Origin of the sequence: Pseudomonas sp. NFACC10-1, from assembly GCF_900119195.1 — a bacterium.
In the GTDB taxonomy this organism is placed as follows: Bacteria; Pseudomonadota; Gammaproteobacteria; order Pseudomonadales; family Pseudomonadaceae; genus Aquipseudomonas; species Aquipseudomonas cerasi.
Genome location: NZ_FPJB01000007.1, coordinates 287,239 through 328,873, shown reverse-complemented (window position 1 = coordinate 328,873; position 41,635 = coordinate 287,239). Strand labels below are relative to the sequence as shown.

General features: G+C 59.3%; 43 protein-coding genes (1 of these 43 cut by a window edge). 21 read left to right on the top strand and 22 right to left on the bottom strand.

Going from position 1 to position 41,635, the window contains the following annotated elements; translation table 11 throughout:
- Positions 1–119: 119 nt before the first annotated feature.
- A complete protein-coding gene (locus BT119_RS20540; RefSeq protein WP_072366848.1) occupies positions 120–2,294 on the bottom strand; it encodes a TonB-dependent siderophore receptor in 2,175 nt (724 codons plus the stop codon).
- A 303-nt stretch (positions 2,295–2,597) separates the two neighbouring features.
- Here BT119_RS20540 and BT119_RS20535 point away from each other — a divergent pair, with 303 nt between their 5' ends.
- Positions 2,598–2,906, top strand: coding sequence for a PepSY domain-containing protein (locus tag BT119_RS20535; protein ID WP_003363351.1), 309 nt, complete (start codon positions 2,598–2,600; stop codon positions 2,904–2,906).
- A gap of 93 nt (positions 2,907–2,999) precedes the next feature.
- Here BT119_RS20535 and BT119_RS20530 read toward each other — a convergent pair whose 3' ends face one another.
- The 8 genes from BT119_RS20530 to BT119_RS20495 form a co-directional block, all read right to left on the bottom strand.
- Entirely contained in the window at positions 3,000–4,163 is a 1,164-nt protein-coding gene (locus BT119_RS20530) for a PQQ-dependent sugar dehydrogenase (protein WP_003431049.1), read from the bottom strand.
- A 55-nt stretch (positions 4,164–4,218) separates the two neighbouring features.
- Entirely contained in the window at positions 4,219–4,539 is a 321-nt protein-coding gene (locus BT119_RS20525) for a hypothetical protein (RefSeq protein WP_024663710.1), read from the bottom strand.
- A 230-nt stretch (positions 4,540–4,769) separates the two neighbouring features.
- Complete coding sequence (locus BT119_RS20520) at positions 4,770–5,954, bottom strand: GAF domain-containing sensor histidine kinase (RefSeq protein WP_072366847.1); 1,185 nt, start codon at positions 5,952–5,954, stop codon at positions 4,770–4,772.
- A gap of 113 nt (positions 5,955–6,067) precedes the next feature.
- Positions 6,068–7,255, bottom strand: coding sequence for a PAS domain-containing sensor histidine kinase (locus BT119_RS20515; RefSeq protein ID WP_058397177.1), 1,188 nt, complete (start codon positions 7,253–7,255; stop codon positions 6,068–6,070).
- Positions 7,245–8,066 carry an alpha/beta fold hydrolase gene (locus tag BT119_RS20510; protein ID WP_058397178.1) on the bottom strand — a complete coding sequence of 274 codons (822 nt, stop codon included), beginning with the start codon at positions 8,064–8,066 and terminating at the stop codon, positions 7,245–7,247. The genes BT119_RS20515 and BT119_RS20510 overlap by 11 nt, the downstream gene beginning before the upstream one ends.
- A gap of 289 nt (positions 8,067–8,355) precedes the next feature.
- Positions 8,356–8,793 (bottom strand): nucleoside deaminase, encoded by a 438-nt coding sequence (locus BT119_RS20505; protein ID WP_044309772.1) that lies wholly within the window; start codon positions 8,791–8,793, stop codon positions 8,356–8,358.
- Positions 8,794–8,824: 31 nt separating this feature from the next.
- Positions 8,825–9,325 (bottom strand): hypothetical protein, encoded by a 501-nt coding sequence (locus BT119_RS20500; RefSeq protein WP_003349900.1) that lies wholly within the window; start codon positions 9,323–9,325, stop codon positions 8,825–8,827.
- Between the two features lie 133 nt (positions 9,326–9,458).
- A complete protein-coding gene (locus BT119_RS20495; protein WP_058416710.1) occupies positions 9,459–10,472 on the bottom strand; it encodes an ABC transporter substrate-binding protein in 1,014 nt (337 codons plus the stop codon).
- 120 nt (positions 10,473–10,592) lie between these two features.
- Here BT119_RS20495 and BT119_RS20490 point away from each other — a divergent pair, with 120 nt between their 5' ends.
- Entirely contained in the window at positions 10,593–11,003 is a 411-nt protein-coding gene (locus BT119_RS20490) for a GNAT family N-acetyltransferase (protein WP_072366846.1), read from the top strand.
- Between the two features lie 24 nt (positions 11,004–11,027).
- Here the strand turns inward: BT119_RS20490 and def are convergent, their stop codons facing one another.
- The 3 genes from def to BT119_RS20475 all read right to left on the bottom strand — a co-directional run bounded on the left by def (position 11,028) and on the right by BT119_RS20475 (position 13,004).
- Positions 11,028–11,567 carry a peptide deformylase gene (gene def, locus BT119_RS20485; protein ID WP_003363366.1) on the bottom strand — a complete coding sequence of 180 codons (540 nt, stop codon included), beginning with the start codon at positions 11,565–11,567 and terminating at the stop codon, positions 11,028–11,030.
- A 50-nt stretch (positions 11,568–11,617) separates the two neighbouring features.
- A complete protein-coding gene (locus tag BT119_RS20480; RefSeq protein WP_003363368.1) occupies positions 11,618–12,586 on the bottom strand; it encodes a YihY/virulence factor BrkB family protein in 969 nt (322 codons plus the stop codon).
- 226 nt (positions 12,587–12,812) lie between these two features.
- Positions 12,813–13,004: a CsbD family protein gene (locus tag BT119_RS20475; RefSeq protein ID WP_003363370.1), complete on the bottom strand. Its 192-nt coding sequence runs from the start codon at positions 13,002–13,004 to the stop codon at positions 12,813–12,815.
- A 220-nt stretch (positions 13,005–13,224) separates the two neighbouring features.
- On the opposite strand from BT119_RS20475, the gene BT119_RS20470 reads away from it, so the two are divergent.
- On the top strand, positions 13,225–13,605 hold the full coding sequence (locus BT119_RS20470) for a hypothetical protein (RefSeq protein ID WP_072366845.1): 381 nt from the start codon (positions 13,225–13,227) through the stop codon (positions 13,603–13,605).
- A gap of 93 nt (positions 13,606–13,698) precedes the next feature.
- Here BT119_RS20470 and BT119_RS20465 read toward each other — a convergent pair whose 3' ends face one another.
- A complete protein-coding gene (locus tag BT119_RS20465) occupies positions 13,699–14,100 on the bottom strand; it encodes a DUF2177 family protein (protein WP_003363373.1) in 402 nt (133 codons plus the stop codon).
- Positions 14,101–14,244: 144 nt separating this feature from the next.
- Between BT119_RS20465 and BT119_RS20460 the strand changes: the two genes are divergently transcribed.
- Complete coding sequence (locus BT119_RS20460; protein ID WP_003363375.1) at positions 14,245–14,877, top strand: DsbA family oxidoreductase; 633 nt, start codon at positions 14,245–14,247, stop codon at positions 14,875–14,877.
- 69 nt (positions 14,878–14,946) lie between these two features.
- Here the strand turns inward: BT119_RS20460 and BT119_RS20455 are convergent, their stop codons facing one another.
- Positions 14,947–15,783 (bottom strand): CvfB family protein, encoded by an 837-nt coding sequence (locus BT119_RS20455; protein WP_003314497.1) that lies wholly within the window; start codon positions 15,781–15,783, stop codon positions 14,947–14,949.
- Positions 15,784–16,089: 306 nt separating this feature from the next.
- On the opposite strand from BT119_RS20455, the gene BT119_RS20450 reads away from it, so the two are divergent.
- From BT119_RS20450 to BT119_RS20435, 4 genes are all read left to right on the top strand, one after another.
- Complete coding sequence (locus BT119_RS20450) at positions 16,090–16,278, top strand: hypothetical protein (RefSeq protein WP_002554403.1); 189 nt, start codon at positions 16,090–16,092, stop codon at positions 16,276–16,278.
- 167 nt (positions 16,279–16,445) lie between these two features.
- Positions 16,446–16,958, top strand: coding sequence for a hypothetical protein (locus BT119_RS20445; RefSeq protein WP_175550598.1), 513 nt, complete (start codon positions 16,446–16,448; stop codon positions 16,956–16,958).
- A gap of 144 nt (positions 16,959–17,102) precedes the next feature.
- A complete protein-coding gene (locus BT119_RS20440) occupies positions 17,103–17,831 on the top strand; it encodes a TorF family putative porin (RefSeq protein WP_003363380.1) in 729 nt (242 codons plus the stop codon).
- A 69-nt stretch (positions 17,832–17,900) separates the two neighbouring features.
- Positions 17,901–18,764, top strand: coding sequence for a DUF6279 family lipoprotein (locus BT119_RS20435; RefSeq protein ID WP_072366842.1), 864 nt, complete (start codon positions 17,901–17,903; stop codon positions 18,762–18,764).
- Positions 18,765–19,018: 254 nt separating this feature from the next.
- Here BT119_RS20435 and BT119_RS20430 read toward each other — a convergent pair whose 3' ends face one another.
- Together BT119_RS20430 and BT119_RS20425 are read right to left on the bottom strand one after the other, a co-directional pair.
- Positions 19,019–19,321 carry a hypothetical protein gene (locus BT119_RS20430; RefSeq protein ID WP_003349651.1) on the bottom strand — a complete coding sequence of 101 codons (303 nt, stop codon included), beginning with the start codon at positions 19,319–19,321 and terminating at the stop codon, positions 19,019–19,021.
- A gap of 183 nt (positions 19,322–19,504) precedes the next feature.
- On the bottom strand, positions 19,505–20,842 hold the full coding sequence (locus tag BT119_RS20425) for a DEAD/DEAH box helicase (RefSeq protein ID WP_003431067.1): 1,338 nt from the start codon (positions 20,840–20,842) through the stop codon (positions 19,505–19,507).
- Positions 20,843–21,130: 288 nt separating this feature from the next.
- Between BT119_RS20425 and BT119_RS20415 the strand changes: the two genes are divergently transcribed.
- Genes BT119_RS20415 through BT119_RS20385 form a run of 7 tightly spaced genes read left to right on the top strand, consistent with a single transcriptional unit; the run spans position 21,131 to position 27,436 of the window.
- A complete protein-coding gene (locus BT119_RS20415) occupies positions 21,131–21,808 on the top strand; it encodes a thermostable hemolysin (protein ID WP_072366840.1) in 678 nt (225 codons plus the stop codon).
- The gene (locus BT119_RS20410) at positions 21,798–23,279 is read left to right on the top strand and encodes an AMP-binding protein (protein WP_072366837.1); all 1,482 of its coding nucleotides are present in this window, start codon (positions 21,798–21,800) and stop codon (positions 23,277–23,279) included. The genes BT119_RS20415 and BT119_RS20410 overlap by 11 nt, the downstream gene beginning before the upstream one ends.
- Positions 23,276–23,965: an iron-containing redox enzyme family protein gene (locus BT119_RS20405; protein ID WP_072366835.1), complete on the top strand. Its 690-nt coding sequence runs from the start codon at positions 23,276–23,278 to the stop codon at positions 23,963–23,965. Before BT119_RS20410 ends, BT119_RS20405 begins: the two co-directional genes overlap by 4 nt.
- On the top strand, positions 23,952–24,761 hold the full coding sequence (locus BT119_RS20400; RefSeq protein ID WP_046271339.1) for an SDR family oxidoreductase: 810 nt from the start codon (positions 23,952–23,954) through the stop codon (positions 24,759–24,761). The genes BT119_RS20405 and BT119_RS20400 overlap by 14 nt, the downstream gene beginning before the upstream one ends.
- A complete protein-coding gene (locus BT119_RS20395; protein WP_054082148.1) occupies positions 24,758–25,399 on the top strand; it encodes a tetratricopeptide repeat protein in 642 nt (213 codons plus the stop codon). The genes BT119_RS20400 and BT119_RS20395 overlap by 4 nt, the downstream gene beginning before the upstream one ends.
- Before the next feature lie 10 nt (positions 25,400–25,409).
- The gene (locus BT119_RS20390) at positions 25,410–26,072 is read left to right on the top strand and encodes a response regulator (RefSeq protein ID WP_003393295.1); all 663 of its coding nucleotides are present in this window, start codon (positions 25,410–25,412) and stop codon (positions 26,070–26,072) included.
- On the top strand, positions 26,069–27,436 hold the full coding sequence (locus BT119_RS20385) for an ATP-binding protein (protein WP_072366833.1): 1,368 nt from the start codon (positions 26,069–26,071) through the stop codon (positions 27,434–27,436). Before BT119_RS20390 ends, BT119_RS20385 begins: the two co-directional genes overlap by 4 nt.
- 39 nt (positions 27,437–27,475) lie before the next feature.
- Here the strand turns inward: BT119_RS20385 and BT119_RS20380 are convergent, their stop codons facing one another.
- Complete coding sequence (locus BT119_RS20380) at positions 27,476–28,711, bottom strand: HAMP domain-containing sensor histidine kinase (protein WP_032609191.1); 1,236 nt, start codon at positions 28,709–28,711, stop codon at positions 27,476–27,478.
- Between the two features lie 11 nt (positions 28,712–28,722).
- Positions 28,723–29,412: a response regulator transcription factor gene (locus tag BT119_RS20375; RefSeq protein WP_003363397.1), complete on the bottom strand. Its 690-nt coding sequence runs from the start codon at positions 29,410–29,412 to the stop codon at positions 28,723–28,725.
- 216 nt (positions 29,413–29,628) lie between these two features.
- On the opposite strand from BT119_RS20375, the gene bamA reads away from it, so the two are divergent.
- Positions 29,629–32,001, top strand: a complete 2,373-nt coding sequence (bamA, locus tag BT119_RS20370; RefSeq protein WP_060708117.1) for an outer membrane protein assembly factor BamA — start codon at positions 29,629–29,631, stop codon at positions 31,999–32,001.
- A 119-nt stretch (positions 32,002–32,120) separates the two neighbouring features.
- On the top strand, positions 32,121–32,534 hold the full coding sequence (locus BT119_RS20365) for a hypothetical protein (protein ID WP_003363403.1): 414 nt from the start codon (positions 32,121–32,123) through the stop codon (positions 32,532–32,534).
- Positions 32,535–32,553: 19 nt separating this feature from the next.
- Here the strand turns inward: BT119_RS20365 and BT119_RS20360 are convergent, their stop codons facing one another.
- Positions 32,554–33,453 (bottom strand): LysR family transcriptional regulator, encoded by a 900-nt coding sequence (locus BT119_RS20360; RefSeq protein WP_024663471.1) that lies wholly within the window; start codon positions 33,451–33,453, stop codon positions 32,554–32,556.
- 88 nt (positions 33,454–33,541) lie between these two features.
- Here BT119_RS20360 and BT119_RS20355 point away from each other — a divergent pair, with 88 nt between their 5' ends.
- Positions 33,542–34,342: an NAD(P)H-dependent oxidoreductase gene (locus tag BT119_RS20355; protein WP_054082144.1), complete on the top strand. Its 801-nt coding sequence runs from the start codon at positions 33,542–33,544 to the stop codon at positions 34,340–34,342.
- A gap of 82 nt (positions 34,343–34,424) precedes the next feature.
- On the opposite strand, the gene BT119_RS20350 is transcribed toward BT119_RS20355, so the two are convergent.
- Both BT119_RS20350 and BT119_RS20345 read right to left on the bottom strand, forming a co-directional pair.
- Complete coding sequence (locus tag BT119_RS20350) at positions 34,425–35,453, bottom strand: alpha/beta hydrolase (RefSeq protein WP_054082143.1); 1,029 nt, start codon at positions 35,451–35,453, stop codon at positions 34,425–34,427.
- Positions 35,450–36,712 (bottom strand): MFS transporter, encoded by a 1,263-nt coding sequence (locus BT119_RS20345; protein WP_072366831.1) that lies wholly within the window; start codon positions 36,710–36,712, stop codon positions 35,450–35,452. The genes BT119_RS20350 and BT119_RS20345 overlap by 4 nt, the downstream gene beginning before the upstream one ends.
- Before the next feature lie 106 nt (positions 36,713–36,818).
- On the opposite strand from BT119_RS20345, the gene BT119_RS20340 reads away from it, so the two are divergent.
- Positions 36,819–37,712: a LysR family transcriptional regulator gene (locus tag BT119_RS20340; RefSeq protein WP_072366829.1), complete on the top strand. Its 894-nt coding sequence runs from the start codon at positions 36,819–36,821 to the stop codon at positions 37,710–37,712.
- Positions 37,713–37,727: 15 nt separating this feature from the next.
- Here BT119_RS20340 and BT119_RS20335 read toward each other — a convergent pair whose 3' ends face one another.
- Positions 37,728–38,840: an XAC2610-related protein gene (locus tag BT119_RS20335; RefSeq protein ID WP_072366826.1), complete on the bottom strand. Its 1,113-nt coding sequence runs from the start codon at positions 38,838–38,840 to the stop codon at positions 37,728–37,730.
- Between the two features lie 159 nt (positions 38,841–38,999).
- Here BT119_RS20335 and BT119_RS20330 point away from each other — a divergent pair, with 159 nt between their 5' ends.
- The gene (locus BT119_RS20330; protein ID WP_072366824.1) at positions 39,000–40,292 is read left to right on the top strand and encodes a mechanosensitive ion channel family protein; all 1,293 of its coding nucleotides are present in this window, start codon (positions 39,000–39,002) and stop codon (positions 40,290–40,292) included.
- 875 nt (positions 40,293–41,167) lie between these two features.
- A protein-coding gene (locus BT119_RS20325) for an ATP-binding protein (RefSeq protein ID WP_072366822.1) crosses the window boundary here: on the top strand, positions 41,168–41,635 show its start. Its footprint extends 1,392 nt past the window's final position; 468 of the gene's 1,860 nt are visible here — the first part of the coding sequence; the start codon lies at positions 41,168–41,170; its stop codon lies off the right edge, out of view.

Here is a 41,635-nt window from a genome sequence, read left to right as displayed (position 1 = left end):
CCGGACGCTCCGCGTCCTCTTGACGACGCAGAGCGTCGAGAACTGCATTCCCACGCTGGAGCGTTCAGAACGAGAATCCCGACGATCGTGCCAACGCTCCTTGCAGTAGAGCCCGTCCACTAAAAGTTGACAGTGGCCGACAATCTCGCCGTTCTGGGTGCGCCCATGAACAGGTAGTCGTCACCCAGATACTCCCCGGCATCACGCCAGTAGCGTTTGTCGAAGAGGTTGTCGACGGTCAGGCGCAGGACCGTGTCGTAGCCGCTGATTCGGGTGCTGTAACGGCTGCCGATATTGAACAGTGTGTAGTCATTGACCTGCACGGAGCCTTCACGGTCAGCGTACTTGCTGGCGCTGTACTGCATCCCGCCGAGTAAGGCGAGCCCGGGCACCGGCAGGCTGTAGTCAGCTTGCAGGCTGCCACGGTATCTGGGCACATTGAGGGCCTGATGATCGTCATAGGCCTTGGTGCCGCTGTCTTCAACGCGCGCCCGGATGGCCGCCGCACTGGCGGATATCTGCAGGCGGTCGGTCACCCAGCCACTCGCCCCCAGTTCAAGCCCGGTGTTTTTCTGCTCGCCTTGCTGCACATAGGTAAACGTGCCGTCATCGTTGGGCCTGGAGTACTGATACGCCTGGCGGGCCTGAAACACTGCGGCGGTCAGGCTCATGCGCTGCCAGTCATACTTGATACCGGCTTCCAGCTGTCGGGATACGGTCGGCGCAAGAATTTCACTGGCATTGGTGGTGAACCACGCCGCTGTCCCGCCCAGCGACAGGCCCTTGCTGTAGCTGGTGTAGAGCGAAACGTTGTCCACCGGCTTGTAGATCAGCGCCGCCTGAGGCAGAAACACATAGCGCTCGGTGTGTCGCGCATCGCTGCCGTCCTCGTTGAACGCCTGTTCGTCGAGCCGCACCCCGCGTCCGCCCAGCACGGTTTGCCAGTGCTCGTTGAAACTGATCCGGTCGGTGGCAAACAGCCCGTACTGGCGGCTGTCCAGACGACGCTCGGTGTGCGCAAGCGCCAGAGTCGAGGGGGCCACTTGCTCGGGCGCCTCATTGATATTGCCCGAGCCGACGAATTCGTTGAAGGTCCCGCGCGTATCGACCGTTCGGCGGTAGGCACTGCTGCCGAAGGTCAGTTCGTGCCCCAGCGATCCGGTAGTGAATGTGCCGGACATGGCCGCTTCGACTTCGTCGTTGCGACGCGTGTCGTCCGGGCTGCGGAAATCATAGATGTCATAACCACCCTCGGCACTGAAGTGGTTGGGCACCGCTTGCCCTGCGCAACTGGCCGAGCCGTAGCAACCCCACGCAAAGGCACTGTAGTCATCGATGACCACACGACTGCGTGAAGCGCTGAGACTGCCCTTCCAGCTGTCATTGAATCGATATTCGAAACGTCCGTTCATGTTCAGCGAGTCGATACCGACCGGATTGGACCAGTTCTGGTGGCCCAGCAGTTTACGTGGTGAGGCATCGTGAGGCAGCGCAGTACCGCCCAGAAGCTGATAACCGGGCACCGAGCGCTGCTCTTTGGTCTGGTACTCGACGTCGAGTTGCAGCAGCGCGCGCTCGCTGATGTTCCAGTCGAACGCCAGCGAGGCGAAATCGCGCTGGCCATCGGCGTGTTCGACATACGAGCGAATGTCTTCGTGGGCAAGGTTGGCGCGCAGGCCAAACTGTTGCTCGCTGCCGAACCAGCCACCGACGTCGGTGGCGATGTAACGTTCACCGTGCTCGTTGGTCGAGACCGTGACCGACCGGACGTCCTGCGCCCGCTTGGTCTGATAGTTGATGACGCCACCGGGCTCGGCCACACCGCTCTGCAGGCCGGAGAGCCCTTTGAGCAACTCGACCTGCTGCTTGTTCTCCAGCGCTACGTTCTGCTCACCGGCAATGCTGCGGCCGTTGATGCGATAACTGTTGGCGGCGTTCAACGAAAACCCGCGCACCACAAAGTTTTCGTAATAGCCCACTGGTGCATAGCCGTCGCCGACCGACGCATCGTTGCGCAGCACTTCACTCAGCAGCTTTGCCTGACGGTCCTCGATCAGCGCAGCGCTGAACACCGACACCGAGGCCGGCGTGTCCAGCAGAGAGGCCTGATCCAAGCCGAAGATCGACGCCCGCTCTGCTTTATAGTCGCCGGTGCTTTCCGGCTCGCTGAACCCAGTGACATTGACCGCATCCAGGCTGACCACTTCTGCGGCCAGCAACGGCGAGGCAACCGCCATACCCAACGGTAACAATCGCCAGGCGTGGCGCATGGCAGGTCGGTAAGGCGTTCTCATCGAGCAGACTCCGAAAGGACAGATGCCTGGACAGACGCGACGCACCTTCCGGCAGGGGGCCAACCTTTTACGTTCACTGCCGGTTTTTTTCAACCTTTACGTGACGCTCTGCCTGTAAACGAAGTGCAGGGGAAAACTTTACTTGCGAATCGGCAGAGCGAGACCGGCTTCATAACGTTTCGCACACTTGAATAATTAAGCGTGAATTAAGTAAGCGCGGATAATCTGAGTTCAACAAAACCGCTGAACCAATCAGCCTGTGATGAATCCATCAAGACAGATCAATCAGAAAGGAAATACCCCATGAAACTTATGCCTGCCGTTTTCGCCGCTGTTGCCCTCACTGCTGTTGCAGGTGCCGCCCAGGCTGACGTTGGTCCCGATGAAGTGATCCGCCTGTACAAGTCTCAGGCGCTGGGTGACTTTGAACAGTTCAACAAGAACGCTGTTGCCAAGCACCAGGGCTTTACGGTCAGCGATACCGAGCTGGAAAAAGACCGCACCGGCCGCCTGATCTACCAGATCGAACTGAAAGACGCCAAGGGTGTAGAGTGGAACTACGACGTCGATGCCAAGACAGGCGAAGTGGTACGTGACGCAAAGGATAATTGATCCGACGGCTTTAACGGTTACCACCGCAAGCAACTCATAAGAAAATTCCCACAACATTGTGGGAATTTTCTTTTTCAAACGATTAATAGTTTATTACTGAGCCAAGCCGACTTTCAGCAGGCTTCCCTTATCGTCGTCGGTCAACAGATACAAGTAACCGTCCGGCCCCTGACGCACATCACGTATGCGCTGTTTCATGTCTTTCAACAGACGCTCCTCATGAACGATCTTGTCATTCTCGAACTGCAGCCTGATCAACTCCTCAGTGGCCAGCGCACCGATGAATACACTGTGATCCCATGCCTTGAAAAGGCTGTGGTCATAGAACGCCATGCCACTCAAGCCCGGCGACACTTCCCAGACCTGGAACGGAATTTTGGTTCCTTCGACAACCTTGCCCTTGGACTCCGAAATCGGCTGACCCGAGTAGTCGATACCGTGGGTCGCGATCGGCCAGCCGTAATTCGCGCCACGTTCGATGATATTCAACTCATCACCGCCCTTGGGACCATGCTCGTTGGTCCACAACGTCCCGGTCCAGGGATCCAGCGCGGCCCCCTGCTGATTACGATGGCCATAGGACCATATCTCGGGGCGTACGCCCTTCTGGCCCACGAACGGGTTGTCTTTCGGTACGCTGCCGTCCGGATAGATGCGCACGATCTTGCCCTGCAGCTTGTCCAGATCCTGCGCAGTGGGGCGCTGATTGTTCTCGCCCAGCGCAATGAACAGGTAACCGTCGCGATCGAAGACCATCCGCGCGCCGAAGTGGTTGCCCACTGACAGTTTCGGTTCCTGGCGGAAGATAACTTCGAAGTCTTCCAAGCGGGTCATGTCTTTGGACAGGCGACCACGCCCTGCGGCAGTGCCGGCGGTATCACCCTCGGCGGCGGTCTTGCCGCTGCCCTCGGAATAGGTCAGATACACCATGCGGTCCTTGGCGAAATCCGGTGACAGCACGACATCAAGCAGACCGCCCTGCTTCTGCGCCCAGACTTGCGGCACCCCGGAAAGCGGCGCAGACAATTTGCCATCCGCCGACACCACGCGCAGGTTGCCGGAACGCTCTGTCACCAGCATGCCTTGCCTGTCAGGCAGAAAGGCCAGCGCCCACGGATGATCCAGACCTTCGACAACAGGCGTCACCGTGACGGTGCCCAGTTCGCTTTTGTAGGTTTCCGTAGCGGCGCTGGCCGTCAATGGCAGGCTCAGAATGGCTGCAGTACACAATGTCGCGATCAGGGTTTTTCTAAGCATGAGCGTTTCCTTATGCATTGAGTCGACGTCCACACGGGTTCGCCGGGTTGAAAATTCAGTTACTGCGCTTGGGGTCGATTGTCGGTGTAGAAGGACGTGGCGTGTTCTGGCGCGTGGGGTAGCCGTTGCCGATGCCACCGTTTTCCAGGGTAGGCTTGCGCACCGGCGGCGTGATGTTGGGGCCACGAGACGGGGGCACGCTGGACTCGGTGCCCTGGCGACTGTTGGGGTTGGCACGGTGGATCGGGCTGTTATACGGGTTGCTGCTGGCACCGTTGTTGAGGGTGCTGTTGGGCAGCGTCTGCGCCTGGGCTGCGCCGATGCTGCATGACGCAACAAGCACGCCCCCGACAAGATTGCGCACAAAACTGTTCATCACTACCTCTGGGCAAGGTGAAAACTTCGGAGTAACCGTGAAGGCTCAGGCCTTTGATGGCAACCCGAGCCTCAGGTTCGACGCGACACTGCCGATGAGCAAGCAAAGCGATGGACGAGTTTGTAACAAGGATGGTCAGGGCTGTCGCAACCGAACGACGCGACGGCCTGCAGCGCGAGGTTTTCCGGAGGCGGGCAGCCTGCGCTCAGGCGTTGGCTGACGCAGAATGCTTACGCAGACTTTAACGGCATGCTGAAGGTAAAGACCGTGCCCTGCTCACGCGTGGAGCACACCTCTAGCGTACCTCCATGAGCAATGGCGATCTCACTGGCGATGTACAGACCCAGTCCGAGCCCGGCTTGCGGCTCATCGGTGATGGGTCTTGAGTACGGCAGGAACAGTTGCGCACGAACCGATTCAGGTATCGGCTCCCCCTGATTGGTAACGCTGAGTACAAACAGCTCGTCATGCACACCTGCCGTCACTTCGACCGGGCTCTCGGCATCGCCATGACTGATCGCGTTGGACACCAGATTGGAGAGCAATTGCGCGATCCGCTCGTGATCGCAGCGGATACGCTCCAGCACGCCTATGTCCGAATGAATCGGCCGCGACGGATGAACACGCTGCACCTCGGAAATCACATGCTCCAGAGTTTTATCCAGGCCGTGCGCCTCATGGATACTGAGAGGAATGCCGTGGCCCATGCGGCCTCGGGCAAAATCGAGCACGTCATCGACCAACTGCGAAGCACGCTGGCCAGAGGTCAGGATGTGTTGCACAACCTGCAGGGCCTTTTCATCCAGCGGACGACGCAACAGCAATTCGGCACTGGCATTGATGGCAAACAGGGGGTTGCGCAGGTCGTGCCCCAGCACGGCGATAAACTGCTCGCGCAGCTCAGCCACCTCACGTTCGGCGAGCAGGTCTTCACGCGCCTGTTGCAGGTTTTCCTCGGCCTCGATCTGCAGCGCCAGAAGACGTGCGAACGACACCATCATTGCCTCGATGGGCGTACCGGTCAGCTTTGCAGGCTTGGGATCCAGCGCGCAGATGGTGCCGAAAAAAGAGCCGTCGGAGAGAAAGATCGGCACCGAGATATAGCTCTGAAAGCTGTACAGACGTGGAGTGTCATGCGTACAGAACAGCGGATCCTCAGCGACATGATCAATCACCACAGCCTTGTGGGAGTTGCGAATCTCATGGCAGATGGTGCTGCTTACGTCCAGTTCGCCGCCAGGTTTCAAACCGAAATCGAGCTTGTCCAGAACCGCACAGGCCGTCCAGGTATTTTCGGTTACACGCGCCACGGCGGCGAACCCCAGCCCTGTGGATTCGGCAATGACCTGCAGGATGGCCGGCACCGCACTGATCCGACTGATCGTGGCCACATCATTTGAAATGGATCGCCGCATGTAGAACCTGTATGAGCCTTGATGTGATGACGCAGCACGCTAGTTTAGGACTGTAACGATTTTTCTGCACCCGTGAATAACACGGGTTGATCGGCAATCTGCATGAAACCTGATCAAACCTCGGATTTCGCCGGGGGACGCGGAAACGCCACCGTGAACGTCGTGCCCTCTTCAGCCGAAGAACGAACCGTCACATCGCCCAGATGGGCTCGAACGATCTCGCGCACGATAAACAGGCCGAGCCCGACTGTACGGGTCTCGTCACTGTCGCTGACCACGCGTACGACGGGCTCGTAGAGGTCGTCTACTTTCTCCATCGGTATCGGCTCACCGACGTTGTGCACCGACAGTTTGATCATCCAGGTGTCGAACGACGACGTAATCAAAACCTCACCGTCGTCGGTGCCGTAATTGATGGCATTGCTGACCAGATTGCCGAGCATCTGCAGCAGGCGGTCAGGATCAGCCGAACATGCGCCCTGCCCTTCGCTGCGATGGGTCAGCACCCGATCCGGGAAAACCTGGCGCAGCTCTTCGACGCCGCGGGCGACCACTGCGTGAAAATCGACAGACTGAGGAACGACGGTAATGCCGCTGCCCACGCGGGCGTGAGTGAAATCCAGCAGATCGACAATCATGCGATCGGCACGGTCGGTGGAATGATTGATGTGTCCCAGAATCCGCTCCTGGCGCGACTCAAGCGATGTGCGCTCCAGCAGTCCGGCAGCCATCTTGATCGCGGCCAGCGGGTTGCGCAGGTCGTGGCTGACGATGCCAATCATCTGTTCGGCAAAAATAGCCCGGATCTCCGCCTCGGCATGCGCCAGACGCAAGCGATTGCGCGCCGAAGTCAGCTCGCTCTGCACGGTCATCTGCTGTTGCAGGAGCTCTTCGGCGATCTTGCGGGCCGCCAGCAGTTCGCGCTCGTACTTGTTGCGCTCTTCGGCCAGGAACACGGCCACTTCATGCAGATACCCCGACGGGTACTCGCGGCGTACGGCATTGAGCATCATCGGAATGGGGCGGCCATCGGCATGAATCAGCTCGACCTTGACCTCGGCAATTGAACCTTGCGACTGCAGCGTAGGCGCCCAGTGAGTCTGCAGAAAGGCCTTGCCTGCCAGGCTCAGCAGATCCTGAAAGCGGCGGCCCACCACGGCGTCGCGCTCCAGACCCAGCCATCGGCAAAACGTCAGATTGGCGCGCTCGATGGTGCCGTTGGGCAGCGTGATCAACAAACCACAGGGCGCCTGTTCATAGAGCTCTTCGGTGGCGGGCAGGCTTACCTGTTCAACGGTCATGTGCGGCGCTCTCGTAAGAGGCCAGAAACTGATTCATCGCAGTAATGCATTCCTGTGCTGCGCTCATGTGCGGGTAATGCCCTACGTTGTCGATCATGTGCAGGGTGCTGTTGGCGATGACACGGTGCAGGTACTCACCCACCTCGACCGGCACCACCATATCGTCGCTGCTTTGCAGAATGAGTGTTCTGCTCTTGAGTTGCACGACATCGGCACGATGGTCGGATAAAAACGTCACGCGGGCAAACTGTCTGGCGATCTCGGCATTGGTGCGACAGAAACTGTTGGCGAGCTCTTCGCTCAGCTCAGGCTGGTCCGAGGCGCCCATGAGCGTCGGCGCGATGGTGCTGGACCATCCCAGATAATTGCTTTCCAGTGTTTCAAGCAACGAATCGACATCGGCGCGAGTGAATCCCCCCACGTAATCTGCCTCGTTGAGGTAATGCGGGGATGGGCCGATCATGATGTGGCCGTCGAAACGACCGGGTGACTGAAGCTCGGCAAGCACGGCAATCATGCAACTGACCGAGTGGCCGACATGCACAACCGGCCCCTCTGCGGCGAACTCGTTGACCACCTGCAGCAAGTCGGTTGCATAACCCTTGAGCGACGAATACTTGTGCGGATACCAGGCCGACACATCCGAATTGCCGTTGCCCACCAGATCGAACAGCACGACCTTGAAGCGCTCTGCAAAGTGCGGCGCCATAAAACGCCACATGTTCTGATCGCAGCCGAATCCATGAGCAAAAATCAGAGTGATCGGTCCGTCGCCCACAATGTTGACGTTGTTACGCTGCTGGACCGACATATCGGGCTCCGAAAATGGCCTGGTAAACGGCTGGGTATGCATACCGTGATAAAGATGGGAGGAGGTTATCACCGTTAAAGGCACATTAGTGGCACAAACCGCACTTTAAGGCAGGAGCCGAAGAAGATTAATGACGGGCAGTATTCTGAAGCAAGTCTGAACGTTGAGGGTATCAGGGAGGTGTCAGGCGACGAAGAGCGTCACGAACTGCATGCCAACGCGAGCATTGGCACGATAAGCAGTTAGATTTACGATGAGCGCGGAGCGTGGGGCTGATAAGACGCGGGATTCACTCGCCGATGTCTTCGTTCCACAGCTCGGGCTTGCTGGCGATGAAGCCCTGCATCATGTGCTTGCAATCATGGTTATCCAGCACGTCGATCTGCACGCCACGCGAGCGCAGCAGGTCTTCCTCGCCCATGAACGACTCATTCTCGCCGATGATCACTTTGCGAATGCCGTAGAGCAGAATCGCACCGCTGCACATCGCACAGGGCGACAGTGTGGTGTAGAGGACCGAGTCACGGTAGACACTGGCCGGCTGGCGACCGGCATTTTCCAGTGCATCCATCTCGCCATGCTTCGTCGCACTGCCCTCTTGTACACGACGGTTGTGGCCTCGACCGATGATTTTGCCGCCGTGGACGATGACCGAGCCGATAGGGATTCCGCCCTCCTTCAGCCCGAGTTGCGCCTCATCGAATGCTGCCTGCATGAATGCGTCCATGTTTTTTTGCCTCGTATCGTCAAAATAGCTGTCAGTGTTGCAGTGCTGCCTCGGCGTTGCCCAGCGCACGGCTGACAAATTGTCCCAGCAGTTCCGATGATCGGGCTTTCATATCGGTGCTGACCTGGGTGTTTCTGGCCCTGAATCTGTTCCCCAATGAAGGCGAATCCGCCCCCTGATTGAGCGAACGCAACTCCTCGGCGGTAAAGGAATGAGCATATGCGGCTGCCAGATTGCGGTCCCACTGCGCCTGATATTCCGGTTTCAGGCGCTGCAGTTCCTTCTGCACCAGTTCCTGGGCTTCAGTCTTGCCAACCGCCTGCACGATACCGGCAAACGTCGCAGTGCGCGAGGCGACCTGATACCCCAGCCAGGCGAGGCCTTCGCCCAGGTTTCGTTGTTCCACCAGCGCCAGCGCCATGTCGTCGGCCTCTTCGGCACTGGCCGGCTGCATCGCGTCCAGCGACAGACAGGCCAGCAATGCCAGGCAAGTCTGCCACGTGCCGCGCGAGCCACGAACGTGACCAGTCATGACGCCTCCCGAGCATCGATTGACCCAGACATGAACTTATCAGCTCGGTGACGCTTTACCACTCGGCGCGTCGCATACCGGTCATCGATGCCGTTATCAGCTATGCGCCTCGTGTCATTCAGCAGGGCGTTAGTCAAAGACTGCTGCTGACCCGCTCGGCCACATCGGCAGGCAACCAGGCTTTCCAGACGTCGGGATGCTGCTTCAGAAAGCGTGCAGCCACGACCTTGGCATCCTCATGCTTGTCACTCATTTCACCCAGGGTCTTGTTCAGCAGGTCAATCGGGAAATCCACGCCTTTGAAGACACTCACCAGCTCAGGGTATTGCTTGCTGAATTCTGCCGACACACCGATCGACAGGGTTGCCGCCAGCGAAGACGTGCCGCGCGGATTGGGGTTGCTGGCGTCGGTCAGGGTTTTCCAGGCTTCGGCATCAAAGGCTGGCTCGTCCAGTTTGATCAGCTTGTACTTGCCCAGCAAAGGCGTAGGTGACCAGTAATAAAACAACACAGGCTTGCGGCGCCGGATAGCCGATGCGACCTCGGCGTCCAGTGCTGCGCCCGAGCCGGTGCGGAAGTTGACGAAACTGTCAGCCAGGCCATAAGCCTTGAGCTTCTGGGTGTTGACGATTTCCGAAGTCCAGCCGCTCGGGCTGTTGAGGAATCGGCCCTTGTCCGGCGACTCCGGGTCTTTGAAGACATCCTTGTAGCGTGCCAGATCCGCGACAGACTTCAGGTCCGGCGCCAGCGGCTTGATGCCTTTGGCGGCGTCGCCCTTGATCACGTACTCAGGCACCCACCAGCCTTCGGTCGCGCCTTTGACGATGTTGCCCAGGCCGAGCACCTTGCCTTCCTCTTCAGCCTTGACCCACACCGGGCTGCGTCCGGTCCACTCTTCGGCGATCACCTGAATGTCATTTTTCGCCAACGCGGTTTCCAGGCTGACGGTACTGCCTGGCAGGGTATCGGTCGGGTAGCCATAGCCCTTCTCGACGATGGTACGCAGGACTTCAGTAATCAGGCTGCCACTTTCCCAGGTCAGCGCGCCGAACTGGATAGGCTTGGTCTTTTCAGCCGCTGTCGCGGTCTGCCCAAGCAGGCCCAGCGCCAGAAGTGAACAGCCCAGTAGTCGTGTTATTGATTTCATGCTCACCTCAAATGGCGCGGAAGAAACGGGTCTGGAAGTATCGACACCAGCCAGCGCCGATTAGTTGTCACGGTTTGAGCCTCTGTATGATGCGAGGCCCCTGTTTCAAGCGCCGCCGCGATGTCCGAAATCCAGTTCTACCCGCTACCTGATGAATGTCGCCCGTTACTGGGCAAGTTCTACCGTCAGCACCAGTCGTCAATGCGCGCTGCCAGCAAGGGCCAGGCGTGGGTTGCAAGGCGGGCAGAAATCATCGGTGCGTTGTGCCTGACACCTGTCGCAGAGGGGCATTGGCTGACCGGGCTGTTCGTGGCGCCGGCGCTGCGCGGACAAGCCGTGGCGCAGGGCCTGATCGACGCGGCATTGCAACCGCTGAACGGGCCGGTGTGGCTGTTCTGCCATCCGGATCTGTTGGGCTTTTACCAACGCTCGGGGTTCGAGACGGCACAGCGTCTGCCACAGGCACTGGGCGAACGATTCATGCGTTACAGCCGCAGCAAGCCGCTGGTCGCACTGTGCCGCGAAGCCTGACGGCTTCGCAACGAAACGCCACCATCACTCGTCGGCGTTGGGGTCCATGTCCGGAAACATCACGTCCATGAAGCCGAATTTGCTGAAATCGGTGATGCGCGACGGGTAAAGCCGACCGATCAGGTGGTCACATTCATGCTGGACGACCCGCGCGTGAAAACCGTGGGCAACGCGCACGATGGGCTGGCCTTGAGGATCGAAGCCTTCGTAACGAATGCTCTGATAACGGTCCACCATGCCGCGCAATCCGGGCACTGACAGACACCCTTCCCAGCCCTCTTCCAGCGTCGGGCTCAGCGGGGTAATCAGCGGGTTGATGAGAATCGTCTGCGGAACCGCCTCGGCCTGGGGATAGCGCTCGTTGCGCTCGAAGCCGAAAATCACCAGCTGCAGATCGATGCCGATCTGCGGTGCCGCCAGGCCCACACCGCCGACGCTGTGCATGGTTTCGAACATGTCGGCGATCAGCGTATCGAGCTCGCTGCTGCCGAACATGTCTGCGGGCACCGGAGGGGCGATGCGCAACAGGCGCTCATCGCCCATCTTCAGGATGTTATGGATCATGACTGCCTGTCCCTCGCCGACTTAAAAGGCGATCTTGCCACAGAAAGCGATCAGGCTTCGTCCGCCTTCTGCAGCGGCACCGAATGGTCGCGGCCCAGACCGGAGACATGCTGCTTGCCTGTCTCGCTGCTTTCCTCGCCAAGGCCGTCGCCGGCTTCCTTCTCGCCTGCGTCCTTGCCTTCAGCGGACATGTGCTCGATCACCGCATTCATTTCCGCACCCAGCAACAGCACCGCCGCCGAAATATAGAAGTACAGCAACAGCACGATGATCGCGCCGATGCTGCCGTACATGGCGTTGTAATCGGCAAAGGTCTTGACGTAAAAACCGAAGGCCAGGGAAGCGACGATCCACACCACCACGGCCAGCACCGAGCCTGGGGTGATAAAGCGAAACTCCTGTTTGACGTCGGGCATCACGTAATAGATCAGCGCCACAGCGACCATCAGCAGGATAATGATCGCGGGCCAGCGCAGGATGGTCCACAGCGTCACGATGAAGTCTTCCATGCCGATCTGCGCGGCAATCCAATTCATGACCTGCGGTCCCAGCACCATGAAGGCTGCTGCTGCCAGCAACATGCCGGCAATGCCTACGGTGTAGAGAATCGACAGCGGCAAACGCTTCCAGATAGGGCGTCCTTCGACGACGTCGTACGCAGCGTTCATGGCGCTCATCATCAGGCGTACACCTGCTGACGCGGTCCACAGCGCGATGACGATACCGATCGACAGCAAGCCACCCTTGGACTGCTGCAACTGGTCGATGACCGGGTTGACCTGCTCGAGGGCCTGCGGCGGCAAGAGGAACTCCGATTGCAGTCGCAACCAGGAGAAAAAGTCCGGCAGGTGCAGAAAGCCGATCAGCGCGATCAGAAACAGCAGGAACGGAAACAGAGAAAACAGCATCTGGTAAGCCAGTGCCGATGCATAGGTGGACATCTCGTCATCGAGGAATTCGTTGACGGTTCTCACCAGCACCTTGCCGACTTTCAATTTACGCAAATGGGGGAAAATCATGGCGCTTCCTCTCGCTCCCTTACTGGAAAACCCTACATCCTGAAAACCGGCATGTCATACATGACATATCGCGCTGACGGAGCCGATACGCGAATATCGATGGCACATTGACTGGACAGGCCATGAAAGGTTTCAGTCCCGCAGAGCAGAAAGCATAACGGCCATCCGTGGATGACCGTTATCGGTAATGCCTGCTCCCGGCGCCAGGGCGCCGGAAACGATCGACTCAAGCCTTGTCCACGCCCTTCTTGATCGCGTCCTTGACCTCGCCTTTCGCCTGCTGGCCTTCGCCTTTCAGCTCTTGTACCTTGCCTTCAGCCCGCAGTTTGTCGTTGTCGGTAGCCTTGCCAACAGCCTGCTTGACGTTACCAACTGCTTCGTTGGCCATACCTTTGGCTTTATCGCTGGTGCTGCTCATCGGAAATCTCCTGGGTCTGAAGACCGCACTGGATCGGATGTCGTACTCGACAAAGGATTGACCTGTGCCGGTGGCGAAGAGTTTCAACTATTTTCCGGGCCGCTGTTGCCATTCATCTGCCGTGCATTGGGGCAGGTTTGCAGCAGAGTTTGTGCGAGAATGCGCGCCACCGTTGTCCGGCAGGGCCGACACGCTGAACACACCGATTCACAGGAACGTTATGAAACTCGATAAAAAGCTGGCCATTGCACGCAGAAACCAGGATCTGGGTGGCGCAGTGCTGGGCGTCAACAACACGCATTTCGCCGTGCTGGACCACAAACGAAACATCTGGTGGTTCGACCTGCCTGTCCCGCGCCTGCAAGTAGGTCAGTACGAGTGGCTGCACCTGCTGCTGCACACGCCTGAAACCGACCAGTTACTGCATTTGAAAGTGACCACGGTATTCATGCGCGACCACATGGAAGGCCTTGAAGTGCGCAATGCCGACAAGCGCAAACCGACCGTCAGCCTGGAACTGAGCGCCGACAAGGACTCTTTCCTCAAGGACATGCGCCCCAAGGGCAGCAACCTGAGTTTTGCCGATTTCCTGCAGAAGTAGCTGTCAACGCAGCAGCAAAACAACTGCTGCGTTCCCGCACTGCACCGGGTGAACGTTGCGCGCCGGCAACGCTCATTCCGGCACACCGCCGCTTCAGGCGAATCGACGTACCGCCAGATAGCCCGCCGTACCGGCCAGCGCTGACACCACCGTGCCCCACGCATGATCCACCAGCGCCAGCTGCGCAGGCCAGCCCTGCAAGGTGGCCCAGTTGGTCAGGTCATAGGTGCCGTAGGCAATCAGCCCCAGCAGACCGCTGCACAATGTCGCGTGGCTCAGTCGTTGCGCTCTGAGCGCAGGCATGACGCCGAAAAACACCACCCCCGCTCCGTACAGCAGATAAAACGCGATAGCAGGTCCCAAAACCGGCGTATCGAGCATCATCGGTCCAAGCCATTCACGGTAGGTCGGCCCCATCAAAACGCCCAGCCACACTCCGTCGAGGATCAGAAACGCCAGTAATGTGCCGAAGTAAGCGATCAGTATTTTTTTCATGGCGCGTCCTTGATGAAGTTCCAGGGCCGGGAAAGCCCGCTTGAGGGTATGACCGACCAAAGGTAGACATTGATCCATCCACCTTCAGGACTTTTAAAAGGTTAAGGGAGTCAGTGTTAACTAGCGTTATGGAGTTTCAAGCACATGAACACTGTTGGTCCCCTGAAAATAGATGTCTGGAGCGACTACGTCTGCCCGTTCTGCTACCTGCAACTGGCCGTCCTGGAACAGCTTCAGCAAACCTACGGTGAACGGCTCGAATTCAATTGGCATGCCTTTGAACTGCGTCCTGACCCGCTGGCACTGCTCGACCCGAGTGCCGATTACCTGCGTGAAACCTGGTCTCGGTCAGTACTGCCGATGGCCGACAGGCGTCAGGTGATGATGAAGATGCCCAGCGTCCAGCCGCGCAGCCGCAAGGTTCTGGAAGCCGCGGCGTTTGCCAGGAATGCAGGAGGTTTTGAGGCGTTTCACAAAGAGGCTTACCGGGCATTCTTCGAAAAGGGGCTGGATATCGGCGAGACGCACACGCTGCTCGACCTCGCCACCTCCACCGGGCTGGATCGGCAAGCGATGGAACAGGCACTTAACGCCGGCCACTTCGAAAAGGACGTGATGGACGACCACCAATTGGCGCAGAAGCTTGGGCTGAGGGCTGTGCCAGTCGTCCTGCTGCGACGCAGTGACGAGGCACTGGAAGACGCCCGGGTATTCAACGGCACCTTGCCGTTCGATCGCTTGAGCCAGGAAATAGACGCGCTCGCCACCTGGGCTTAAGGTGCCGCGAGCTGCGTCGATTGCAGCTCACATCGATGACCTCACGTGCACCCAGGCTGCGATGCCGTATCAGACCAGCTCGATACGGTCGGCGTGAATCACGATCTGGCCCTGCTTGTACAACGCACCAATGGCCTTTTTGAAGTTGCCCTTGCTGACGCCAAACAGACCGCTGATGACCTGCGGATCACTTTTATCGCTGACCGGCAGCGTGCCGTCGTTCTCGCGCAACTTGGCGAGAATCTTCGAATTCAGGCTGCTGGCAGCCTCTGCACCGACGGGCTGCAGGCTCAGGCTGATATTGCCGTCGCTGCGGATTTCCTTGATGTAGCCCTTTTCCTGCTTGCCGGCGCGCATGAACTTGAACACTTCGTTCTTGTGAATCAGGCCCCAGTGCTTGTTGTTGATGATCGCCTTGAAGCCCATGTCGGTGGCTTCAGCCACCAGCAGATCGACTTCCTGCCCCACGCTGTAGTTGGCGGGGGTCTTGTCCAGGTAGCGGTCCAGACGCGCAGTGGCGGTAATACGCCGCGTGTGCTTGTCGAGGTAGACGTGAACCACGCAGTAATCACCGGCCTGCAAGGTGCGCTTCTCTTCGGAGTACGGCAGCAACAGGTCCTTGGGCAGGCCCCAGTCGAGGAACACACCGATGCTGTTGACTTCAACCACCTTCAGGCTGGCGAACTCACCGACCTGCACCTTGGGTTTTTCAGTGGTGGCGAGCAGCTTGTCTTCGCTGTCCAGATAGACGAACACATTGAGCCAGTCTTCATCTTCCGTAGGAACGTCCTTGGGGATGTACCGATTGGGCAGAAGGATTTCACCGTCCTGCGCGCCGTCCAGATACAGACCGAAGTTCGTGTGCTTGACGATTTGCAAGCTGTTGTAGCGCCCGATTAAAGCCATTTCCAGATACCCTCATTACGTGGGCGGCATTCTACCCGACTTTGAGTCCGGGTTCGCGTTGCGTGGCAGAAGGTGTCGGCACAGCCTCCACTCGTCAGTTTCCCGGGTGCTCAGCGGCCTGCCCTGATGCGCAGCGGCGCAGCCTCTCATCGAAATTTTATATCTGAAAACAGTCGGTTAGCGCTGTGTCAGACAAATCCACCAAGCCGACGAGTACAGGCTCGGCTCGGGCGATTGCCACATTCACCAAGCAATAATCAAGCGTTTCCTGTACTCTGGCTGGCCGTATTACGTTTATGAAGGTAAATGGCAGCCATGCGTATCAAAGCATCCCACTCGAAAGCCAAACCCGCCCCAGCCGTTGAAACGAGCGACTCGATCAACGCGCAGATTGCAGCTTTCCTGAAGTCCGGCGGTGAAATCCAGCAAATTGCCAAAGGCGTGAGTGGCCAGACCTTCGCACCGTCCAAGCAGATCAATCTCGGTAAAAAGTAAAACCGCGCTCTGCCTGTCGATCTCTATGCGCCTTGACGCTCAAGGCGCTAGATTGACCATCCTTCGCTGGATATTCTTCCGGTCACGCTGCTACTCTCTCCTCTGATATCACTATGACCACGAGCTGGATCACGCTCTGGACGTTATCTTCTTTGTGGAATGCTCGAATGAAGAACTGGATGCTTTTCGGTGCACTTGTCTACCTTGGCGGCTGCGCGTCGCACCACTGCGAAAACGGCCCCAACGACAGTCAGCTCACCGACAGCCCTTGCCGGGCGGAGCACCTGCTCTATCAAAACGACATGCTGCAGGCCAAACTGCTGATCAGCGAAGACAACCGCGAAAACTATGAGCTGGCCGAAGCCATGCTGCGTCGTGCCGCACTTGACGACGCGTCGGGCGAAGCCGAGTTCTATCAGGCCGTGTTGCTGATTCGCCAGCAGGCCGACCAAAAGCAGATCATCGATTTGCTGCAAACCGCTGCGAAACACAAGCATCCGTTGGCCATTGCCCTGCTCTCCCAGCAACTGAGTGTCAGCGACCCAAAACGTGCTGAACGTTACCAGGCCGAATACGCCCAACTGGACGTCGCCAAGAGCGGCTACCCGTCGTTCGAGCAGGCGCTGGTGGTGATTCGCGGGCTGATCATTCCGTCTGCACGCACCACTGCGGCCAACTGACACACAACGGATCGACGAACGGTCCGCCCTCATCTGATTTCGACGGTATGCTTGCGAGGCTCTAGCTCGCGGCTTGTGTCGGCTCCTGAGCCATTTTCGATACGCCATCCCTGACCACACTCCTCGCAGATCAAGGAGTGAGCCATGCTCAGCCATCGCTTACATGTGCTGTCTTTCAGCGCCATGCTTGTTTGTCAGTCCGTCTCTGCCCAGGTTCTGGAGCGGGATCTGGGCGATTTCGACCTGAAACTCGCCACCACGCCTACGCGCAGCATGGCCCAGGGTCTGGTGACGCCCACCGGCGGTTCCGGCTCCTTTCATGGCGGCCTGGACCTGACCCACGAAAGCGGTTTCTATTTCGGACAATGGGCGCCCGACATGGGCCTGACCTCCGATACCGGGATGGAGCTTGATTCCTACATGGGCTTCAAGAAGCCGTTCGATAACACCCTTGGCTACGAGTTGGGGATGATTCGTTACAGTTACCCCGACACCAGCCAGATCGACAGCCACGAGTTCTATGCCGGTCTGCGCATGCTCAACAGCCGCATCGGCGCGGCCTTCAGCAACGATGTCGGCAGCCGCGACAGCACGGTATTCGTCGATCTGGGTGCCATCGAGCAACTGGGAGTCGGGGTGCGCATGCAGTACGCCAATCACCAGTTCGATACCCCGCAGTCCTCAGCCGACGGCGGATTGATCAACGGCTTCAACGACTGGTCGCTGAACCTGTCACGCCCCTGGCTGGGCATCGACATGAACCTCATCTACAGCGGCTCAAGCCTGAGCGGCGGCGATTGCAGCGTCTACAGCGGCCACAACGCGCGCTGTGAAGGGACGTTCACGCTCAAAGCGGTACGTTCATTCTTTTAAAGGCCCAAACCGGTTGAACTGCCAGACGCTACACTCCTCTACTGCACGTCAGTACGCCAAGGAGATGTCATGCAGTCTTTATTCAAAGCATTCGTCACGCTGTTGATGACCGTTGCACTGCTCGCAGGATGCAATCAGGTAGGACTGGCGTATCGCAACCTCGACGTGATCATTCCGTGGACGCTCAGCGACTACCTGGACATGAATTCGGAACAGAAAAGCTGGCTGGACGTGCGCCTCAAACAGCATTTGAGCTGGCATTGCAGCACCCAGCTGCCGGAATACCTGACCTGGCTGGACAAGCTTGAAGACATGGTCAAGACCGACCAGGTGACTTACGAAGGGCTGCAAGCCCGTACCAGCGAAGCCAAAGAGGCGATCGCCAAGATCTCGAAGGAAATCACCCCGTCTGCCGTGGAGTTGCTGTCGCGCTTTGACGACAAGCAAGTGCAGGAGATGCAGGAGTCGTTCGCCAAGGACCAGCGCAAGCGCGAAAACAAATACCTCGACCAGCCACTGGGGCGCCAGATTGCAGAGCGTGCCGACCGGATGGAGAAACGCGTGACGCCATGGGTCGGCAAGCTCAATCAGGCGCAGAAGGATCGCATTCAGGTGTGGTCTGCATCACTGGGCGAGCAAAACAAGGCGTGGATTGAAAACCGTACGCGCTGGCAGAACCTGTTCCTGGCCACGGTCCAGCAGCGTCAGGCCAGTGACTTCCCGCAGCGCATCGCCGCGCTGCTGCAGGACCGCGAGACGTTCTGGACCCCTGAATACCGCAAGGCCTACGACCAGACCGAGAAGGCTGCGATATCGCTGATCGTCGACATCACCGCCCTGAGCACCCCGGAACAGCGCGCCAAGCTGCTGAGCCGCATCGCCGACATGCGCAAGGACTTCACCGACCTGGATTGCCTGAAGTCGCAGAAGTAGTCCGCTAGCCCTATCACCATGACTATCGTGCCCATGCTCTGAAGTGGGCATGCCGTTCCGGACGCTCTGCGTTCTGCCTTGAGTGCGCGGCGCAGGATCGTGACGCAGAGCGTCACCCAATGCATTCCCACGCTGGAGCGTGAGGAACGATGGTCATTTCAGCACAACGATGACTATCGTACCCATGCTCCGCGTGGGTATGCCGTTCCGGACGCTCTGCGTCCTCAGAATCGGCATGTGCAGTGTCAGCGGTTTCAGGCGATCTGCGGCTTTTTGGCGATGGTGTCGAAGAGCGCGGGGTCAAGCGGGTCGCCGGCCTGCTCATTGAGCACCTGACGGGGGTGATCATTCCCCGGAATGCTGCTGTCGATCAAAGCCAGCAGACTTGCGCCGCGCTTTGTCAGCATGTACGTCGAGCCATCTCCGCCTTCCTCGCGAGGGCGCGGTTCGATGTAGCTGCGATTCAGCAGTGTCTCGAACTCAGTGGATGTCGATGGGGTGCCGTTGTTCTGCACATCGTGCAACAAACGCTCGATAAGGTCCCAGTTATAAGTCATTTTTCTAAACCTCCGTCCAGCATGGAATGATCACCCATGACCTCCAGCCACGGGCATGTGACTCAAAGGTGTGACCCGCGAGGTGTGTGACGGTTCAGAGAAGCTGGCGGACGGTGTGACGAGGCGTTGTCAGTACTGCAAAGAGGTCGATCGCCCCCGAATGCTCGGGAGCGATCACGGCAATCACTCGGCAGCCGGGGCCGGCGTGCTGCGTTTTTTCAGCGGGGCCATGCCGTCCTGGCTGACCAGGTCGGACTTGGGACGGTTGACCGTCTTGCGTTTGGTCGGCCCTTTGGCCGCGACCTTCTTCTTGTCGCCCTTCGCGTCGGTCTTTTTCTTCTTGACGCCTACTGCCTTGCCGGAGGCCTTGACCTTCTTCGGCCCGCCGTAGGTGCCTTTGACTTCCTTGATGACGCGACGCTCGAAGCTCTGCTTGAGGTAGCGCTCCACGCTCGACATCAGGTTCCAGTCGCCATGACAGATCAACGAGATCGCCAGACCGTCGCTGCCTGCGCGACCGGTACGCCCGACGCGGTGGACGTAGTCATCGCCGCTGCGTGGCATGTCGAAGTTGATCACCATGTCCAGACCTTCGACATCAAGGCCGCGAGCCGCCACATCGGTGGCGACCATGACTTTCGCGCCGCCTTGCTTGAGACGGTCGATGGCCGCCTTGCGGTCCTTCTGGTCCTTGTCGCCGTGCAGCACGAACGCCTTGTATTCCAGCGCCACCAGACGGCCATACAGACGGTCGGCCATAGCCTTGGTATTGGTGAAGATAATGGCTTTCTGGTAAGTCTCGTTGGCCAGCAGCCAGTTGAGGACCTGCTCTTTGTGCACATTGTGGTCGGCAGTGATGATCTGGTGGCGTGTGCCGGAAGCCAGTTCGCTGACGCTGTTCACTTGCAGGTGCTGTGGATCTTTGAGCACCTTGCCGATCATTTCCCGCAGGCCAGCGCCGCCGGTGGTCGCCGAGAACAGCATGGTCTGCTCACGACCGGCACATTCGCCGGCCAGACGCTCGACGTCTTCGGAGAAGCCCATGTCCAGCATGCGGTCGGCTTCGTCCAGCACCAGCACTTCAACGTGCTTGAGGTCCAGATTGCCTGCGTTCAACTGCTCCAGCAAACGACCCGGCGTGCCGATCAGAATGTCCGGCACCTTGCGCAGCATCGCGGCCTGAACCTTGAAGTCCTCGCCACCGGTGATCAAACCGGCCTTGACGAATGTGAACTGCGAGAAGCGCTCGACTTCCTTGAGCGTCTGCTGAGCCAGCTCACGGGTCGGCAGCAGGATCACCGCACGGATGTCGACGCGAACCTTGGCCGGGCCGATCAGACGGTTGAGGATCGGCAGCACAAATGCGGCGGTCTTGCCGCTACCGGTTTGCGCAGTCACCCGCAGGTCGCGCCCTTGCAGTGCGAGCGGAATGGCGGCCGCCTGCACGGGCGTAGGCTCGACAAATTTAAGCTCGGCCACAGCTTTGAGCAGGCGTTCGTGCAGGGCGAATTCGGAAAACACGGGTGCTACCTCGACGAAAAACAAAAATACAGCCGCATAGCGTAACGGTTTCGAGCGCCGGGGCCGAGTTTCTTTACCAACAAAGGCCGATTTTGTTTACCAACGGGCGCATAAAGGCCATTCGCAAGTTTGCCGGGCAACGCCGCAAACCCGCGCCTCGACCCTCTTTCCCCCCCCTCTTGCGCGCAAAAAACCGAAGGTCGTGATTTCTTTTTCTACCTTCAGATTCGGTTAAGAAAGCGCTTCGATACTCCACCCTACTCGCTGACCGGGGGAGGAGCCTCGCCAATGCCTGATATCGATTCGAACATTCGTCTACCGCTGAGTTTTGGCAATGCCGGGGCCCCCACCCTGACCCTCTTCCGCGCCTTGGCGCATGAACAGCCGCGTGAGCCTCTGGAACGGTTCGTTCAGCAACAATTTCGCAAGGCCCACAACGCCGACGTCAGGCAATTCATGCCGGAGCTTTTCGGGCTTCAGGACGGCAGCGGCGCGCTGTGTGCGGTTGCCGGCATTCGTCACGCCAGCGCCGGCACATTGTTTCTGGAGAACTATCTGGATGCGCCCATCGAACAACAGGTCAACGCTGCAGCAGGGCGACTGATCGAGCGCCAATGCATTGTCGAAGTCGGCAACCTGGCGGCCAGCAGTCTGGGCAGCGCCCGGCTGAGCATCATCACAGTGACCTGGTTGCTGGCGATGGACGGTTTCGAATGGGTCGCCTTTACCGGCAATGCGGCGCTGGTCAACAGCTTCAATCGTCTGGGCCTCAATCCGGTCACGCTGTGCACTGCCGATCCGGCACGCCTGGGTGAAGAACGTCACACCTGGGGCTCGTATTACGACTCACGGCCCAGCGTGCATGTCGGCGACATCCGTGCCGGTTTTCTGCACCTGAGCAGCATGGGCATCTTCGAGCGCTTTGGACTGCCACAGACACTGGAGCCTGATAGCCATGTCGCATGAACGTGAAGCCTTTTGGCAAAAACTGCAGACGCTGGCCGATGAGCAGCCCCGGGCCATCGCCCTGCAAGGCGAAGACCGGACGCTGGATTACACCGCACTGATCGAAGAGGTTACGCAGCGCCGCGAACAATTGCGCGTCGCCAATGCGCGGATCGTGGCGCTGCTGCTGGACAACAGCCCCGACGCCCTGCTCTGGGACCTGGCCGTGCTGTTCGAAGGCCTGAGCTGCGTGGCGCTGCCGCCGTTCTTCAGCGCCGCTCAACGACAACACTGCATGGAACGAAGCCAGGCGGACACGGTGATTACCGGATCGATCTTCGCCCAAGAGCTGCAGGCCTCTGATTACAGGCAACACGGCGCACTCTGGCAACGCCGCGCTGCCGAGCAACCGTACATGCCGGCGGGCACCGCCAAACTGACCTTCACGTCGGGCACTACGGGCACCCCCAAGGGCGTGTGCCTGAGCGCCGACAGCATCCTCAGGGTAGCTCGCGGGCTTCATGAAGCCAGTCAGTCGGTACATCCCGTACATCATCTGAGCCTGTTGCCGCTGGCGATCCTGCTGGAAAACATTGGCTGCTACGCGGCCTTGTATGCCGGCGCACGCATCAGCCTGCCGAGCCAGCAGGACCTGGGTATCCAGGGTGCCAGTGGCGTCGATGCGTCGCGTCTGCTGATGTTTTTACAGCAGCGCCGCCCGGACAGCATGATTCTGGTTCCGCAATTGTTGTTGCTGCTGGTGACGGCCTGCGAAGCGGGCGCGTTCGATGCGTCGATGCTGAGCTTCGCCGCAGTCGGTGGCGCACGCGTCAGCCTCGATCTGCTGTCACGCGCTCAAGCGGCGGGCCTGCCGGTCTTCGAGGGCTATGGTCTGTCGGAGTGCGCCTCGGTCATCACCCTCAATCGACCGGACGCGCAGCGTGCCGGCAGTGTCGGTCGCCCACTGCCGCACATTTGGCTACGGCTTGCGGCTGACGGCGAAGTGCTGGTGGCCGGCAGTCCGATGCTCGGCTATCTGGGCGACACGACACCCGCACCGGCCTGGTGGCCTACCGGCGATCTGGGTGAGCTCGATGCTGACGGCTACCTGTACCTGAAAGGCCGCAAGAAACATCAGTTCGTGACCAGCTTCGGACGCAACGTCAATCCGGAATGGATCGAAGCCGAACTGACCCAGAGCCACTGCATTGCCCAGGCGTTCGTGTATGGCGAGGCTCTGCCGTCCAACCACGCCCTGCTCTGGCCATCGCGCCCCGGCACCACTGACCTGCAGATCGAAGAAGCCGTCAACAGGGTCAATCAGGCGCTGCCCGATTACGCCCGCGTCACGAGCTGGACCCGTCTCGACGAGCCTTTCAGCCCGGCAAACGGCTTGTCCACTGCGAATGGCCGGCCTCGCCGCGAGGCCATTCTTGAACGCTACCAAACCCTTTTCACGCCCTCCAACCTGACCCAAGGTGCCTTGTCATGAGCTTTTTTCAGACCCTGCAGGATGCGACCCAGGAACAACGCGAAACCCTGTTCAACCTGCCGATCATCCGCCAGGCAACGGCCGGCCAGGTCAGCCTGGAAAGTTACCGGGCGTTTCTGACTCAGGCCTACTACCACGTGCGCCATACCGTGCCGTTGATGATGGCTTGCGGCGCGAGGCTGCCGTCACGCACGGAATGGCTGCGCGCGGCCGTCTGTGAGTACATCGAGGACGAATACGGGCATGAAAAGTGGGTACTCAACGACCTGCGTGCCTGCGGCGGTCAGGCTGACGCCGTGGAAAACGGCCAACCCGGCGCGCCTGTCGAACTGATGATCGCCTACCTTTACGACCTGATCGCACGTGGCAACCCGGTGGGCCTGTTCGGCATGGTCAATGTGCTGGAAGGCACCAGCATTGCCCTGGCTACGCACGCAGCAGACAGCATGCGCAAAGGGCTCGGCCTTGGGCCAGAAGCGTTCAGTTACCTGAGCTCTCACGGCAGCCTGGACATCGGCCACATGGAAACCTTCCGAAAACTGATGGACAAGGTCGACGATCCGGACGACCAACAAGCCGTGATTCATGCGTCGCGCATGGTTTACCGCCTGTACACCGACATGTTTCGCGAGTTGCCGGGCGCTGCGCTGACCGTGCACAAGGGGTCCGATCATGCGGCTGCCTGACGCGCACGTCGTTCTCACCGGTGCCAGCGGCGGCATCGGTCTGGCAATCGCCGAGGCACTGTGCAGCCAGGGCGCCAAGGTGCTGGCGGTGTCGCGGCACGTGCATCCGCTGCGTCAGTTGCTTGAGCTCTACCCGGCCAACCTGCACTGGGTCGAGGCGGACCTGTGCACGGCGCAAGGTCGTCAGCAAGTAGTCCGTGCGGTTGGCGCCGTGCCTGGCGTCAACCTGCTGATCAATGCGGCGGGCACCAACCATTTCGCGATGCTCGAGCAGCTGCCAGCCAGCGACATCGATTCCATGCTGACCCTCAACGTGCATGCACCGATCCAGTTGACCAGCCTGATGCTGCCGGTGCTCAAGCAGGCCAGCGAAGCCATGGTGGTCAACGTCGGTTCTACCTACGGCTCCATCGGCCATGCCGGGTATGCCACCTACTGCGCCAGCAAGTTTGCGTTGCGAGGGTTTTCCGAAGCGCTGCGTCGCGAGTTGGCCGACACCCGGGTGGGCGTACTGTACGTCGCCCCGCGTGCCACCCGGACCAGCATGAACAGCGCCGCAGCACAGGCACTGAACGACGCGCTGAGTTCGGCAGTCGACGACCCGCAAGACGTTGCCCAAGCGGTGCTCCAAGCCATTGCAGGTAACCGCAGAGAGCTTTACCTGGGGTGGCCGGAGCGTTTTTTCGTCAGGCTCAACAGCCTGTTGCCGACCCTCGTGGACCGCGGCCTGCGCAAGCATCTCCCGTTGATCCGCCACCACAGTTCACCCATTGCGCAAGAGAAGCACATACCATGAAAAGAATCGCTTTCGTCGTCATGAGCCTGATCAGCCTGCCGCTCTGGGCACTCGATGCACCCGACCAGCAACGTCTGGCCGGTATCCAGAAAGAATGGGCGCATATTCAGTACGGCCTGCCCGAGAAGCAGCGTGTCGACGCATTCGAGAAGCTGGCCACGCAAACCACGGCCTTCACTCAGGATCGTCCCGACGCAGCAGAAGCGTGGATCTGGTCGGGTATCGTCACCAGCAGTTGGGCCGGGGCACAAGGCGGCCTTGGCGCGCTGGGCAAAGCCAAACAGGCAAAGGCCGACCTGGAAAAGGCCATGACCCTCGACGCCAATGCCTTGCAAGGCTCGGCCTACACCAGCCTGGCAGCGCTGTATGACAAAGTCCCCGGCTGGCCGATAGGCTTCGGCGACTCGGCCAAGGCCGGGCAATTGCTGGAGCAGGCGTTGAAAATCAACCCGAACGGCATAGATACGCTATTTTTCTCGGCGCAACATCAGTTCGATCAAGGCAACTATGCTCAAGCACAGCAAGCCCTGAACAAGGCGTTGCAGGCAACCCCCCGTCCGGGCCGTGAAGAGGCCGACGCCGGGCGCAGGAAAGACATTCAGTCGCTGCTCGCCAGCGTGAACAAGAAGCTCAACTGACGGAGAGACCATGCGTCTGCTGCTTATCGAAGACGACGTTGCACTGGGCGAAGGCATTCAGCAGGCACTCAGCCGGGAAGGCTACACGGTTGACTGGATAAAGGACGGCAGCAGCGCCCTGCATGCCCTGCTCAGCGAGAGCTTCGATCTGGCCATTCTCGACGTCGGCCTGCCGACGCTGAGTGGTTTTGAAGTGTTGCGTCGACTGCGTCACAGCGGCTCGACGCTGCCGGTCATGATCCTGACCGCACGCGACGCCACCGAAGACCGGATTATCGGCCTGGACAGTGGCGCTGACGATTATCTGGTCAAACCCTTCGATGTGTCCGAGCTGAAAGCCCGCTTGCGGGCCCTGCTACGCCGGAGTGCCGGACGCGCCAAGGTGCTGATCGAACACAACGGCATCCGTCTGGACCCCAGCACGCAACAGGTCAGCTATCACGATGCTGCAGTTGCGCTGACGCCCAAGGAATACCAATTGCTGTATGAATTACTCTCGCCACCAGGCAGGGTCATGACCCGCGAACGGCTGATGCAGCTGCTCTATGGCTGGAACGAAGAGGCCGAAAGCAACACCCTCGAAGTGCACATTCACCATTTGCGCAAAAAGTTTTCCAGCACCCTGATCCGTACCATTCGAGGCGTGGGTTACCTGGTGGAGGAGCGTTCTTGAAGTCGATACGCCGCCGCACACTGACACTGATCATCGGCCTGCTGCTGTGTGGTCTTCTGGTCCTGACGCTGTTCAACGTGCATGACAGCAATCACGAAATCGCAGAAATCTACGATGCCCAGCTGGCGCAGAACGCGAGGCTGCTGGAAGGCGTGATGCGCATGCCCATGGAGCGCAAGGAACACGCGCAGCTCTATCAGGCCTTCAATCAGGCGCTCGCCCAGGCCGAACCGCGTGTGGACGGCCACCCTTACGAGGGCAAGATCGCCTTTCAGGTCTGGGACAAGGACAACAATTCGCTGGTACACACCGCCAGCGCCCCGACCTTCACTCATCCGCCACAGAGCACCGGGTTCAGTGATTTCAATGACATGACCGGCCATCAATGGCGAGCCTTCGTGCTCAGGGACCAACAGCACGGGCTGCTGGTCTGGGTCGGTGAACGCGATGACGTGCGCTCGGATCTGGTCAACCGCATTGTGCGTCACACGGTCTTGCCGAACCTGATCGGCAGTCTGGTGCTGATGATCGCCATCTGGCTGGCGATCCGCTGGGGGCTGAGGCCACTGGCCGATTTCGCCAATACCCTGCGCGGCCGTAACGCCGGTTCTCTGCACCCTCTGCAACTCAACGCCCTGCCCGCTGAGCTGGAGCCCATGCAGGCCGCCCTGAACCGCCTGCTGGGGCAGATTCAGGACCTGCTCAAACGCGAGCGACGCTTCATTGCCGATGCGGCCCACGAAATGCGCACGCCTCTGGCGGTCCTGCGGGTGCACGCGCAAAACGTCCTGGAAGCGCACAACGAAGAGCAGCGGCAACAGTCGCTGGGCTACCTGATCATCGGCGTGGGCCGTACGACGCGGCTGGTCAACCAGTTACTGACCATTGCGCGTCTGGAGCCCGGCCCTTCGCCAGCGGGCAAGGTAGCGGTGGATCTGGTCAGCGCCGTGCGCGACAGTCTGGTGCAGCTGACACCGTGGGTGCTGAGCAAGCATCTGGAGCTGTCCTTTGAATGCACTGAAGCCAGCCGCGAAGTCATGGTCGACTTCCCCGCGCTGGACATTGCCTTGCACAACCTGATCACCAATGCCGTCAACTTCTCACCCGAAGGTGGCCAGGTCACGGTGGGGCTGACGTTCAGTGAGCATTGCTTCCGGCTCAACGTCGACGATCAGGGCCCCGGTATCGACGAGCAGGAGCGCGAGCGCTTGTTCGAGCCGTTCTACAGCCGTGGCAACGATCAAGGCGTGGGTCTGGGACTGGCCATCGTGCAGAAAGTCGCGCTATTGATGGGTGGCAACGTGAGCCTCGACAATCGTCCGCAGGGTGGGCTCAGGGCCAGTCTGCAGGCGCCGCTGCGCTGAGCATTGAGCAACGCGCCGAGGGACGGTCATCGAGCGCAGTCACGACACCGGCAGCAGTACATCGACCACCAGACCGCCGCCCGGCCGATTGCGTGCGGCGATCTGCCCGCCGTGCATTTCGATAGCCCGCAGGGCGATGGCCAGGCCCAGACCAAAGCCCTGCGCGGCATTCTCCGGACCGCGCTCGAAGGGCTGGAAAATCCGTTGCAGACACGCCTCGTCCACACCTGGCCCCTGATCGATGACATTGACCATCAGGCACAGCGGCTGGGCCTGAACGTTGGCGACCACCACCACATCCGTGCCGACCGCCGTGTGGCGAACGGCATTGCGGATGACGTTTTCGAAGGCCCGATAAAGTAATTCGCTGTCGACCTGGGCGACGAAAGATCCGGGAGCCTGCAGCCTGACCCGACACTGCTTCAGTCCGGCCTCGAATTCGGCATCTTCGACGATGGCTGCCAGCAGGCTGATGACATCGACCTGGTCGCGCGTCAGGCTTTCGACATCGCTCTGCATGCGCGCCAGGGTCAGTAATTCTTCGATCAGTGAGTCCATGCGCTCCGATTCGCGCTCGATGCGTTCGAGCATGTCCAGTTGGGTCGGCTCCTGGCGCAGCAGGCCGATGGCGGCACTCATGCGCGTCAGCGGCGAACGCAGCTCATGGGAAATGTCATGCAGCAGTTGTTGCTGGGAGTCGGCCATGACCTTGAGCTGATTGGCCATGCGGTCGCAATCCTCGGCGAGGTCGACGATTTCATCGCGCCGGCGGCCCATGTCGGGTTTCACCCGTGTGTCGAAACGGCCTCTGGCGACCTTGCCCATCGCCTCGCGCAATTTAATCAGCGGTGCCACCAGATAGCTGCTGAGAAACCAGCTGAACAGCGCACTCATGACCGTGCCGGTGATCAGCGGATTGAGGTGAGAGGGTTGATCGTCATGGTTGGGGCGCTGGGTAGAGCGGATATGCACGAGTGCGCCTTCGCGCGTACGCACGGCGAGTTCGAAGCGAGGGTTTTCCAGCGAATCGCCCGCCAGCAGCATCCCCTGGCTGTCGTACAGACCGACCTTGCTGTGACCCTCCGGCTGCCAGGCATCGAGCAACGCCTGCCCTGCGGCAATGCCCGAGCGCTGCAAAATGCGCACTTCGTTGTCGAGCACCGTGCTGAACGAGGGATCGCCACGCCCCGACTGGGTGAACATGAACAGGCCGGCACCGACCATGAAGGTCAGGCTGGTCGCCAGCCAGAACGCCAGGAACAGTTTCCAGAACAACCGGCTCGGTCTCATGGCGTGATCAACATATAGCCCAGATTGCGCACGCTCTGTATCCAGCTCTGGTTATCGTTGCGCGGGCCGAGCTTGTGGCGAATGCTGCTGATGTGCACGTCGATACTGCGATCGTAGCGGGCCAGCGGCCGTCCCAGCGCGTTCATCGACAGGTTCTGTTTGCTGACCAGTTGCCCGGCATGCCGCGCCAGCTCTTCGAGCAGGCAGAACTCGTTGCCGGTCAGTTCAAGCGTCACGCCCTGCCAGCGCGCTTCACGCTTGCCTGGCCAGAGCATCAGCTCTCCGGCCTGAATCACCTCCCGGACCGTCTCGATCACCGGCACCGCACGCACCCGGCGCATGATCGCCCGCAGACGCGCCACCAGCTCACCCGGAGAGCTGGGCTTGGGCACGTAATCGTCGGCGCCCAATTCCAGACCGGAAATACGGTCGATATTGTCGCCGCGGGCGGTCAGCAGAATCACCGGCACCTGGCTTTGCGCGCGGATCCGCCGCAGCACCTCAATGCCGGAGATGCGCGGCATCATGATGTCCAGCACGACGATGTCGTGACGCCCGGACAAGGCTTCAACCTCGCCCTCTTCAGCGCTGTTGGTGCAGGTCACGTCGAAGCTTTCACGGGTCAGGTACTGGCTGAGCATTTCCGTCAGTTCCCGATCATCGTCGACAAGCAATACGGAAGTCATGGCAGGCCCTTGATTGGTAGTTGCCGATTATCCCGGCGCTGCTGCGGCGTGTCAGCCGGGCTCGTTGATCTTTACCTAACCTTACACGGCGTTAACCGTCCCCAACATGCCCTCCCCCTATGCTGCGCAGCCAACAGCGCCCGCCGGACCGGCCCTTTCTGGCGTGTCATCGGCAGCGCTCAAATGCCTTTGTCGCAGCTTTCTGGAAAGGGTTTGATGATTTCTTCGCGTCTGCTTCTATCGTTCTGCCTGTTATTCAGCGTCCCGCTGGTACACGCCGATACTTTTGCCATCTCGGACATCCGCGTCAACGGCCTGCAACGCGTATCTGCCGGCAGCGTATTCGCTGCGCTGCCGCTCAATGTCGGCGATCAGGCCGATGAGCAGCGTCTGGCCGACGCGTCGCGCTCACTGTTCAAGACCGGTTTCTTTCAAGACATCAACGTTGCACGCGATGGCAATGTGCTGGTGATCAATGTAGTCGAACGCCCTTCTATCGCCAGTATCGAGATTGTCGGCAACAAGGTCATCAGCACCGACGACCTGATGAAGGGGCTCAAGCAGTCGGGGCTCAGTGAGGGCGAGATATTCCAGCGCGCCACGCTTGAAGGCGTGCGCAATGAACTGCAACGCCAGTATGTCTCCCAGGGCCGCTACAGTGCCTCGGTCGATACCCAGGCGCTGCCTGCACCACGCAACCGCATTGCCCTGAAAATCACCATCGACGAAGGGACGGTGGCGTCGATCCAGCACATTAACGTGGTCGGCAACACCGTGTTCTCCGATGAACAACTGGCTGATCAGTTTCAGCTCAAGACCAGCAACTGGCTGTCGTTTTTCAAGAACGATGACAAGTACGCCCGCGAAAAACTTTCCGGCGACCTGGAACGACTGCGCTCCTGGTACCTGGACCGCGGCTACATCAACATGGATATCAACTCGACGCAGGTATCGCTGACACCTGACAAGAAAGGCGTGTTCATTACCGTCAACATCACCGAAGGCGACCGGTATACCGTGGGCAGCGTCAAACTGGGCGGCGACCTGAAAGTGCCGAAGGACCAGCTCGAACAACTGATTCTGGTCAAACCGGGTCAGGTGTTTTCACGCAAGGTCATGACTGACACCACCAACCTGATCACTCGTCGTCTGGGCAACGATGGCTACACATTCGCCAACGTCAATGGCGTGCCGAAAGCCAACGAGGCCAATCACACCGTCGATATCAGTTTCGTGGTCGACCCCGGCAAGCGCGCCTACGCCAACCGCATCAACTTTCGCGGCAACACCAAGACCGCCGATGAGGTGCTGCGCCGTGAAATGCGTCAGATGGAAGGCGGCTGGGCCTCGACCTACCTGATCGACCAGTCGAAGGTGCGCCTGGAGCGTCTCGGTTTCTTCAAGGAAGTGAACGTCGAAACACCAGCAGTCCCCGGCACCGACGATCAGGTGGACATCAACTACGCCGTCGAAGAACAGGCCTCGGGCAACATCACCGCCAGCGTGGGCTTTTCGCAAAGCGCCGGGCTGATACTGGGTGGCTCCATCTCGCAGAACAACATCCTCGGCACCGGCAACTTCGCCAGCCTTGGCATGACCCGCTCCGAGTACCAGACCAAGTACAACTTCGCGTTCACCAACCCGTACTTCACGCCTGACGGGGTGAGCCTGGGCTACAACGTTTTCTACAACGCGACCGACTACAGCAAGTACTACGACGATGACGACGAGGTCTCCTACTATTCGCTCAACAGCGTGGGCGCCGGGGTCAACCTCGGCTATCCGATCAGCGAAACATCGCGCCTGACCTACGGGCTGTCGATCCAGCGTGACACCCTCGACGCCGGCAGCTACAGCGCTGACGAGATCTACGACTTCATCGAGCGCGAGGGGGATGCGTTCACCAACCTCAAGGCCAGCGTCGGCTGGTCGGAATCGACCCTCAACAAAGGCGTACTGGCCACCCGCGGTCACTCGCAAAGCCTGACCCTGACCAGCACCGTGCCGGGCAGTGACCTGCAGTTCTACAAACTCGACTACAACGGCCAGACCTTCCTGCCGCTCAGCGACACCACCTCGCTGCGCCTGCATACCAAACTCGGCTACGGCAACGGTTACGGCGATACCGACGGCCTGCCCTTCTACGAAAACTATACGGCGGGCGGCCAGGCCACGGTGCGTGGCTTCAAGGACGGCACGCTGGGGCCACGCAATACCCCCGCCACCGGCACCTACGCCAGTCAGGGGCAGATCTACTATTCCGACCGCGACACCGAAGCCCTGGGCGGCAACATCCTGATCACCGGCGGCATGGAATACCTGTTCCCGATGCCCTTCGTCAAAGACCAGAAATCCCTGCGCACCTCGCTGTTCTGGGACTTCGGCACGGTTTACGCGGACAAGTGCTACCTGACCACCACGCAGAACTGCGGCAACATCAATATCGACCAGATGGCCAGTTCGGTCGGCGTCGGCGTGACCTGGTACTCGCCGCTCGGCCCCCTGAGCTTCGACCTCGCCGTGCCGATCAAAAAGCCCGAAGACGCCGAGACCCAAGTGTTCCAGTTCTCGCTGGGCCAGACCTTTTGAGGCGGAGCTTTTACAGCATGAACAAGGCGGTCTTTACCCAGCATTACCTGGCCCGGACCGCGCTTTACATCCCGTCGTTGAATACTGCCTGCACTACTCATCAGGTCAGGAGTCGTTACATGAGCCGCGAAGTCAGACAGATCACCCCCGATGTGCAGGAAATCATCCAGCACGCCTTGCGCTCACTGCTGGGCAAAGGCTTCGTCATCGCGCTGTTCGGCAGCGAGGATGCAACCGGGGCCATGCACTACCACCTGCGTATCGACCACGACGCCACGGGGCTGGGCATCGAGCATCACGACAACGTCGAAGACGGTTTCATCGACGATATCTTCATGCTCGCCACCCGCATGAAAGCCATGCTCAAGCACCGCGAAACCCTGTCTCGCATGCACGGCGGCAGCCAGGCGACGGGTCAGGTGCGGCTGCTGACCTGGATCACCGAGGACAACAGCCAGACAGTCACGCAAACCGCCGAGGCTGCGGGGCGCGAGTGTTTGAGTGCGTTACGCGAACGCAGGCTGCGGGCTTGAATCATGAGCGCCGCACGGCTCAATCAATGGCCGAAGCCATCAGTTCTCGTAACCACATATGAGCCGGATCACGGTGCAAACGCTCAGGCCACAGCATGAGCATTTCAAACCCGGGAATCGAAAGCGGCGGTTCCTGAACCACGAGCGTCGGCTGGGCGCGCACCAGCCGTTCGGGCACCACTGCAACCAGATCGCTGCTGGTCAGTGCAGACACCAGCGAGCCGAAATGCGGCGCCGACAACACGACCCGTCTGCTTAACCCCTGCGCCGCCAGGGCCTGATCGGTGCTTCCGGCGAACCCGCCGCCGTTGGGAGACATGACCGCATGCTCCAGCTCACAGAAACGTGTCAGCGATACGGGCTGCGCAAAATCCGGATGATCATGCCGGGCAGCAAGCACATAACGTTCATGGATCAACGACCGCTGACGCAGCTTGGGCGGCGCCTCATCGCGGGTGTGCAACGCCAGATCCAGTCGACCGCTTTCTAGATCCGCGGCAAGGCTGACCGGGTGCTTGTTCAACAGGGCCAGGCGCGTACCCGGAGCACTGCTGCGCAACCTGCCGAGCGACGGCCATATCAACGCGATGGTCGCGTAGTCGCTGGCGGCCACGCGCCAGGTGTGATCGGCCTTTGCCGGGTCGAAATCCCGGCCGGGCAGCAAAGCGGACTCCAGCGCTGCAAGCGCCTGCCTGAGCGGTTCGCGCAGTTGTTCAGCCCGCGCAGTCGGGGTCATGCCCCGCGGTCCCGGCAACAGCAATGGATCATCCAGTACCTGCCTCAGCCTGCCCAATTGCAGGCTGACCGTCGGCTGAGTCAGGTTCAGCCGATGCGCCGCGCGGGTCACGTTCTGCTCCGAGAGCAATGCATCCAGCGTGATCAGCAAATTGAGGTCGATACGCCGCAAGGTATTGTTCATGCACATACCCAGTGTATGGGAGATTGATTTCCAGCATACCCGATCGAGTCTGTAGCGTTGCCTCATGACAGACAAACCGGAGCCCCTCATGAACGTACTTATTGTCTACGCCCACCCCGAACCGCGCTCGCTGAATGGGTCGTTGAAAGACTTCGCAGTCGATCATCTGCAGAGTAAAGGCCATCAGGTGCAGGTGTCCGACCTTTACCAGATGGGCTGGAAGGCGACAATCGACGCCAACGATGCACCAGGCCTTGAGAGCAGCAGCCGCTTTGACCCTGCCCTTGAGTCGCAACGCGTATTTGCCGCCGGTATTCAACCGCCGGACATCGAGGCCGAACAGGCCAGATTGCTCTGGGCAGACGCCGTCATATTTCAGTTTCCGCTCTGGTGGTTTTCGATGCCGGCGATCATGAAAGGCTGGATAGAGCGGGTGTACGCCTGTGGTTTCGCCTACGGCGTGGGCGAGCACAGCGACCAGCACTGGGGTGATCGATACGGTGAGGGAACGCTGGCAGGCAAGCGCGCCATGCTGACGGTGACCATGGGCGGCTGGGAGTCCCACTACAGCGAGCGTGGCGTAAACGGAGCGCTGAACGACGTGCTCTTTCCTATCCAGCACGGCATCCTGTTCTATCCAGGTTTCGATGTGCTCGCGCCCTTCCCTGTGTACCGGGCAGGCAAGGTGGACAGCGCGACATTTGCCCGCATTTGCGCCGATTACGGCAACCGCCTGGATACCCTGTTCACCCTTGAGCCCTTGCCGTTTCGCAGGCAGAACGACGGTGACTACGAGATCCCGGCACTGACATTGCGTCCTCATCTTGCAGTGGGTCGGCAGGGACTGGACATTCACCTTCGTGATGAGGATGAGCCTGCATATCTTTAGGCAGATTTGAAACCACCAGTGACCGATAATGAAAAGGCCCTGATCGTGCAGGGCCTTTTCATACGTATTGTCTTCCGGCGGATTACTTCAGGTTGTTCTTGAAAAACTCGCCCAACTTGTCGAACGGGATCAGATCGACCCGATCATACAGATCCACATGCCCGGCCTCCGGCACGATGATCAGTTGCTTGGGCTGGCCGGCCAGTTTGTACGCTTCCTCGCTGAACTCCAGAGAGTGCGCCTTTGAGCCGGCGATGAACAACATCGGGCGTGGCGAGATGGTCGCGATGTCGTTGAACGGATAGAAGTTCATGAACTTGATGTTGCTGGTCAGCGTCGGGTGAGTGGTCAGTTCGGGGGACTGGCCTTCAGGCGTGAACTCGCCCCGTGGCGTGCGATAGAAATCATAGAACTCGCGTTCGATCGGGCCGGATGTGTCAGTCAGTTTGTGTACCGTGCCGCTGGTGTACGCGGTGTCGCCGCCGTTGTATTCTACATCGCGCTGCAGTGCCGCCTGCTCGATGATCTTCTTGCGCTGCGCCAGCGTCTGCGAATGTTTCAGGCCGTTGCGGTTGGCGGCGCCCATGTCATACATGCTCACCGTGGCGATGGCTTTCATGCGCGGGTCGATCTTCGCGGCACTGATGACAAAGCTGCCGCTGCCGCAAATCCCCAGCACGCCGATTCGTTTTTTGTCCACGAAGGTCTGCGTGCTCAGGAAGTCCACTGCGGCGCTGAAGTCTTCGGCGTAGATATCCGGTGAAACGGCATTACGCGGCTGGCCTTCGCTCCCGCCCCAGAACGACAGGTCCAGCGACAAGGTGACAAACCCTTGCTCGGCCAGTTTCTGCGCGTAGAGATTGGCGCTTTGCTCCTTCACCGCCCCCATCGGATGGCCGATGATGATGGCCGGAGCTTTAACGTTCGGGTTCGAGCCTTTGGGTATAAACAGGTTGCCCGCGACTTTCATCTTGTACTGGTTGTTGAACAGCACTTTTTGCGCAACGACCTTGTCGCTTGTGTAGAAATTATCGGCACCTTGAGACATGTCTGCTCCTGTCGCAGCGTATGAGCTGATTAAAAGCCCAAGCATCAAAAGAATCTTTTTCATGGCGTGTTACCTCGTTGATAAATTGACCCGCGTTTATCTGCCCGGCCCTGACCGGTGTTGCTTTCCTGCAGGGACGCGTTGTCGCGTGCCGTCCAGGCCAGCGCGGCCGAACACGCCAGTAACACGCCACCGAATGCGAACGGGCTCCACCAACCGAGGCTGTCGAACAGCGCGCCACCGATGCCGGCACCGGCGGTGATCGCCAATTGAATGGTCGCCACCATCAGGCCGCCGCCCGCCTCGGCATCGTCGGGTAGCGTGCGGCTCAACCACAGGCCCCAGGCGACCGGCGCAGGTGTGGCAATCAGCCCCCAGACGGCAAGCACAATGGCGACGGACTGAGGTGAATGGCCCAGGCCGGTCAGCGCCACGGCCAGCACCGCCATCAGCAACGGAATGGCGATCAGGCAGGCATACAGGCCTGTGTGCAGCAGCCTGCCGATCAGGTACGTGCCAACCAGCCCGCTGGCCCCCAGCGCCAAAAGCATCAGGGACAACGTGTTGACGCTGACCCCGGTGATCTCTTCCAGAAACGGGCGCAGGTAGGTGAAGACGGCGAACTGGCCCATGAACAGCAACAGGATCGCGCCCATGCCAACGGCCACTTGCGGGTTGCGCAGCAGGCGGAACGGATTGCGTGCCCGGTTGTTCGGCTGACTGCGCATGGCCGGCAGGCTCAGCCACTGCCAGGCAAACGCCAGCGCCGCGAGCGGGATGACCAGGAAAAACGCCCCGCGCCAACCAATGTACTGGCCCATGAAGCTGCCCAATGGCGCGGCGACCGTCGCCGCCAGCGCATTGCCGCCGTTGATCAGTGCCAGGCCCTTGGCGACCGATTGCTTCGGCACCAGCTTCATCACGGTGGCGGTCGACATCGACCAGAAACCGCCAATGGCAATCCCGAGCAATGCACGGCCTGTCATGAACAACCAGCCGTTGGAGGCCAGCGTGACGATCACGCCAGATACCAGCAACAACAGGCTAAAGCCCAGCAGGACAGGCTTGCGATCCAGATGCCCGGTCAGCGGCGTGTTCAGCAGACTGGTCAGCACGGCAAAAAAGCCGGAGATCGAAATCGCCTGCCCTGCCTGCCCCTGGCTGATACCGAGGTCCTGCGCGATGGGTGTCAGCAGGCTGACCGGCATGAACTCTGACGCAATCAGCACCACCACACACAGCGCCATCGAGAACACGGCGCCCCAGGCTGGCGGATGAGTGGTTATTTCGGACTGCTTCAGAGTTGAATCAAATGCTTGCATGCGTCCTGACCTGGCGACGTTAAAAATGAGTCGGCACAGGTTAGGGCAAAGGTATTAGGATGATTAGACACCACAATTTATACGCGCTTGTGAGAGGGATTCAGTAATGAGCACACCCAAACTCAATGACCTGCAAGCCTTCCTGCAGGTGGCACGCGATCAGAGCTTTACCAAGGCCGCGACCAGACTGGGCGTTACGCCTTCAGCCCTGAGCCACACCCTTCGTGGCCTTGAAGAGCGCATGGGCCTGCGCCTGCTGGCGAGAACCACCCGCAACGTGGCCCCGACCGACGCTGGCGAACGGCTGATGCGCTCGATCGGGCCGCTGCTGGATCAGATTGCCGCAGAAGTCGAAGTGCTGGGCGAACTGCGCGACAAACCCGCCGGCACCATTCGCATTACCTGCTCTGATGACGCCGCAGAAGGCATCATCCGCCCGATGCTTGCAGGGTTTCTGGCGCAGTACCCGGATATTCAGATCGAGATCTGCATCGACTACGGCTTCACCAATATTGTCAGCGAACGTTTCGATGCGGGCATCCGTCTGGGGGAGTCCATCAGCAAGGATATGATTGCCGTGCGCCTGGGGCCTGACTGGCGCTTGTCAGTGGTCGGCTCGCCGGCCTACTTCGAGCGACATCCCGTCCCGCTGCAGCCTCAGGACCTGACTCAACACACCTGCATCAACATCCGCCACTCGCCAAACGGCAGTTGCTACGCCTGGGAGTTCGAGAAGGACAGCCGCAAGCTCAACCTACGGGTCAACGGGCAATTTACGTCGAACAGCATGATCCATGTGCTCAACGCCGCACTGGACGGCGTGGGCCTGGCCTACGTGCCGGACTCCATGGCCGAGCCGCACATCGCCAGCGGCCGCCTGAAAGAAGTGCTGGTCGACTGGAGCCCTTACTTCGAAGGTTTTCACTTGTACTACCCGAACCGGCGACAAGCGTCGCCGGCGTTCAGCGCGTTTGTCGAGGCGGTGAGGTATCGGGGCTAGCACCCCGCCGCCTGATTACTGCGCGGCTTTCAACGCATCCGCGACCTTGTTCAGCGAACCTTGAGCAGGCTCGGCAAGCAGTTTCAGCTCGGTGGTTTTGCCACGCACCACCACTTGCATGGCGGTGGGCGCACCCTTTGCGTCACCCACGATCCGGTAAGCGGTGTCGCCGCGCACGAAGCTCAATACATGACTGGCAGCGTCGTACTTCAGTTGCTCACCTTCAGCCTGGGGAAACAGCAGCCCGACCTGATTCTTGCTGTCCACGGCTGCGTAGAAGACCGGGCTTGCGTCCCCTGAACGGAACAACACAATGCGCTTGCCGGACGGCGCAAGCCTGAACGACAGGAGAATCTCACGCTGCTGGTCTTCCTCCCAGACGATGCTGGTGGTGTGCGTCATCTTGCCATTCTGATTGCGACTGACTGTTTCAGTCGGCAGTCCCGACCCGCCGGTATGGTCAAGGACCGTCTGCGTTTCCAGAACCGGCTCGCCATTACGGATGCTGTACGTAGACATCTGGTGCCAGCAGCAACCGTCCTTGGTCATGGTCTCGATCTTGCGGGCTTTCTCATCCACGCTGAACAGGCCGCAGTTGTTTTGCGCCAGTTCGGTAAACGAATCGCTGTGCCGGAAACCATCGGCCGTGCCGAGAAAGACCTGATACGAGGGGCCGTGATAGCAGCTGTTCTGCCCGTCCATCAAGGCTAGGTCCTTGATGCCGTCGAAGTTGAAATCCTGATAGATCAGTACGCTCTGTTCGCCATAGGGCAATTCGTGCACGTTGGTTTTGACCTCGCCGGTTTTCGGGTCAGTGCCGAGCACCAGTTCATCGGACTGCACGCGGATCAAAGCCGCACCGCTGGCCTTGTCGTACACGTTGATCACGCCGGGACGAAACACATCGTCTTTGGCGGAAATATCCAGCGTCGCACGGTATTTATCGGAAAAGTCCTGCAGGGCGTAGTTCTCCCGGGGCGAGCCCGCGAACCCTGCAGCGTCCATTTCACCGTAGGTCGGTAACGCGCCGGCGGCACTGACCAGTGTCGACGAGGCCAGACCGACCAGTACCCACAAGGCCTGCAACCCGAGACGTGACGCACAGCGTTGAACGATGGATAGGTGCAAGACGCAACTCCTTTGATAATGAGCGATGAGTCTACTTCAGCGATCGATACAATTTTAAATCATTGCCCGACGTGCACTTCGTGCTCACGGGCCGCCCCGTCCGACCCGGTAAATGTTCTAATCACGCCCCCCTCTTCGCTCAACGGGCCCGATGCTTTTATGGATACTCACTCGCTTTGGCTCAAGACCCAGGAAATCTGGGACATGCTCGATCAGCATCCGTGGGTACGCACCGGGCTGGCGCTGATCCTGTTGCTGACCGCCGCACTGGTGCTTGGCCGCGTGGCGCGCTTTCTGGTGCTGTACGCCGTCAGGATGCTCGGCCGTCAGCCGTCCCTGCACTGGGTCAACGACTTCCGCCACAACAAGGTCTTTCACCGACTGGCGCAGATGGTGCCGTCACTGGTCATTCAGTTCGGCCTCACGCTGGTCCCGGGCCTGAGCACTGCGGGCCGGAACGTGATCGGCAACATCGCCATGGCGTTCACCATCCTGTTCATGACATTAGCCATCGGCACCCTGCTCAACGCCCTGCTGGACATCTACGCGCGCACCGAACACGCCCGCACGCGCTCCATCAAGGGTTACGTGCAACTGTCGAAGATGATCCTCTACGTCTTCGCCGGGATCATCATCGTCGCCACCCTGATCGACCGTTCGCCCCTGCTACTGCTGTCCGGCCTCGGCGCCATGTCGGCGGTCATCCTGTTGGTCTACAAGGACACCCTGCTCTCCTTCGTCGCCAGTGTGCAGCTGACCAGCAACGACATGCTGCGCGTCGGCGACTGGATCGAAATGCCGCAGGTCGGCGCAGATGGCGACGTGGTGGACATCACCCTGCACACCGTCAAAGTGCAGAACTTCGATAAAACCATCGTCTCCATCCCGACCTGGCGCCTGATGTCAGAGTCGTTCCGCAACTGGCGCGGTATGCAGCAATCAGGCGGACGGCGCATCAAGCGCAGCCTGTTCATCGACGCCAGCGGCGTACGCTTCGTGCGCGACGATGAAGAACAGCAACTCATGCAAATCCACCTGCTCACCGACTACATCGGCCGCAAACAGGCCGAACTGCTGGCCTGGAACCAGGCGCAAGGCAACGTCGCACAAATGTCCGCCAACCGCCGGCGCATGACCAACATCGGCACCTTCCGCGCCTACGCCCTGGCGTACCTGAAAAGCCACGTTGACATCAACCCGAACATGACCTGCATGGTTCGCCAGCTCGAACCCACCTCACAGGGCATCCCGCTGGAAATCTACTGCTTCACCCGGACGACGGTGTGGGTGGATTACGAGCGGATACAGGGGGATATTTTCGATTATCTGATTACGGTGATGCCGGAGTTCGGGTTGAATTTGTATCAGCAGCCTAGTGGGGCGGATATGCGGGTGGGGTTGAGGGGGGAGTCTGTGAATCAAGCCAAAGCTGACTGGGCGCGGGAGATTTGAGGTTGGGATTTGAAGGTGTTTGGAATGGGATCATGGCAAATGAAGCCGGAAATCAACTCCGGTGAGAAAATCGCCAGGTACAGATATATGTCGCACTTTTTGGTGATTTCGATTGCAAGGTGGTGGGCCGAAGGCTTGATCAATTCTGTGGCAATATTGAGGCCTGTGGTTCGCTCGGGTAATCAACTGTCCATTCGGTCACTAAGTACGCTTTAAAAGCGCTACCGCGCTTTTGAGGTTGAGGTACGGCTTTGCGTGTCCATCAAGCATCGAAATCTTTTATGGGCTCGCCTGACTGAGTGTCTGGAATAATTAGACCACTGCATAGGAACTGCCGTTCAGCAGTATCGATCGATACCGTAGGCGACTGCTCCCTAATAGCGTGAAGATTTTACAAGGGGGAATGGACGAGGACACTAGAGGAGCCAAGATTTAGGAATTCTTCAACTCTACTCCGATAAGGCCACTGTAGATGAAATCTATCTCTTTAATATTTCTGTCAGCTTCAATCTACCGTGCTTTCCCAGTTTGCATACCTCGCTCTTCATGGCCTAACTGATTCGCCAATCGATCTTTAGTGCCTGCTGTTATGCCAGCATAATGTCTGACAATAACAAAAAACGTAGACTGAAATACTGAGCTACATGTACAGAATGAGTTCACAGTCTTTTATTAGCAAAAGAATCAATCTTGTGCGGCAATGCTTTGCACATCGCCCTCCAAAAAATTAGAAATACGCTTCCATAATAGTGCGCGCATTATTTAACGCCTATTTTAAATGAATATATATGTAAATCTTGGACTTGCTGGAACATGAAAAACCTGATATACCTAGATTTTGAGACATTTTTTGTCTGTACGGAGAGAGAGTGGCAATGAGTGCTATCGCGGTATTAGAACGTGCCAAAACAGCAATCGAATTAGGCGAAAGCCACTTTCGAGAGTTCAAAAGCGCACTAGAGGGATCTCCAGGCAGTAAAACAAAAAGGCCTGTAAAAGAAATTGCCATAAATATCGCTCAAACATTAGTCGCGTTTGCAAATGCGGATGGTGGAGAGTTACTGATAGGGGTTGAAGATAATGGCGAAGTTACGGGATTGCCCGGATTTACTGCGGGTGAATTCGACGCACTTGAAAACGCCTCCTCTACACGCGTACATAAAGACACCCCTCTACCCTCTGTAAGAAAGTATAGACTTAAAATCGACAACAAAGATGTAATGTATTTCTCAGTACCAAAGAGTATAGAATACGTTCACGTAACAGCAGATGGCCGCTGCATGCAACGTCGTGACTTAGAGTCTGTGCCAGTAGCCGCCGAAGCAATCCAGTTCGATCGCCGA

What these genes read in the sequence shown, in the direction of transcription:
- BT119_RS20510 (WP_058397178.1), bottom strand. Translation starts at nt 8,066, where the DNA reads ATGTCGGTCCAGCAGCGTAACAACGTCAACATTGTGGGCGACGGACCG.
- BT119_RS20350 (WP_054082143.1), bottom strand. Translation starts at nt 35,453, where the DNA reads ATGAAAAAGATTCTTTTGATGCTTGGGCTTTTAATCAGCTCATACGCT.
- BT119_RS20410 (WP_072366837.1), top strand. Translation starts at nt 21,798, where the DNA reads ATGTCGCATGAACGTGAAGCCTTTTGGCAAAAACTGCAGACGCTGGCC.
- BT119_RS20465 (WP_003363373.1), bottom strand. Translation starts at nt 14,100, where the DNA reads ATGAAAAAAATACTGATCGCTTACTTCGGCACATTACTGGCGTTTCTG.
- BT119_RS20395 (WP_054082148.1), top strand. Translation starts at nt 24,758, where the DNA reads ATGAAAAGAATCGCTTTCGTCGTCATGAGCCTGATCAGCCTGCCGCTC.
- BT119_RS20445 (WP_175550598.1), top strand. Translation starts at nt 16,446, where the DNA reads ATGAAGAACTGGATGCTTTTCGGTGCACTTGTCTACCTTGGCGGCTGC.
- BT119_RS20520 (WP_072366847.1), bottom strand. Translation starts at nt 5,954, where the DNA reads ATGCGGCGATCCATTTCAAATGATGTGGCCACGATCAGTCGGATCAGT.
- BT119_RS20475 (WP_003363370.1), bottom strand. Translation starts at nt 13,004, where the DNA reads ATGAGCAGCACCAGCGATAAAGCCAAAGGTATGGCCAACGAAGCAGTT.
- BT119_RS20340 (WP_072366829.1), top strand. Translation starts at nt 36,819, where the DNA reads ATGAGCACACCCAAACTCAATGACCTGCAAGCCTTCCTGCAGGTGGCA.
- BT119_RS20525 (WP_024663710.1), bottom strand. Translation starts at nt 4,539, where the DNA reads ATGAACAGTTTTGTGCGCAATCTTGTCGGGGGCGTGCTTGTTGCGTCA.
- BT119_RS20500 (WP_003349900.1), bottom strand. Translation starts at nt 9,325, where the DNA reads ATGACTGGTCACGTTCGTGGCTCGCGCGGCACGTGGCAGACTTGCCTG.
- BT119_RS20440 (WP_003363380.1), top strand. Translation starts at nt 17,103, where the DNA reads ATGCTCAGCCATCGCTTACATGTGCTGTCTTTCAGCGCCATGCTTGTT.
- BT119_RS20430 (WP_003349651.1), bottom strand. Translation starts at nt 19,321, where the DNA reads ATGACTTATAACTGGGACCTTATCGAGCGTTTGTTGCACGATGTGCAG.
- BT119_RS20330 (WP_072366824.1), top strand. Translation starts at nt 39,000, where the DNA reads ATGGATACTCACTCGCTTTGGCTCAAGACCCAGGAAATCTGGGACATG.
- BT119_RS20480 (WP_003363368.1), bottom strand. Translation starts at nt 12,586, where the DNA reads ATGATTTTCCCCCATTTGCGTAAATTGAAAGTCGGCAAGGTGCTGGTG.
- BT119_RS20355 (WP_054082144.1), top strand. Translation starts at nt 33,542, where the DNA reads ATGAACGTACTTATTGTCTACGCCCACCCCGAACCGCGCTCGCTGAAT.
- BT119_RS20360 (WP_024663471.1), bottom strand. Translation starts at nt 33,453, where the DNA reads ATGAACAATACCTTGCGGCGTATCGACCTCAATTTGCTGATCACGCTG.
- BT119_RS20505 (WP_044309772.1), bottom strand. Translation starts at nt 8,793, where the DNA reads ATGGACGCATTCATGCAGGCAGCATTCGATGAGGCGCAACTCGGGCTG.
- BT119_RS20455 (WP_003314497.1), bottom strand. Translation starts at nt 15,783, where the DNA reads ATGGCTTTAATCGGGCGCTACAACAGCTTGCAAATCGTCAAGCACACG.
- BT119_RS20530 (WP_003431049.1), bottom strand. Translation starts at nt 4,163, where the DNA reads ATGCTTAGAAAAACCCTGATCGCGACATTGTGTACTGCAGCCATTCTG.
- BT119_RS20400 (WP_046271339.1), top strand. Translation starts at nt 23,952, where the DNA reads ATGCGGCTGCCTGACGCGCACGTCGTTCTCACCGGTGCCAGCGGCGGC.
- BT119_RS20470 (WP_072366845.1), top strand. Translation starts at nt 13,225, where the DNA reads ATGAAACTCGATAAAAAGCTGGCCATTGCACGCAGAAACCAGGATCTG.
- BT119_RS20345 (WP_072366831.1), bottom strand. Translation starts at nt 36,712, where the DNA reads ATGCAAGCATTTGATTCAACTCTGAAGCAGTCCGAAATAACCACTCAT.
- BT119_RS20535 (WP_003363351.1), top strand. Translation starts at nt 2,598, where the DNA reads ATGAAACTTATGCCTGCCGTTTTCGCCGCTGTTGCCCTCACTGCTGTT.
- BT119_RS20515 (WP_058397177.1), bottom strand. Translation starts at nt 7,255, where the DNA reads ATGACCGTTGAACAGGTAAGCCTGCCCGCCACCGAAGAGCTCTATGAA.
- BT119_RS20490 (WP_072366846.1), top strand. Translation starts at nt 10,593, where the DNA reads ATGTCCGAAATCCAGTTCTACCCGCTACCTGATGAATGTCGCCCGTTA.
- BT119_RS20405 (WP_072366835.1), top strand. Translation starts at nt 23,276, where the DNA reads ATGAGCTTTTTTCAGACCCTGCAGGATGCGACCCAGGAACAACGCGAA.
- BT119_RS20540 (WP_072366848.1), bottom strand. Translation starts at nt 2,294, where the DNA reads ATGAGAACGCCTTACCGACCTGCCATGCGCCACGCCTGGCGATTGTTA.
- bamA (WP_060708117.1), top strand. Translation starts at nt 29,629, where the DNA reads ATGATTTCTTCGCGTCTGCTTCTATCGTTCTGCCTGTTATTCAGCGTC.
- def (WP_003363366.1), bottom strand. Translation starts at nt 11,567, where the DNA reads ATGATCCATAACATCCTGAAGATGGGCGATGAGCGCCTGTTGCGCATC.
- BT119_RS20435 (WP_072366842.1), top strand. Translation starts at nt 17,901, where the DNA reads ATGCAGTCTTTATTCAAAGCATTCGTCACGCTGTTGATGACCGTTGCA.
- BT119_RS20415 (WP_072366840.1), top strand. Translation starts at nt 21,131, where the DNA reads ATGCCTGATATCGATTCGAACATTCGTCTACCGCTGAGTTTTGGCAAT.
- BT119_RS20375 (WP_003363397.1), bottom strand. Translation starts at nt 29,412, where the DNA reads ATGACTTCCGTATTGCTTGTCGACGATGATCGGGAACTGACGGAAATG.
- BT119_RS20450 (WP_002554403.1), top strand. Translation starts at nt 16,090, where the DNA reads ATGGCAGCCATGCGTATCAAAGCATCCCACTCGAAAGCCAAACCCGCC.
- BT119_RS20390 (WP_003393295.1), top strand. Translation starts at nt 25,410, where the DNA reads ATGCGTCTGCTGCTTATCGAAGACGACGTTGCACTGGGCGAAGGCATT.
- BT119_RS20365 (WP_003363403.1), top strand. Translation starts at nt 32,121, where the DNA reads ATGAGCCGCGAAGTCAGACAGATCACCCCCGATGTGCAGGAAATCATC.
- BT119_RS20495 (WP_058416710.1), bottom strand. Translation starts at nt 10,472, where the DNA reads ATGAAATCAATAACACGACTACTGGGCTGTTCACTTCTGGCGCTGGGC.
- BT119_RS20460 (WP_003363375.1), top strand. Translation starts at nt 14,245, where the DNA reads ATGAACACTGTTGGTCCCCTGAAAATAGATGTCTGGAGCGACTACGTC.